The 41,447-nt window shown below is 50.5% G+C and carries 27 protein-coding genes and 1 pseudogene; 16 read left to right on the plus strand and 12 right to left on the minus strand.

Annotation, left to right across the window (positions count from 1 at the left end; all coding sequences use genetic code 11):
- Positions 1 to 128: 128 nt before the first annotated feature.
- Together ACO0LM_RS27145 and ACO0LM_RS27150 are read right to left on the minus strand one after the other, a co-directional pair.
- A complete protein-coding gene (locus ACO0LM_RS27145; protein WP_423041823.1) occupies positions 129 to 1,760 on the minus strand; it encodes a WD40 repeat domain-containing protein in 1,632 nt (543 codons plus the stop codon).
- Entirely contained in the window at positions 1,757 to 2,032 is a 276-nt protein-coding gene (locus ACO0LM_RS27150; protein WP_423041825.1) for a hypothetical protein, read from the minus strand. Before ACO0LM_RS27150 ends, ACO0LM_RS27145 begins: the two co-directional genes overlap by 4 nt.
- A gap of 316 nt (positions 2,033 to 2,348) precedes the next feature.
- Here ACO0LM_RS27150 and ACO0LM_RS27155 point away from each other — a divergent pair, with 316 nt between their 5' ends.
- Positions 2,349 to 3,440, plus strand: coding sequence for a hypothetical protein (locus ACO0LM_RS27155; RefSeq protein WP_423041827.1), 1,092 nt, complete (start codon positions 2,349 to 2,351; stop codon positions 3,438 to 3,440).
- 52 nt (positions 3,441 to 3,492) lie between these two features.
- Complete coding sequence (locus tag ACO0LM_RS27160; protein ID WP_423041829.1) at positions 3,493 to 5,574, plus strand: hypothetical protein; 2,082 nt, start codon at positions 3,493 to 3,495, stop codon at positions 5,572 to 5,574.
- Between the two features lie 109 nt (positions 5,575 to 5,683).
- Here the strand turns inward: ACO0LM_RS27160 and ACO0LM_RS27165 are convergent, their stop codons facing one another.
- On the minus strand, positions 5,684 to 6,649 hold the full coding sequence (locus ACO0LM_RS27165) for a helix-turn-helix transcriptional regulator (RefSeq protein ID WP_423041831.1): 966 nt from the start codon (positions 6,647 to 6,649) through the stop codon (positions 5,684 to 5,686).
- A gap of 162 nt (positions 6,650 to 6,811) precedes the next feature.
- Here ACO0LM_RS27165 and ACO0LM_RS27170 point away from each other — a divergent pair, with 162 nt between their 5' ends.
- The 3 genes from ACO0LM_RS27170 (at position 6,812) to ACO0LM_RS27180 (ending at position 9,429) form a co-directional block, all read left to right on the plus strand.
- On the plus strand, positions 6,812 to 7,477 hold the full coding sequence (locus ACO0LM_RS27170) for a glutathione S-transferase family protein (protein ID WP_423041833.1): 666 nt from the start codon (positions 6,812 to 6,814) through the stop codon (positions 7,475 to 7,477).
- A 196-nt stretch (positions 7,478 to 7,673) separates the two neighbouring features.
- Complete coding sequence (locus ACO0LM_RS27175) at positions 7,674 to 8,633, plus strand: NAD(P)H-dependent oxidoreductase (protein WP_423041835.1); 960 nt, start codon at positions 7,674 to 7,676, stop codon at positions 8,631 to 8,633.
- A gap of 178 nt (positions 8,634 to 8,811) precedes the next feature.
- A complete protein-coding gene (locus ACO0LM_RS27180) occupies positions 8,812 to 9,429 on the plus strand; it encodes a type 1 glutamine amidotransferase family protein (protein WP_423041837.1) in 618 nt (205 codons plus the stop codon).
- On the opposite strand, the gene ACO0LM_RS27185 is transcribed toward ACO0LM_RS27180, so the two are convergent.
- From ACO0LM_RS27185 to ACO0LM_RS27220, 8 genes and pseudogenes are all read right to left on the minus strand, one after another.
- Positions 9,426 to 10,310, minus strand: a complete 885-nt coding sequence (locus ACO0LM_RS27185) for a hypothetical protein (RefSeq protein ID WP_423041839.1) — start codon at positions 10,308 to 10,310, stop codon at positions 9,426 to 9,428. The genes ACO0LM_RS27180 and ACO0LM_RS27185 overlap by 4 nt on opposite strands.
- A gap of 193 nt (positions 10,311 to 10,503) precedes the next feature.
- Entirely contained in the window at positions 10,504 to 12,141 is a 1,638-nt protein-coding gene (locus ACO0LM_RS27190; RefSeq protein WP_423041841.1) for a tetratricopeptide repeat protein, read from the minus strand.
- Positions 12,142 to 12,341: 200 nt separating this feature from the next.
- Entirely contained in the window at positions 12,342 to 14,015 is a 1,674-nt protein-coding gene (locus tag ACO0LM_RS27195; protein WP_423041843.1) for a glycoside hydrolase family 43 protein, read from the minus strand.
- A 573-nt stretch (positions 14,016 to 14,588) separates the two neighbouring features.
- A complete protein-coding gene (locus ACO0LM_RS27200; protein ID WP_423041844.1) occupies positions 14,589 to 15,209 on the minus strand; it encodes a tetratricopeptide repeat protein in 621 nt (206 codons plus the stop codon).
- Between the two features lie 23 nt (positions 15,210 to 15,232).
- Positions 15,233 to 15,421, minus strand: a pseudogene (locus ACO0LM_RS27205) (hypothetical protein); the annotation flags it as partial.
- A gap of 99 nt (positions 15,422 to 15,520) precedes the next feature.
- Positions 15,521 to 16,858, minus strand: a complete 1,338-nt coding sequence (locus ACO0LM_RS27210; protein ID WP_423041846.1) for a hypothetical protein — start codon at positions 16,856 to 16,858, stop codon at positions 15,521 to 15,523.
- Positions 16,859 to 16,902: 44 nt separating this feature from the next.
- Entirely contained in the window at positions 16,903 to 18,009 is a 1,107-nt protein-coding gene (locus ACO0LM_RS27215) for a hypothetical protein (protein ID WP_423041848.1), read from the minus strand.
- A 95-nt stretch (positions 18,010 to 18,104) separates the two neighbouring features.
- Positions 18,105 to 21,566, minus strand: coding sequence for a DUF4157 domain-containing protein (locus tag ACO0LM_RS27220; RefSeq protein WP_423041850.1), 3,462 nt, complete (start codon positions 21,564 to 21,566; stop codon positions 18,105 to 18,107).
- 204 nt (positions 21,567 to 21,770) lie between these two features.
- Here ACO0LM_RS27220 and ACO0LM_RS27225 point away from each other — a divergent pair, with 204 nt between their 5' ends.
- From ACO0LM_RS27225 to ACO0LM_RS27265, 9 genes are all read left to right on the plus strand, one after another.
- Positions 21,771 to 22,208, plus strand: a complete 438-nt coding sequence (locus ACO0LM_RS27225) for a hypothetical protein (protein ID WP_423041852.1) — start codon at positions 21,771 to 21,773, stop codon at positions 22,206 to 22,208.
- Positions 22,209 to 22,375: 167 nt separating this feature from the next.
- Positions 22,376 to 24,949, plus strand: coding sequence for a DUF4157 domain-containing protein (locus ACO0LM_RS27230; protein WP_423041854.1), 2,574 nt, complete (start codon positions 22,376 to 22,378; stop codon positions 24,947 to 24,949).
- A gap of 181 nt (positions 24,950 to 25,130) precedes the next feature.
- Entirely contained in the window at positions 25,131 to 26,723 is a 1,593-nt protein-coding gene (locus ACO0LM_RS27235; RefSeq protein ID WP_423041856.1) for a DUF2138 family protein, read from the plus strand.
- Positions 26,720 to 27,487, plus strand: coding sequence for a DUF1175 family protein (locus tag ACO0LM_RS27240; protein ID WP_423041858.1), 768 nt, complete (start codon positions 26,720 to 26,722; stop codon positions 27,485 to 27,487). The genes ACO0LM_RS27235 and ACO0LM_RS27240 overlap by 4 nt, the downstream gene beginning before the upstream one ends.
- A 9-nt stretch (positions 27,488 to 27,496) precedes the next feature.
- Entirely contained in the window at positions 27,497 to 32,185 is a 4,689-nt protein-coding gene (locus ACO0LM_RS27245) for an alpha-2-macroglobulin family protein (protein ID WP_423041860.1), read from the plus strand.
- Complete coding sequence (locus ACO0LM_RS27250; protein ID WP_423041862.1) at positions 32,163 to 33,965, plus strand: DUF2300 domain-containing protein; 1,803 nt, start codon at positions 32,163 to 32,165, stop codon at positions 33,963 to 33,965. The genes ACO0LM_RS27245 and ACO0LM_RS27250 overlap by 23 nt, the downstream gene beginning before the upstream one ends.
- Positions 33,962 to 34,759, plus strand: coding sequence for a YfaP family protein (locus tag ACO0LM_RS27255; protein WP_423041864.1), 798 nt, complete (start codon positions 33,962 to 33,964; stop codon positions 34,757 to 34,759). Before ACO0LM_RS27250 ends, ACO0LM_RS27255 begins: the two co-directional genes overlap by 4 nt.
- Before the next feature lie 10 nt (positions 34,760 to 34,769).
- The gene (locus ACO0LM_RS27260) at positions 34,770 to 35,594 is read left to right on the plus strand and encodes a YfaP family protein (protein ID WP_422985054.1); all 825 of its coding nucleotides are present in this window, start codon (positions 34,770 to 34,772) and stop codon (positions 35,592 to 35,594) included.
- A gap of 74 nt (positions 35,595 to 35,668) precedes the next feature.
- Entirely contained in the window at positions 35,669 to 36,883 is a 1,215-nt protein-coding gene (locus tag ACO0LM_RS27265) for a serine hydrolase domain-containing protein (RefSeq protein ID WP_423041866.1), read from the plus strand.
- Positions 36,884 to 37,185: 302 nt separating this feature from the next.
- Here the strand turns inward: ACO0LM_RS27265 and ACO0LM_RS27270 are convergent, their stop codons facing one another.
- On the minus strand, positions 37,186 to 37,827 hold the full coding sequence (locus ACO0LM_RS27270) for a hypothetical protein (RefSeq protein WP_423041868.1): 642 nt from the start codon (positions 37,825 to 37,827) through the stop codon (positions 37,186 to 37,188).
- Between the two features lie 228 nt (positions 37,828 to 38,055).
- Here ACO0LM_RS27270 and ACO0LM_RS27275 point away from each other — a divergent pair, with 228 nt between their 5' ends.
- Both ACO0LM_RS27275 and ACO0LM_RS27280 read left to right on the plus strand, forming a co-directional pair.
- Positions 38,056 to 39,060 carry an ADP-ribosylglycohydrolase family protein gene (locus tag ACO0LM_RS27275; RefSeq protein WP_423041870.1) on the plus strand — a complete coding sequence of 335 codons (1,005 nt, stop codon included), beginning with the start codon at positions 38,056 to 38,058 and terminating at the stop codon, positions 39,058 to 39,060.
- Between the two features lie 86 nt (positions 39,061 to 39,146).
- On the plus strand, positions 39,147 to 40,898 hold the full coding sequence (locus tag ACO0LM_RS27280; protein WP_423041872.1) for a WD40 repeat domain-containing protein: 1,752 nt from the start codon (positions 39,147 to 39,149) through the stop codon (positions 40,896 to 40,898).
- The last annotated feature ends 549 nt before the right edge of the window (positions 40,899 to 41,447 follow it).

The following is a 41,447-nucleotide window of genomic DNA, read 5'->3' on the forward strand; positions in this document are numbered from 1 at the left end:
ATATTGTGGGCTTTTACAACAACGTTCGCTTGCATTCTGCCCTGGGCAATCTGCCACCCAGTGTCTATGAGCAAAAAATGGCAGAAAAAGAACCTATCCCAGTGTCCGAAAATACTTGACCACTACAGTCAAGTAATAGAAGTCAAATCAAGCACCTCCCGCTCCCCAAATATCCGAAAACATTCCCAAGTCTCGGCGTCCCACAACCGTAATGTTTGACCTAAAGAAGTCGAAACCAGAAATTTGCCACTTTTACTAAACTTCACATCACCGATCAGTCTGCTATGGCCCATCAATTCAAAAAAGCTGTCTTCCTTAGATAAATCCCAGACCCGAATGGTCTTCTCACCTACCGATGCCGATACAACAAATCGGCCATCTTTACTAAAATCGACACTCTTGACTCGCCCGCTAAGCCCAGTTACCGAGCGGATGCATTCACCGGTGCTAGTATTCCAGATATTGAATTTGCTGTTAGCAGCACCTGCTACGAGTAGTTGGCCTTGCGGGAAAATTGCTAGATCAGTCAATGCGCTTTCGCCAATTTGACCTTGCGGATAAATTCCCAAGTCATCGAAGGGTTTTTCCCCATATTGCATGATCTGCAAACATTTACCACTGGCGATATTCCATTCGCGGACGGTACCATCTGCAGAGCAGCTAAAAAACACCTCAGATTTGGGTGTGTATGCAATTGCCGTTACAGGCTCGGTGTGTCCTTCAAAAACATGGACAGTCTCACCACTATCGATATGCCAAAGGTGCAATACATTTCCAGATCCAAAGATCAGGAATTGATCATCAGAACAAAATTGTAAGCAGCCATGGGCAAGGTCTTTATATATGCGTAAACATTCACCACTCAATGTATTCCACAAACGAAGTGTAGAATCACTGGATGCGGTTACGAGTAATTGACCATCGGTGCTAAGTTTCGCCGTATTTGCGGTAGTCAGACCATCGTCGTATACCCTAAGGCAATGACCGGTGGCTATATCCCATAATCGAATATCCTGGCCGCAGACAATAAGAAAGCGGTCGTCATGACTAATGTCAAAATAACCAGCACCACCCCCAGCAAAAACAATGCGCTTTGCTGCCAGAGCCCTGTTCTCTTCCGTATTGGTCAGTATTGAACCGAGATCAATCGCATGGTATGGAACAAAATGATGCTCTTGCGTTAAAGTATTTTCGACTGAATACCTACTCCCATAAAAACGGCCCTTGTATTGATCCCGTTGCGCACCATCTGTCACAAGGCCAGTCAACAATACATCACTACCATATGTGCGAAATTGAATTTCCTGATAGGGGAAAATGTGATTCAATATATCCTCTTTCGTCAGACGAATATCTGACTCAAGCAATGTAAATTGCGAATGCTTGACCCCACTTAGCACGGTAGTGCTAATTTTGATTATATTGAATTTTTCTAGCGCGTTGATGAACATTTCGCAGCGCCTGCGCCTTTGCTCAATTACTTCATCTGTATCGTATAGGGCAAATGTTTTAAATCCGCGCGCAGCGGCATCTACCAATTCTCCGCTATATGAAACGCAGTCCCTTAGCCTGTGATATGGAATCGATCTTTCAAGCCTATGCAATGTGACATCTCCATCACAAAGGGCAAGCAAGGCCAGTTCGACACTGTCCTCTGTTAATGCGTTTAGCACTTCTTGCGACGCCTCGAACTCATAAGATCGCTCAAAGGCCATTTTCTCGGCCCGTGCAATTTTCTCTTTTAATAATTGTATATTCATGGGGAAGTGTCACCCATTATGCACAAGCCCACGGCATCTATCGCAGCAACACGGATGCCCAGTTCAAGTTCACTCTTGATATATGTGCTATGGATCGTTATTGCCAACAGGTAAATAGCATGCTCCAGTAGATCCAGATGATCTGTTGGCAGCATATCGTCATTGATATGTTCTGGTGTTTTGAATACAAAAATATCACCACGCACAACTTTATATAAGTTGCGCGCCTTTATTTGTTCGTAGACTTTCTGTGATGCCAACGTCGTATCCATATTCTAAATATCAGAGTGCTTTCCTGATGAAAACCTCATGCCTGCACCAAAAATGAGGGCAAGTCAAATCTCCCCAGAGATAAAATCAGTTTTATCTCGCACCCCACGTACGCAATCCTAACAAGCAAGTCAATAAAACAACAATTAAAATAAATTATTAGTAAAAAACAAATTTTTATTCTATAGTTTATTTTATAAAAAATATAACTATTTGTAGTAAATCAGCGCTTTTTTTGATACTCAAGCTTCTAAAATTAATGTCGGCTGCCAGCCTCTGCACTCATTAAAAATGCGTGCGCAAGTATGGAGTGAGAATATGTTGCCACAGATAAAAGCCGCCTGTTGTGCCATCTTGATGGCCTCGCTTTTTCTATCTGGATGCGGCAGTAATTTGCTGTCATACACTTCAAATACCCCTGCACTAGTCCATTCCCCCATAAAACATGTCGGCATCATTGATCAACGATTGGAATTCCGACGGATTTTATGTCAGCTAATTGCAAGGGACCTTAGCGGTGACGATGGCACATGCACACAATGGTTAATTCAATTCTCAGACGAAGCGCAGATCGACGACTATCAAACATCGCCATTTGTCTTTTCGAGGCCAACAACAGATATCATGATTGTCAACGGCATTTTTGGAGAATGCATCCAGAATCATGTTTCAATTTTTTCAGATGCAACATCAAATTTAATCAATCGTGGGTACAAGGTGGATTATGTACCTATTAAAGGAAGGGCTAGCTCAAAACGCAATGCTGAAATAATTCATGAATTTATTGTTAGCAATTATGACGTGAATTCCCCTAGGAAAATAGTTATAGTTAGTTACTCAAAAGGAACTGCGGATACATTAACGGCGCTAGCAACTTATCCCGATTTACAAAACAAAATAGCAGCCATTTTAAGTATCGCGGGAGCGGTCAATGGAAGTCCAGTGGCAGACGGAATACAAGCACTCTATGACTCAGCAATTAACGCACTACCATTAAGTGAGTGCGAACGAACTGATAAAAAAGAAATCCTCAGCATTACGCGTAGCTTCAGGTTGAATTGGCTTGCAGAAAATTCCTTACCCAAAAATCTGCTCTATTTTTCTATCGTTACCGCCCCGCAGCCCGAACGCATATCCACTATTTTTCACCCTTTTTATAAAAAATTAGCTGCCATAGACCCTCGAAACGACGGGCAATTAATTTATTACGATCAGGTAATACCGAACAGTATTTTGCTTGGCTATGTCAATGCGGATCATTGGGCCGTAGCTATGCCTTTTGAGAAGCAAATGCCAAAGCTTAGTAAGCTGTTGATAGACAAAAATCATTACCCCAGATCTCAGCTATTAGAAGCGAGCATTGAAATTATTGAAAAAAATTTGATCAATCGCTCTAACTTTGTCCCATAAAAATTATACGAATTAATGTCGTAAAAATATTGACTGCCAAAGGGAGGCAAAAATGAGTATTCGTCTCGTTCAATTGTTAACTACTTTATCTATATTCGTGACGTGTAACGTGCATGCATTCGATTCCTGGGAGCACAAAAGAATGGGAGATCTGGCCTACCATGTAGCGATACACTTTTATTGCGATGAAAACACCGAAAAAAACGTTAGATGCAAGGAATGGCAGGACGAAAATAATCAAATTAAAAAATGTTTAACAGCCGGAATTACAACCATAACTTGTGAAATAGCCGTCAAAGCTCGTCTTAAAGCAGTATTTTGCAAATCAAATTCAATAGTTGACTGCGATACAATTATCGAAAAAAAAATGCGCCAGGAACAATGCAAGATTGAGAATGGCGAGAGCAAAGACTGTACAAAACCATCTTACAAAAGACTATTGGAAGAATTAAGTTATTGGTATTTCGATCCACTTGACATAGCCAACAAAGAAATAACCAAAGAAAATTCACTTGAAACAATCCCCAAAAATAGTGATAAGAAAATTGATGAAAGCAACCCCCTACTTAATTACACGACATATGGCGATGTTGTAATGTGCGTGGATTATTTCTTGACACCAGACAAGCTTTTGGCCGGAAGAGAAAATTATTTGATTGACGACACTGACCTTGAGGAAGAAGAAGTTAAAAAAACTGGCCGAGGAAATCCATACGTCAAACATGGACGACTTTATCCTGTTGTCAGGCGTGATCTTGATATTAATCGAATACGATGTAAGGATGATCCGTTCAACATAGAGGGAGCAAGGTCAGGGCATGTCAATCATTCACATTTTCAAGCTGAATTAATTGTTGCTCAAAGTTCCAATCATATGTTGGCATTAATGCTGCGTACGTCACAAAATAATTTATTTGGCGCACTGACTGCAAACGCTATTTCAGATCATTACTTGCATGATAGTTTTTCGCCTGGACATATCACTACTTGGAGGAGTCGCCTCACCGATCTCGCCGCAAATTCTTTCCACGATCATACTAATCGGCAAGGTTTAGATATCACGGTAAATACGAAAACCATTAACGACATGTCAAAGTTTGAAAGGAATTCTTCCGACTTGTTAAGTTTTATCGAAAAACTTTTGTGCTCAGACAATGCGGTAAATGACTATCTTTTAAATGCGGGTGAGGTCGGACTTACGTCGGACCATTGCGGCAAACAATGTATGCTAACTCCAGAGCAAAGGACAATTCAGGAAACGGAATTAAAAGATTTCATCCGGCAATTAAAAAATCCCCACCCCGAAGAAGTAAATCCTAAAGTTACTTTAAAAGGTGACAATAGCTTGTGGAAGAGTTCGCAAGTTAAGCAAAGACTTCTCATGCTGATAAGTCAAACACGCTCTATTCTTGATGTTCTAGAAAGTAAGCCCCAAAAAGAAGAAGAAAACCCGCTCACTATCGTTGATTCATTCCAAGATAATTCGTGGTCGTGGGCTTACGTAAAGCAATCAGAGTTTGAAAAAAACACATCAACGTTTCTTACAACCCGCCCATCTCAAATTAAAGCCAGCATTGGACCTATTACTTATGACATTGCAAATAGCGATAACAATGTCGGCGAAAAAGAAAAGGAAAAAATCTCCTATCGAGCAATGGATAGAGTAATTGGAGTCAGTTTAGGAATCGACAATATGACATTTGGTGATCGACAAAATAGAAGCTTGTTATCTGTAGAAACTGTTTTATTTGGTAAAGCGTCTTCACGACGCTACTCCGATAATTGGGGAGTATTGGCGGGATATCAACAACAATTTAGTCCCGTGATGAACGGTGCAGCACTTACCTCCAGATATGTTTATGTAAAACCAGAAATTGAAATGATGTACAGCGCACAATTGCGCGCCATGCAAATTAATCGGCCAAATGATAGTCGAGTGTGGAAACTATCGATTGGCGCTCGTGTAGACATTGGTTTTACGAGTTTTCTTACTACATATATCCAGATGACAAGAGATTATGCGGCACAAACTGACGGCCGCATAGGCAATGGAATATCAATCGGTGCTGGCATACAACTAGCATCACCTGCATGTCGAATTTTTGGCATTAGTAATTTATTGAACTGCAATTGAAAAACTGGGCTTTAAATCCTCAATGGAGAGCCTGTATGAACCGCCATCAACAGTTGCCTTTGGAAACCACATATAAAGTTATGGAATTAATTACCGAGGGAATCTCAATTCACACCCCATACAACGCCCCCATCTTCCCCACCACATCCATCATCCTGCTACGCAATTCCGGTGGTTCCAGCACTTCTGCATCTTCACCGAAGCGCAGTATTTCTGCGCTGGCTTGCCACAGTGTTCCTACCGGGATGGTGGCGGTGGTCCAGCCGCGTTCGTCTACTTCTTTGGACAGGTGCATTTCAGCATAGACATACGGCGGCAAAAAGTGTCCGCACATTTTGACGCCCAGGGGTGACAGGCGAATGGTGGCCTGGCTGTTGTAGGTGTCCTGCTCCACCCTGCGGGTGGAGGCGCGCCAGTAGTGAGTGAGGTCGAAGCTGGTGGGGCGTTCAAAATACTGGTCGAGCAGATCAAAGTCCAGTATGCGTGAGATGCGGTAGGTGCGGGGTTTGTCGTCCACCTGCCCTACCAGGTACCAGGCACCGCCTTTCATGACCATACCCAGGGGTTGGACGGTTCTTTCCTTGATGCCTTTCCAACTTTCATAACGGATATGGATCAGGCGTTGTGTCCATACGGCATCGGCCACTTGCGGCAGGTGATGCGGCTGTTCTGTCAGCGAAAACCAGGCGGGCGCATCCAGGTGAAAGCGCGAACGCATTTGCAGGGCACCATCGCGCAAGGCCACTGGCATAGCAGACAGCAGCTTGTTTTGCGCCGCCACCATGACCGACCCCAAACCCAAGTCAGTGGCAGCACCCGCCAGGCCGCTCATGAACAGGGCTTCTGCTTCTTTGGCGGACAAGCCGTTCAATTGCGTGCGATAGCCGTCCAGCAGGCGATAGCCGCCAGCCGAACCGCGTTCGCTATAGACCGGGATGCCTGCCTCGCTCATGGAATCAATGTCACGATAAATAGTGCGCAAGGTGACACCGCACTCGTCCGCCAGTTCAGGCGCAGTGGCAAAACCCCGCGCTTGCAGGATGGTGAGGATGGAAATCAGTCGGCTGGCGCGCATGTGAGGGTAATATGAGGGGCGGGAAAATAAATAATTTTTTAAATAATTTTTAAATAATAATCCATCCTGACAAAAGATGACAGGTATGAAGCCGTATTCTGCTCACATCGGCCAAGCAATGACGCTTTCAAGCCGCCAACCCTGACACAGAAAGGCAAGATCATGAGCAACAATGACAACATCACCCTGTTCTATTCCCCACAAACCCGCGCTACCGGCGTGCTGACCTTACTGGAAGAACTGAGTGCGCCTTATCAATTGCATGTCTTGAACATGAAGGCAGGCGAACAAAGGCAAGGCCCGTATCTGGCCATTAACCCCATGGGCAAGGTACCAGCCTTGCTGCATCGTGGTGAGCTGATCACGGAACAGATTGCCGTCTTCCTGTACCTGGCAGAGTTGTTCCCTGAAGCAGGCCTTAGCCCTGCCCCAGGTAGCCACTTGCGTGGCTCTTACCTGCGCTGGATGGCGTTTTATGCCGCCTGTTATGAACCGGCGCTGGTGGACAAGTCTCAGCAACACCCACCGGCAGCACCATCGATGTGTCCTTACGGTGATTTTGAGACGATGATCAATACCGTCACCGCCCAACTGGCAAAAGGGCCTTACCTGCTGGGTGAACAACTGTCAGCAGCAGATATCCTGTGGGGCAATGCCTTGAACTGGGGGACCATGTTCAAGCTGGTGCCTGAAACCCCGATCATCATGGACTATATACAGCGCATCACCAGCCGCCCTTCGTTCATCAAAGTCAGCGCCATGGATGCCGCCTGGGCCGCTGAGCATGAACGGGTTGTGAATGAGGGGAAAGCGGGCAAAGCAGCGTAAGCAACTTGTATGAATTCAATTTTAAAAAAAATTGGCTAATTCAAACAGGTGAAAATCAACGCCGGCGCAGATTACCTTTTTAGGTGCCCACGTAAAAACCTTGGAACCGCAGAACTGCGTCGGCGTTACGTGTACTGCCGCACGGACAGGCCGCGAGCAACACAGTAGATTCTCCGCATCATTTAAGGAGAACATCATGCTCTTAAAGCCAAGACACGTCGGTGTTCTGATCGGCAGCCTTCGCCACGGTTCACTCAGTCGCAAGCTGGCCAAGGCGCTCATCGCACGTGCGCCCGCTACGCTCGACTGTCACATCATTGAGATCGGTGATCTGCCGCTCTACAACCAGGACCTTGATTCTTCACCTCCGCCAGCGTGGGTGTCGTTTCGAACTGAGCTTGAGGCTTGCGACGCACTGCTCTTCGTCACCCCGGAGTACAACCGTCCGATGCCCGGTTGCCTGAAAAATGCAACCGACGTCGGATCACGGCCAGAAGGTACTAGCCTCTTTGATGGCTTGCCTGCTGCAGTCGTAAGCGTGAGCCCCTATTCTCTGGGTGGCTTCGGCGCGAACCACGCGTTGCGCCAAAGCTTCGTCTACCTCAACCTCGCCGTCATGCAACAGCCCGAGGCTTACATCGGCAATGTGAGCGACGTGATGAATGCCCACGGAGCGATCACCAAGAAGGAAACCGACGACTTTCTGAAAACTTTCATGCAGGCTTTCGAGCGCTGGACATCCACAGCGCAAACCGCCGCTGAAGACTTTGATACTTTCCTCGCTCGCCGCGAACAAATCTCCAGCGAGTACATCCAGGGCAAGGCCGCACCACTCATAGCCATTTCGACTGCTTCTGATCCGGCAACGTTTTTCCCGCCAAACGGCAACCCTGTGGTTGGAGCAGAAAAGGTCAACGCCGCCAACACAATGAGTGCGAAGATTTTCGGAAAGGGCAGTGTTGGCAGGTTCGAGGTGTTCCAGTCGGGATCGAGCGGTGGGCTTGGCTTTTGGACAGGCATCCAGCATGCGGACATGGTGATGGAGGGCAAAGAGGAGCGCTTGACGATGCAATTGCGCACCACGGAGGTCTTCCGGATCGAGCAAGGCGAATGGAAATTGGTGCACCGGCACGCCGACATGGGAAATGTCAAATGATGCTTTGGATCAGCGCGGTCACGTGCTCACCGACCAGGCATCTGACTACCCGCGCGGCGCATTCGTCGACGACATTGCCGCATTGTCAGATTATTAGATCATCAAGGCGCACGCGAACCCGCGGTCACTGAACCGGGACGTCAGGCGTCACAGTCCCATTTGCCAAGGAGTGCGCTCCATGAAAAAGTTGACAGTTCATCTCTTCGTCTTTGACACCATGTCAGACTGGGAATACGGCCACCTCATCGCCGGACTCAATAACCCCCAGTTTCAAAAGACTCCAGGACGGTTTAAGGTAAAAACCGTTTCTCTCAACGAAAAGCCCATTCAGACCATGGGTGGCTTGCGTGTCACACCGGACCTTACGCTCGACAAGATCAAGCCCGGTAGCAGTGGCATGCTGGTACTGCCTGGCGGAACGGCATGGGACAAAAAGAAAAACATAGAAGCAGCTCAACTGGCCGCTGACTTTCTCGCAAAGGGAACGCCGGTAGCCGCGATCTGCGGGGCCACGGCGGGGTTGGCAAGAACCGGTCTTTTGGACGATGTGCCACACACAAGCAATTCGAAGGAGTACATCGTTGCAACCGGGTACAAGGGCGCCGCCTTCTTTCGCAACAAGCCTGCGGTGAAGTCAGGGAATCTGATTACGGCGTCAGCCATGAGTCCTCTGGAATTCGCAAGAGAAGTGTTTTCTGCGCTAGACGCCTACTCCGAAGCAACTCTCGCTGCCTGGTACAGCCTGTACAAGACCGGGAACGCCAAGTATTTTGAGGCGCTCATGAAGCCGGTTTAGGTGTCACCCTCTTCAGGAGCAGCCGCCTCATCATCCGGCAAGGATCCTATGCCTCCATAATCTATTTCAGGTGCATTCTTTTCTCTCTCTTCTGCGGCCTTTTTCAGTTCAGCTTTTCTCTTTTCCACTAACGCTGCCTCCATCTGACCCGCAGCTTTTTTGCCGGGATCAACAGCAGCATCAGGCATGTTCAGCATTTTGCTGAAGGCGACATGCAATTCATCCCTTATATTCTTTGCGTAGCCATCGTGGTCTGCCTTTAGTACCGCGCCATTGGCATTTCGCCCCTGCGGCAACTCCTTACGGATTTGGTTTACAGCAGGGTCAGGCACCTCCCACACATTACCTGCGCCTTTTTCACCTACGAATTTGTGCGTTGTTTGGTTGCGTTTCGCTTCCTCAGCTGCACCGCCGCCCTGGACCCCTTTGGCTGTAACTACATGACCGCCCAAGGACACCTTTGCATCCGCCAGTTTCAAGTCGTACGCATGTGCATGACGCTCATCTTTTGCTTCCAAGCTCAGGTCCCTTGCATAAAATTCGCCCCCATCCCACTGTTTTAACTTCGTTTCATTTTCCGCAACATACCCCAACAACGGCAAACTAACTTTTGTACCATCCGTCACCGCCTGTATAACCTTACCTCCCCCAGTCTGCGGCATCAATTTCCCCTGCACGGTACTTACACCCTGACCGTCACGCGCCGGCATTCCAGCCTTCATCTGAAAAGTCGGCCTAAAGCTGCCCTGTTTTTGTTGCATTACCTGCAAAGCCGCATCATCTGCCATGCGCTGTGTCGCCTGCATGAGCTGTGCCTGGGAACTGTTCTTCATCATGGCTTGCAGTGCGCTAGCTTGTGCTGCTTGCGGGCTGTTGTTCATCAGGGTCTGTAATTGCCGCTGCGCGACTGCTGCCGGGCGATTGTCTGCAAATGCCGTCTTGGTCTCTGTGCTGAGTTGTGCCGGTTGCGCACCTTGCAATTCAGCCTTGATTGCTTGCTGTACTGTTTGTGCTTCAGCCGGTGCCGGTAGTTGGGTTTTCATTGGCGTCAACCTCTGTATAGGTTAGGGTCACTCAGCACATTTCGTTTTTTATAGTGGTCAGCATGACACGCGCCGGTTCATAGTGCGGGTCAAGTTGCAAGGCGTCGTTAACATACTGCAATGCCTGCGGCAACTGACGCAGGTTGTAGTGGCACATGCCCAGGTTATACAGCGTGGGGCAGGCATTGCCATACAGACGGCAAGACCGTTCCAGATACACGATGGCCTCTGGATAATGTTCAATTTCATACAGCAAGCTGCCCAGCGCAAAGGCCAGGTCACGTACCTCGCCCAGCGGATAATAGTGCTGCCATACCTGTGCGGCCATGTTGGCGACTTCCCGCTTGAGCGGGCCTTCCAGCGTTGTTGCATGTTGCATCAGGGCGACATAGCATCCCCAGAAATTGGTGGCATCCCAGCCGCTCATGCGCAGGTAGGCCAGTATTTGTTCCAGTTCCAGGCTGTCGGCATGCGCCTGGATAAAGCGTTTTAAACTAAAGAAATCGTCGGGGCCGATATCGCTGATGTGTTCGGTAAACGCCTGCTGTGTTTCTACAAACCGGGGGGAGCCCAGCGGGATTGAATCAGGCGATGCGTCAGCAAACACGGCAGCGCAAATATACAAATCCTGATGGCGCTGCGGAGTGGACATCCATAAGCCATCGTGCAGACCAACGTAATGCGCTATGGCGTGGTAGTTGACCGACAGTGAAATACTGCCATGGCTCACCAGGCCAGGTGTGCCACGGAAGCGCAGATCATCTTCACGGCCATAACCTTTATCAGCAGAAATCAGTAGCAAGCGGTTATTGCAGATATGGCGTAAATGCGCGAGATAACGCAGCGACTGCACTGGCAACAGCACATGGCTGTCTGCCAGGTGTTGCTGGTAATGGGCCAGTATCTGATTGAATGCTGGCTCTGGATAATAGTCACCAGACACCGGCACATCGCGCCACTGCGCCTGCACGCGCTGCAACAGGCTGACATCGTTCAGGTCGGCTTCTGCTTGCTGGCTGTGCAGGCTCACCAGGCTTTCATGCAAGATGCCATCGTTGATGTAAAACGCATCTTGCTCGATGCTGTCAAACACGTAGTTGGCAATGACCACCAGCGGGTTGTTAAGCTGTGCCTGTGATAGCGTCACTTTGGAATTTTGCAAGCTGATATCGTCGGTCTTGCTCATATCGACCAGGGCAAAATCGAGTACGCCTTGCTTTATATATGTTTGCAAAAGCGGGTGCTGCCGCCAGAACGCAAGATTCTTTTCACAAAAATCGCTCATCACATAACACACAGGAATATGGCTGAGGGCCGATTGCTGCCATACCGTAAAAAACTTTTTGATGAAATGGTAAGAGAAGCGCCCGGAGCCAGCGCCCAGTTCCAGCACGTATATAGGCTGGGCGGGGTCCAGTGGTGACTGTGCATCACGCAGCAAATCGCGCACATAGGCAAACACCAGCCTGGCATAGGCCTGGGCAATAAAGGTATTGCTGGTGATGTAATGCGGCACAATGCTGTGGCGCCATGCGTCTATGCTTTGCTCGCTAAAAAAGCGGCGTTGCAAACGCCACAGCAAAGACGCAGACAGGCGCTGGTTTTGTTCCACCACAAAGCCAGTTGCCGGGGCTTCTTGTACGGTGCTTTCTTGCTCTGTGGTTTCCATACTATGGCCGGCTGGTGGGTATTGGGTAAGGAGTAAAAAGGGAGTTGGCCTGATGCAGCAACCCGCATTGATTAAAGCATGTAGTCCCCTAAATTATCACAATTACCATCATTCGTCACGAATGACTGCTTGCCATGCCAACGCAGGCCAGGTTTGAGGATCTGGAGATTCCCGAGCTTTTTGCACTGCCCCGCTTAGTATCAAGGACGAGCCAGCGAATACTTTCTGTACTCAAACCAATCGTATAAAGCATGATTGTTGCTCTCCGCTCCATTGCTTGTCGCATATACACCAATACCCACGCCGTTGAATTTATTGTTTTTATTTTCTGAAATGATGGCCAGGCTTTCAGTTCCGCCGATAGGTATCAGGGTGTCGGCGGATTCGCCGATACTAAAATTTACATCCAGCCCCATGCCCGTGACGGAAAAATACACATCCGGTTTGCTATAGGGAAGCGTCGCAATGATTTCTTTTTTCCCGTCGTGTTTTTTTGCGAGAACAATAGTTGAGCTTGTTTTCATTAAAGTGAAATAGTTATCGCCTGTACGGTGAATGATGATTCCAGCTTCTTCGTTGGCTTTTGCGGCAGAGAACGATAGCTTGCTCGCTGCAAAAAAATGATGATGTTCGATTCTTCGTATTATCATTGATGTATTTACGACCCCATCAACTGTCTGTGGCCCTAATTCCACTGTAAGCTTTCCTCCGCTCACTTGATGGAACTTCCTGTTTGGCACTCGCACAAAATGCCACTCCGGCGCCAGGCTGCCCGTGTCAAATTCATCTCGCGCTGGCACAGTTTTAACAGGAGTCCAAGGGAGGTTCGGCCTGTCTTGCTCAAGCAATACCTGGCCATGCCCGGGACAAAATACCGGTGTTCCGTCTACAAACTTCACTTCGCATAAAAAAGTCTCGCGAGCCAAGGGAAATTCACCATCGACTACGCGCTTCCCAAGGGCAACAGCCCACCACTCGCCATGTTGGGTCTGTACCAAGTCTGCATGTCCGACTCCCTGTATGGGGTGCTTGCTGCCAAAGCGCTGATGAGACAATACCGGATTTGTTTTTTCTGCGACGTATTCGCCCCATACCGACTTGCTGTGGTAAGCGGCAATCTCATGTTTTTCTCCGCCCTGCGCTGTGATAAGCAAGTATTGGCTACCAATTTTATAAACATGTGGCCCCTCCATGTAACCCGACTCGGGACCGTAACCGTAAGTCAGTACTCTTCGTTCGCCAACTAATTTCTTTTGGCTCAGATCCAATTCTTGCATCCAAATCGCAGTCTGGGCTGGCCAGGATTTTTTAAAATCCTTTGGAAAATTCCAGGTGTTTGCCGTGAAGTAGCACTTCCCATCGTCGTCCCACATCAATGACGAATCAATGCCAGGTGCGTCGTTGAGCCATACGGGATCGGACCAAGGTCCGCGGGGGTCTTTGGCCGTAACGTAGAACTGACCGCCGCAATCATGCGCTGTCGATACTAAATAGAATAGTCCGTCATGATGACGAATCGTTACCGCCCAAATTCCATCTTTGTCCTTGATGCCGTCGAAATTAATCAAGCCGGCTCTATCAAGGCCATGGCCGATCAACTGCCAGTTGACCAAATCTCTGCTGTGGTACACCGGCATGCCGGGAAACCAGATAAAAGAAGAAGTCGATAAATAATAGTCTTCACCCACCCGGCAGATTGAAGGATCGGGGTTAAACCCAGGAAGAATTGGATTTTGGAATTTCCTATTGATATGACTGTCCTGATCGTTGGAATTGGGTGGCCTGTTGTCCTTGGCAGGCGTCGGGGACGACCAAACGCCGAGCAACGCTGCCGAGCCGAGGACACAAAACGATCTACGTGAATGGACAGTCAAAATACATCTCCTCTAAGATTAATGATGCAGCCATAGCTGGGCGATACTGACGCTGCCTGTACAGTGGATGTCAGATAAAAAATGCTGCGGCCAAACTGCTGACATTAGTGTAGTGTTGCACGCAGATTGCCGCTTATAAAAGCGCGAATTTTTCGTTGAGACAAGGAAAAAAACCGCAGCAATACCGAGGTATTGCGAGGATTTTTGACGCAGTATCGGCGGAAAAGGCGCATTTTATAAGTGGCAAGAAGAGTGCAGCACTACACTAGCACGTGACCATATGAAAAGTTAGATGCGTTGAATTATTCATGATCTCGTTGCTCATTCCATTGATAGAGTGCGTTTAAAAGTGAATGCAAAAGTGTACGTGGGAAGTCTGTCAAATAGCAATGGCAATCGACAGGTTACAAAAAAACGACCGGTTTCCGGGTCGTTTCTTAATGCAGTGTTAGCCGCTGCAGATTATCGTTGGTAGCAAGACTGGATCGTTTGGCTCAATCAAGATGGCCACGAATTGTATTTCTTTCTCACCCCTACGGTATCAGGCTATCGGCGCAGATCGTAAACAGGTTTCTACAACGCCTGCGCATACCTGGCCAGCGAACGGTTGTAACGTGGCAAATAGGTCGATAAGGCTGTCAAACTGATGGCAAGCGCCTCACGTTCCCGTCCCAGATCGGCCAGTGCCAGCGCAAGAAAAGCACGCACGGCACCGTCCAGCTCATCGCTTCCGGCCTGCATTTCTGCCGTCAGCAAGTCAGCCGCAATTTGAGGATCACCCAGATAGCGAATGGAACTGGCCATTTGTATATTGGCCCGCCGACGTCGCAAACCCGTCAGCCCAACTTCCAGCGCCGCCTTGTATAAGGGAACGGCAAGCGCCGGAAAACCGCAAGAGTCACGCGCAGCACCACGTTCAAAAAGGCCAATCGCAGCATCGTGCGGCAGCTCTGCCGCCATGGCATCCATGCTGCTAATGAAGGCCTGTGCTTCCATTGTATCCAGCGTTACCCACAAGGCAGCCAGTCGCGCTTCCCAGCTATCGTCAGACGTAGTCATCATTTGTTCCATCGTTAAGTATTCGCCACTGCTTGTTTGCCACCATCTATCGCCATCCGTCACCAGTTGACGGTTCTGCCTATTGGCTTGCAGCAGCACTGTCAGGGAATCACCCCCGCAAGTAATTCGTTTCAAGCGTATTTCAGTCCGACAATTTCTCAGTCCAGCAATTTCACAGAATACCCCTCTTTCCTGAACACCTCCAGCAATCCGTCACATCGCTCAGGATTGGTTTTTGATTGAAAGAGGTGGCTCAGGCCCAGTGCATAAAATTGCACACCTTCGCCCAGGTTCTGTTTTATTTTCTGTATCCAGTTCTTGTTACGGCCACAGATAATTTCGCGATCAGATTCTTTGGATTCACCTTAGTGGCTTGCAACTGTCGTGAAAATAGACTCTGAATCAAGATTGGTTTGAAGCTGTAATCTGTTCGCTTAGAAATGGCTTCAGCTTGCCCTGCGATCGCCAAACAACATGGTGACATTGATACGCCGATTTTCATATCCTGGCTTGAACCTAAAATTATCCGTTTTGTGGAACAAGTCAGAATTGAATAACGCCGCCCGATTTTGCCGGTGTGGCACAACGAAGGTTTTTGCACCAGTCTCTTGCAAAAAAGCTGCGATCTTTTCGGTATTATTGTTGTAGTCGTCAAATTCCCAGTTGAGTGGTGCTTCCTTGTCCCAAATGACAAGGCCGCCGCTGTCCGGGTCCAAATTGGCATCATCGGGGGCAAGCCAGAAGTTCACGTTGATTGCAGCAAAATCCGCATGTATTGAAATTCCAGTTCGTTCCGAGTCGTATTTGTATCCCCACATTCCATGAATCCGGTGGTCGCCAAAAATTCTTGGCATTGCCGCCTTTTGCTCTTCTGCAATCTGTAGAAGCAAAGGACACACGAATCCGTCTTCAATGGTGCAGCCGACATACTCTCCAAAATATTGGTAATCGAACCAAAACGTCGACTCCAAACAGAATCGTCGCAGGCTGGTCAAGGCTTCCGGTTTGAGAAAGTTGTCGATATATGTCATTCCAGGCGCGTTTGCGAAATAGGCGTCTTCAACTGCTGCCCAATCTATGTCGGAATTGAGCGCGCCACCAGCCAATGCAGGTGCATCCCGATAATTTAGAAAGCGATTAAACCATTTCGCGCATTTGGCAGATAAAGAAGGCGGTAATTCCATCACGACCTTGGCAGAATGTTGCTTCATATATTGCAATATTTCTTCTAAGGCTGCCTTGGCATCAAGAATATTGCTATCAATCTTGCCCTGACTGATCAAATACGTGAGCTGTTCAATATCATGCAGCAGCTTGGATTGCGAAATTCCTTTGTCCTGAGGATCTGCTTGTGGGTCGTTCGCCTGTACTTTGCGACGCATTACCATCGCATCGTAGAACGGAGAAAGTGCGGCGTCGAGTTGTCCTGTCAGCTTATATAAGTTACCGACGTTGTAGGCTGCTTGCCAATAATCAGGATTCAAAGTTCTTGCTGATTGATAGGCCTGCATGGCTTCGCTTGTACGCCCCATTAGTTGCAAAGCGAAACCTAGGGAATTGTACGCTTTGAAGGATCGTTCATCCTTCTGAAGGATAAGTCGACACAATTTTTCGGCTGCATCATATTGGGCCGATGCCAATAAATCCTGTACCTGAGTCTGAAGCTGAGCGGTTGTCTCCGTCGACTCATTCGCTCGTGCTCGCCTTCCGAACAGCGTTTGCATTGTACTTAATAGTTTCATAGTTTTAGACAAGTAGAAAGGCAGGCTTAATTTGAATGCCACAAAATGGAAATCATTGAATTATGACATTAGTGCATGACAATTTCTCAGTCCAGCAATTTCACAGAATACCCCTCTTTCCTGAACACCTCCAGTAATCCGTCACATCGTTCAGGATTTGCTTTTGATTGAAAGACGTGGCTCAGGCCCAGTGCATAGAATTGCATGCCTACACCCAGATTCTGCTTTATTATCCTTATCCAATTCTTGTTGCGACCACAGATAATCTCACGGTCAGATTCTTTCGAATCGCCTTCCCACAAGGGTGTCAAAAAACCTGTGGATACGCTGTCCGAAAATTCTTTATTGCTGTGAGCAATTCTTTCGTCAGACATGGGCTTGAAGTTGAATGGATCATAGGCCGTGACATATTTTTCCAAAAACTGAAGTCTTGCGTCCCCCATGTTGCAATAAGCTTCCAGCATTTCTGTGGCATTTTCTATAGAGGCATTGGTTTTTTCTTTGCGCTCCAGGGCTATAAAGCTGGCAATTTGGGAACGGGCCGTGCGGTCTATACCAAGTTGGCGTTTCAATTCAGGATTTTTGCGCAGTATTTCTGAAAATTTTTCTATCATGGCGGCATGCAGGCCGTACTCAGAAAGATTCTCTACCCTGCTCTTCACAAAATACAAATTGGCCTGGTGAAGTTCGCGTTTTTGCTGCTCGTTTAATTCAAGCCTGGCAGCAGTGGCATCAGCTTGTTCATCCGTTGGCATGGTCATGGCCGCATCCGCTCTTGTCACGCGGTCACGTAGTGCCTGCAAGCGTTCACGGTTGTCGGGCGTATCAGACAGGGGTACCGGGCAAGCAGGTATCTTGAAGCTGATCAGCAATGCAGCCTCATGCGAAAAGACATCTGCCTTCAGCGCCAGCGGCATGATCGTTCTTTGCAGATAATTATCGTATTCCACATCCAGCCCATTATGGGTAACAGGCAAGATATAGAATTTCCCGCTGATACCACTCTGGTTTGTTCCCGATATTTCCCACAAGCGGGGCACATCGGCAGCAAAGGCCAGCCTGTTTCCCGTTCCGCCCATCAACGTTGCGATGCACAGATGAATAATGCAACTGAGGATTTTCTTCCATTGCGCACGCGTGGTGGTTAGTGATCTGGGTCGTTCACTTTTCGATTTCTGCAAGGGCTCATCCATACTTTCCTGATTTCAATATCTCGTTCCCATTGAGGGAATGGACTCTGTCCATCTCGTTTTTCCAATCCAGATTGAATTGGTTGATCCGGTTCACGTCATATCGTCCACTTGGCGCTGATTATTTTTTTCAGTGTTGCGGCCCCAACACCACTTATTGTCGTTAAATTTTTCAGCGTATGGTCGCCTGGATTGCTCTTCAACCATTTAACTATCGCAGTTGATCGTGTCATATTTTTAACGACGGCATTTATTTCCGTGGCAGTCATTGTCCGCATATCGTCTGATGCCGCCGCTCCGCCGCTCACCGAGGTTTTTTGGCGCGCATATAAATAAACTGATTTCGCCTTTTTATAAGTTGCCTGCGGTTTTGATTTTGGCTTTACTGGAAAAGGTAGTACGGTTCCGGTAGAACTATCTCCATCGGTGAAGACCGAAAACATGAAGCGTTCTGGTGCTGTAGGACTGTAGATACTACTCGCATTAATTGCAGTTAACACCTGAACACCTTCCTTCCTGCCTGTGACGCTACCCTCCAGGTTCGAACTCACATCTTTTGCATTCGCATGCCAATATCCAGGTATGCGTGTCATGAACTTGAATTTGGTCGGTAAGCTACTATTTTTTGTATTTTTCTGAATGTAGTCAATGCCATCGTGCCAGGTTATACCGGACCCTCCAATTGTTTCGGTTTTTCCATCCATCACTCTGTCTACCAAATCCGACACAGGTACTTCATAGGTATCAGAGGGGTAACTGACTTCCGCTTTGACATGCACTTCTTTTTTCTTCGTCACCGCTTTCGTCGCGCCATTCTCCAACACAGATGAATACACCGGTGCATTAAATTCGTTTTCCTGCGGGGCGAGATTCCATGATTCATATAAATTAAACTTTGTGGGATCCATAATCTGATCACCGATAAGATGCCCACCTTCATACTGTTTACTTAACAAGTCGCCTGTATTAATCAGCTCTTCTTGCACCCCCATCCTGCCCACCTTGGACTCCCCCGTTCCCGAACGTCCTTTCCCGCGGGGTGACGTCGATACAGCCTCGACAGATCCAGGCCTATAAAATGTCTCAGTCACGCTATCATTACCACTGTTTAACAAGGTGTCATTCTTATTCACTTTCGGAAGCGGGCTGCCACCAGCCTCAAACTCTTCTTTCATATAATGCTTGTTGATATTTTTCAGGAACTGCCCCAACGGGCCCAGTTCCTGCCCATCATACTGGACCGCATCTAATTTATCCGTACCACCGCCACTACCTTTTTGCCCGGACACTATTTTCGTAGTGACGGGAACATAAATGGAAGGCGATGCCGTTAACTCCGCATACATTTTGCTGTCTTCTGCATCGTGTACCAGATGTGATGCATCTAAATCAAACTGTGTTTGCAAGCTCTGCAATTTCCGGTTCAACCTGGGTACGTCTTCGTCGGTCACAGCGCCCTGCTTCATCCATGCATTAAAAATATCGCCGGCCGCCATTTTTCGTCCGTCAGACTTCATCTGAGGCAATATTTTTTCTGTCCATTTTTTATTTGCATACACTGCTTTTTCAGAATAGACGCCTGTATTGATGACATGAAAGAAAATTTGCTTGTTCTTTTCCGGGGAGTCAGACTCACCCAAACGCAAGGCATTGCGGCCAGTTATTGCGGCCGCAATCCGAAGTTGCTGCTTCTGCTGCTCTTCCCATTGTCTATGATCATATTTTTCGTCGCCAAGAGAAATCCCTTCATTTTCTTCTTCAATAATTTCATTGTCATCTTCGTCTTTTTCCGTATAGTTAATTGAAGGAGAAAATCTCATCGCTTCCATTTCCTGGCTAAATTCATCGAATTCATCAAATGAATTAGCTTCCTCTCCTTCCTGGAAAATGTCTTCCTTCACTCCATGCTCTGCCACTGCCTGCCAGCCGTTTTCTTCGATCACATCGTCCACGGCTTCATCAAAAGCGCTTTCAAAATCAGCGAAGAATTCTTCTGTCAATGTCTGCTCACCCACATATCGAATGAAATCCCGACGAACACGATTTCCCTTTTCCTCAACGGTGATCTTTCCATTACTTTCCTCTGCGAATTGCATTCCATGCTCCCGCCCAAGATGGACAGCAAGGTCACTTTGATCTTCGATTTGTTTTTCAGGTACTTGAAGCTCAGGCTGGTAGGAACCAGAGGAAGAAGACCAGCCAATATCATCTTCAATTTCAATGGGGATTCCGACATCTTCAAACAAGTGGTGTTCGCTGAGAGCATCATCGTTCTCCTCTTTTCCCTCATCGATCATGGGGTTTCCTTTTTCCTCTTGCTCGGAAAAATTGGAAGAAAACGTCTGTTCACCGTGTAGGAAGTTGTTTATGTAGTCCTGGTCTTCAGGCAAGGCAGAGGAATTCTGATAATCCACAGATTCTTCGTCCTCCATGCCGGACCCCAAACTCTCTGCTGTCTCATTATTGTGAAGCGGAGAACTAAAACTGGGTTCGTAACTGCCTTCATTTTTTAATTTCTTTTTTGGATTTTCAGAAGGCTTTTTCCTTTTTTCATCTCCAAATCTGGTGAATTTTCTTTTCAACGGTATTTCGGGCTGTATAATTTCCCACTCACCCAACCACTGATCATTGATGAAATAGATGTTCAGTGTTTCCTGCCCACCAAAAATCATCAATTGTATTTTCCCTCCATCCCTGGCAATTTCCTTATAATATTGACCTGCTTCCATGTCTTGCCACAAGCCCCCCACTGTTTGTATAAACGCGCCTTGAACTACTTGCTGGCCCCCGGCACCTGATATCACCGTGGGAACGGTATCCGGCGCAGCGCCGTGATGTCCGGCACCACTAGCCAAAGCCCGCGCCCCCATGACATCCGCCTCGTTTTCCAAGCCAGCGTCATCATTGACAGGCACGCCCTGCTTCATCTGCGTCGTCGCCTGCACCCTGCCCTGCATTTGCTGCACCACGTGCCAGGCTTCGTGCGGCAAATGCTGTTCTTGCCCAGGTGCCAGGTGGATGTCGCTGCCCTGGGCATAGGCATGGGCCTGCAATTGCGCTGGCTGGGATGAGTTGTAGTGCACCTTGACGTGATCAAGACTCATGCCGGACAGGTTTTCCACACCAGTCTTGAGTTCGTCTGGCAAACCCGTACGATTGGGACTGGCAGGCGCTACCTGCGTGCGTACAGTGCTTGCGCCGGAATCACTGCCCTGTACCTGACGCTGCGACGGTGCTTGCTTCATGGCGTCATCAGTCTTGCCACTGACAGGCAATCGCTGTATCTGCGGACTGTTATGGCTGTTGTCTGCCAAGTGCCGGATAGACCGCAGTTGCCGGGCCTGGGGGCTGTTGTTGGCCAGTTGCTGCATGGACCTGAGTTGATGTGCTTGCGGGCTGGTGTTAGCCAGATCCTGCAAGCGTCTTTGCATTTGTGCAATAGGCCGCTGATCAAAAAATTCCCGCCCCGCTTCATCGGGCAGTTGTTGCGCCGGCTGGGTAACAGTCTGCGTGCTGGTAGTTGCCTGGTCGCTGGTGACGCGCGCCGCCGTTTCACTCATGGTGTGATTTCATTCCGGTTTCCTGACGAACTTACTGACGATCTTGCTGACAAGTACAAAGAATTTACATTGTTATTATAATAATTTTGGTGTAATTTATCACTTGTTTCGTTTTTTTCGTGTTGTAGACTAGTGCTTTGGCGTTGCCTCACGCGAGAAAAGCCAAATTCCAGTCAAACCATTCCATACATGCCAGGGTGATTTATGAAATCGCGTCTCTCAGCACCGGTAGAAGCAGCAAGACAAAGTCCTTCGTGGCAAAACACGCCGCTGCAAAAAAAGAAAAATCCGCCCGGCTTCACGGATCAAAGGCCGGCTGCCATCGCACAAATGAAATTGCAAGCCATGGCAAGCAACAGCCCGCAGGCGATGCAGCTCAAGGCAAGAATGGAAATGACCGGCCAGCACAACTTGCCGGTACAGCGAGCGAAAGAGGACGACCTCATGCAGGGCAAGTTTGAAACTGCCCAATTGGCGAAGGAAGATGAACTTACCCAAGGCAAGTTTGAAACTACGCAATTAGCGAAGGAAGACGAGCTTACGCAGGGCAAGTTTGACACTGCGCAATTGGCGAAGGAAGATGAGCTTACGCAGGGCAAGTTTGAACCTGTGCAGCGGGTGGAAGACGAAGAACCGGCCTAAGGTACCTGTACGTACACATGTGTACACATAGGGCAAAATCGTAAGGCATCATCAGGCCAGCAAGACAGTAGCTTGCTGCGCCATGATGGCGCTACGACAAAAATGCGTTCCCTCCAGTCTGTATTGATTTAGCGTCGCTCCATTTTTATCGAATACAGTCAATCGCCATGCAGACACATACCAGCCAGGACGTTGCCAGCAAAACTCTTTCAGCGAAAACGACAGAGGGAAAAACGCAAGGCCTGGGATTGATTGACAGCACAATCCAGACTACCGATCAGCGCCCTGAAGCAGGTGCCATGCGGCAATTGCAAAGCCTGGCAAACCACAGCACAAGGGCATTGCAGTTACAAAACCTGCAAAAAATGGCAGGACAAAGCCCACAGGCAACCCGGCTCAACACCTTGCAGGCGATGGCCGATGAACATGCCGCACAACACATGCAACGCCAGCCCCCTGCCCTGCAACGCCAAGCCAGCAGAGAAACCGGCGAAGCAGGCAGCACACCTGTTGCAACCAACGCCCGCCCATCAAAGAACAATGGCTTGCCAGCGCAACTACAGGCAGGTGTGGAAAGCCTGTCCGGTATGAGCCTGGACCATGTCCAGGTACATTACAACTCCGACAAACCCGCCCAGTTACAAGCCCATGCTTATGCCCAGGGCAGCGACATCCACCTGGCACCGGGGCAAGAAAAACACTTGCCGCATGAAGCCTGGCATGTGGTCCAGCAAGCACAGGGCCGCGTGCGCCCCACCCTGCAAATGAAACAGGGGGTGCCAGTCAATGACGACGTGGGGCTGGAACAGGAAGCCGATGTGATGGGGGCCAGAGCCATGTCGGTAGCGGCAGCAAGTGTTACGGCACAACGGCAAAGCCTGGAAACACGGGGCGTTTATTCAGCAGTACAAAGACAGGGCATCGTGCAAACGATGGCGGTGGCGCAGCTCACAAAAAAAGACGATATTCTTGCGCTTGGCAAGGGCTTCACTGAAGGGGATGCCAATAATTTGAACGCCATTACTCAGGGGTGGGGATCAGCCTTAGAGTTGGCAAAAACAACGACAAGAGATTTCCTCAGGAAAATCGTAGCTACAGCACATCCTATACTCTTAAAACGACAGATATTACAAAATCTTGATGAGGCAAATTACGATCATTTATTGGGTTTTGTCGGAAACAGTGCAGCGGAATTGGCCAAGCTGGTAAAAAAGGAGGCGGGAACCAGTCTCGTCAGACGCATGGTAGGCGAACAGGCGCCGCCCTTGCGAGCGATGGTATTGGGCATGTCAAACAACGCAGACCTTAAAGATATAAGTCAGCTTGGTTATATCTGCCAACACTATCCAAGGTTCTTCGCCATTACCGATGCAGAAAAGACCCGGGCAGCAGCACAATTGCAAATCGTGATTACCTGCCTTGGCAAGATGCCAGTTGGCATGCTGGCGATATTGGAAACTGCCGCCCCCACGTTTGCTGACTTGCAAGCGATGAGTCCAAGATTAACCAAAACGTCCGGGATGAAAGACATACTGGCCGCTTATCCCAACTTCCGCGCAATAGCAGTAGCACAAGTGATTGGCGCAACGGCGTTGCTGCAAACCGTGATTACCTGGTTAACCAACAATCCTGGCCTGCTTGGCATACTGGAAACCGCCAATCCCGATTTTGGGGCTTTGCAGGGATTCATAGCGACGCTCACCAAAACTGCAGGCTTGCCAGACATTCTTGCAACTTACCCTAAATTCCGCGTCATTGCGCTAGCTCAATTGGCAGGCGCATCGGCCCAGTTGCAAGCAGTGATCACCTGGTTAACAGACAATAAAGGCCTGCTTGGTATTCTGGAAACGGCCAACCCCAGCTTTGCAGAGCTACAAGGCTTGATGCCGACGATTACGAAAACGTCAGGCTTGCCCGCCATTCTTACAAGTTATCCCAACTTCCGTGCCATTGCATTAGCTCAATTGACAGGCGCATCAGCGTTGCTACAGACTGTAATAACCTGGCTGACCGGGAAAGATGCTGCTGTACTTGGCGTATTGGAAACGGCCAACCCCAGCTTTGTGGCCCTGCAGGCCATGATACCAACGCTCACCAATCTGGATTCACTTCCTAACATTTTGAAGAAGTATGCCAATTTCAAGCCTATTGCAGTGGCTCAGGTCGTGGCGGCACCGGCCTTGTTGCAAACGGTCATTACCCACCTTGGCTCAAAGAAAGATCCTGTCTTGACCTGGTTGCATACCAATAACCCGAATTTCGCTGTTTTACAGGTATTGGCTGTGCAAAGACCAGACAACACCGTGCTGGGTATGCTGGTCAACTTTGCAAAAGAAGCGGCACCAGGCAATGACGACTACGAAGCAATTGGTCTCCAGCAGAACGAATACCGCATCGGCCATTTTGCGCTGGGCCATACGCTGCGTGGCATGCTGCCGGTGCCTGCCCTGGATGGCCCCAAAACATTATGGCCTGCGGCAACCACGCTGGCGCTGGTACGTGGAGTATGTTTGGATTTTGACCAGAACAATGCCACCACCTTGAATGCTGCGGAGAACTTTACCTATACGCCAACGGTAATGCCAAACAATCAGATTTTTGCAGCGAAAAACAACAACGGCGCCGACCGCAACAAGTTCGACCAACTATATCCCCGAAGCGGCACCCCCATAACTCAGGCCGAGTCCATCAAGTTGTCCTTAATCAACGCAGTTAAAGCAGACTGGACCGCCGGCCCATAACCCCAGCTTATAGTCCCTGTATGCATTTGACGACCTTATTTGGTGACCTTATTGCCAAGCATGTGCATATTTACAGATGCTTACCAAAATTTAAAGCAATATAGAGAAATTCGATTGTCAGCCCTGTCTGCATTCGATAGTATTCGTGCAACTAAAGACCTCTGCGCAAAAGGGAGAATTCATGCGTCGTATTTGGATCGTCACCGGTACTGTTGTCACAGTCGCCGCCGCGGCTCTTGCCTACCAGTTGGGTAAGCACTGGAAAGATTATCACTACGTGGGCGGCCGCCTGAAAGTGGATATGTCACAACCTGATGCGCTGATACGCACCACCAGCCTGTCCAGGCTGCCGCGTGATTTGTTGCGGGTGCCCATCGCCAAAGATGTGCTGACCGAAGACCTGGCCTTTTATTACGAACAGAACGAAGACCGCATGGGCCTGAACGGTGCCATCAAGCGTATTGCCTATGAGCATGAACTTGACTGGCAAGACAAGCTATACGCCAGCATTTTTAATGAACCGGCAGAAGTCGCCTTCTGGCGCGATGGCAAAGGTGCGCTGCGCCATTATGCCGTCGTCATGCGCCGCGGCGTATTTACCAAGGCGCTGGAAGAAGCTGCCAAGGTTGCCTTGAAAGATGGCCAGTTGAAAAAAGCCGGCGACATCAGCACCGACAAAGGCAACGCACTGGTCCTGGCACTGGAAGTCAACCCGCGCCGTACCCTGCTGTTGATCAGCCAGGGCGACCGCATGGTGGTCTTGTCTGATCCCGGCCTGCTGTTTGATGAAAGCAACAGCATGGTGAAAGAAGCTCGTGCTGCCGTCACCAACTGGCTGGAACATGATGGTGCGCTGTCGAAGCAATTTGACCTGGACAATATAGTAAGCTCTGCAGCCCCACCTGCTGATACCGCCAGACACACGCTGGCCCTAGGCGCGCCTACCATGGCGCTGGGGTATGGCGCTTTTGTGTCGGGCTTTAAAGGTATGCGTTTTGATTTTGGTGGCGACTGGTCAACCTCGGTCTGGCTGGATTCGAATAAACTGACATCGGCCCAATTGCTGGACCCGGCGCTGTGGACTGCCGCCCCGGCCAACCCAAGTGCCTGCGTGGTCATGCCGGTTGACTGGGCGATGGTGAACCAGGTATTGAAAGAAGCGTCTGCCAAGCCAAATTTGCCTGAGCAGGCACTGGCCAGCCTGTCTGGTCCTGGCCTGGCTTGCTGGTACCGTGAATCGAACTTGTATTCACCGGTATTTATTGCCAAACTGCCTGCCAATACCGCCAACCGCGACACCACCTTGCAAGCCATGGCCACCTGGGCCATCGCCAGTGGCGAACAGGCCGCACCCGGCAAGGGCAAAACCAAGGCCAAGCCTGATCAAAAATTCTGGCGCAATGCCAACAGCAAGGCAACCCTGGCGGCCAGTGCCGATTTTGTGGTGTTTTCGCCTGATGGTGGCCTGGTTGAAAAAGTCATCGACACCATCGCCCGCAGCAACCCCAGCGTGGCGGACCAAAGCCCTGGCACACAGAACACACTGGGCATGATCACGCCGCGCCCACTGTCTGAAATGGCGCAGCGCGAAGTGTATGCAGCCCTCAGCAACCCGGATGACGCCAGTTTTCTGGATGCAGCCAAGACCCATCTGCCAGCGCGCATGAAGGCCCTGGCCAGTTACCCGCCTATCCGCCTGGAATTGAGCAAGACCCAGGCCAGTGGCAAAGCCTGGCAAAAAGTCGATTGGATCAGCAAGGAGAAATCCAATTGAACCGCCGACAAGTCTTGCACACCCTGGCACTGAAGGGCACGCTGGCCAGTAGCGCCGCATTAGGCGTACTGGGCTGGCAGCGGCTGGCGCTGGCGCAAAAGGTGACGGCACCAGCGGTACCATTACCCGTGTCCCCGTCCGCATCTGGTAACAGTAAAGCGGCCAATCCGGCTTCGCCTGTGGTAACCAGCACACCGATGGCACTGACACCGGCGCAATCGCGCAGCTTCAGGGGCTGGATGACACGCATCATCGCTGCCCAGTTAACCGCAGGCCCCACCCCGCGCTGGCAACAGCGTGATTGTGTGGGCCTGGTGCGTTTTGCCGTGGCCGAATCGCTGCGCGAGCATGATGAAAAATGGAAGCGTGCGAATGGCATGCTGGGCACGGCCTTGCCGCCAGAAATCGAGCTGGACAAAAGTACCCAGTCGGTGCGCCATCAGTGGCGGCTGGCAGATGGCTCGGTATCGGCCTATGTCAGCGCGATAGAAATGGTGCAAGAGAACGCCCGTTTTCGCAGCAAGGACTGTAACCTGGCCGCCCCCGGTGATTTGCTGTTTTATGACCAGGGCGATGCCCAGCATCTGATGGTGTGGATGAATTCTTACATCGCCTATCACACCGGCACCGTCACGCCCACTGACAATGGCTTGCGCGCCGTCAAGCTGCGCGACTTGCAAGCCTGGCGCGATACGCGCTGGCACCCTACCCAAGATAATCCCAATTTTGCGGGCGTGTATCGCCTCAATTTCTTGTCCGCCTGAAAGCGCCCAATGAAAGCCAAACTCAATCAATCTCGCTATTTCACTTTCCTGACAGCGCTGTGCGCCCTATTATTGTTCATGCCTGCGATAGCGCAGGATGGCAGCGGCGGTTCATCGTTCTTCTTGCTCAGTGATGCGGCCTATGGTTCTGCCGACAATGCCACCGTGCGGCTGGAAGCGCAAGACATGGGTCAGATCGCCGAATATGGCGGTGTCGATGTGTACGTCTATAAGGTCAAAGACCCGCTGGACTTTTTGAAGGCACAAAAAAACCTGCACCGCATTGATAGCCAGGGCAATTACAAGGGCAAGGGTATAGCCGACGCCCTGGCCCGTACCTGGGATAGCTGGTGGATGGCGTCGCGCCGGATGTGGCGCAACCTGTTTTCTGCCGATGCCAGGAAAGCCGTGACCACGCAAGTGCCAGAAGTGCGCCTGCACCCGCTGGTGAAAGCCCCGACACCACAGCAACTGAACCCGCTGTACCAGCCGCTGAAGGCGCATACCCTGGTAGACAGCTTCCGTTACCCTGTGCATGTGGCCCAGCCTATACAGCCACCCAAAGGCGTCCAGCTCGATGGCAGCAGCAGTGAATTTATCGCTTCGCCCAAAGGCAATGTCCTGATACCGCTGGGTAAAAAAGAACCCGGCCTGTATCTGGTGGAAGCCATGGTCGGCAGCTATCGCGCTGTGACTTTGGTATTTGTGTCTGATTCCATCGCCGTCACCAAAGTGTCCAGCAAACAAATGCTGGTATGGGTAGCAGACCGCCGCACCAGCCAGCCGGTGGCGGAAGCCAAAACCGTATGGACCGACGGTGCCGGTATCTTAAGTACCGGTAACACCGATGCCAGCGGCATAGCCAATTTTGAGCGCGATGCGCCAGAAAAAACCTATGTCTATGGTGAAGACAGCAAAGGCGGTGTCTTTGTTGCAGAAAACTATTATTACGACAGCGAAATCTATAACACCAAACTGTATGCCGTCACCGACCGCCCCCTGTATCGCCCTGGCGAAACTGTATATGTGAAATTTTTGGGCCGTACTTTCCTATCAGCCCGTGAATCCACACCCATCACCGCAGGTGAATTGAAGTTGCAGGTGTTTGATGCCAATGGCTTCCCGGTCGCGGCCCAGACCCTGCAAATGACACCGCAATCGGGTGGTGACACCGTATTTCAGTTGCCAGACAATGCGGTGGCCGGTGGTTACGAATTACGCTTCAACTACAAGGGCAATAACTACGGTGCTGCCTTCCGCGTGGCAGAATACCAAAAGCCGCATTTTGAAATCAATGTCTTGCCCGGTAAAAAAGATTACAAAACCAATGAAGCCGTCAGCGGCAAGCTGCAACTGGTCTACCCCGACGGCAAACCCGTGGTCAATGCCAAGGCAGACCTGACCGTACGCGCCCAGCGCCTGACGATAGTGGAAGGTGACCTGGGTTATGCAGGCCAGTTCCCGGTTCAGTTGAGCAACACCGTACTGACCACCGACAGCAATGGCTTTGTCGACTTTAAACTGCCCGCAGCGACTGAGCCCAGCCGCTATGTCTTGACGGTGTTGGCGACCGACGGTGCTGCCTACCGCGTGCGCGCCACCAAAGAAATTTTGGTGGAACGTGGTGCCGGTACCTATAGCCTGAAAGCCGAACGCGCCTTCTCTGCCGTTGGTGAAAACATGAACTTTGCCATGACTGCCCTGCCGGTACCCGGCAACGTGGTCAGCACCCTCAGCGCGCCAGCAACATGGGATTGGGTCAGACTGGAAAACCAGAAAAAATCCAGCGGTAAACTTGGCAACAGCAATAAGCTGGGCCTGGCCTTCCCTGAACCTGGCACCTATACCCTGTCAGTGCGTGATGCTAACGGCAATATCCTTGGTGCGACATCCCATTATGTCAGCGGTGCCGGTGTCACTGCGCCGCAGGGTTCGATAGAAATGGTGTTTGACAAGGCCAGCTACAAGCCGGGTGAAACAGCCAGTGCCCTGATCACCTTCCCGCAGCAAATTGACCAGGCCCTGTTCACGCTGGAACGTGACAAGGTAGAAAAAACTGCTTTGATGAATAATGGCAACTCGAATGCAAGCGGCTGGCTCACTGCCAAGCGTTTGTCACCGATGCAGTGGAAGGTAGAAATACCAGTGCAGGATACCTATGGCCCCAACATCACCCTGTCTGTGGTGTATGTGAAGGGTGCTGATTATGTGTTCCAGAACCTGGGCCTGAAGGTGGAACAGCCACGCATCAACGTCGCCGTCAAAGCCGACAAGGCCGTGTATGCGCCGGGTGACAAGGTCACGCTGGACCTGACTGCCATGGTCGCCGGCCAGCCAGCAGGCGGCAGCCAGTTGACGGTGGGCGTGGTGGATGAAATGATCTATGTGCTGCAGCCAGAAATTGCACCGGACATTTCTGACTTTTTCTATCACCCGCGTCGCAATAACGTGCGCACCTCGGCCAGCCTGAGCTTTATCGCCTATGACCTGGCGGTACCGCCATCCAAGCTGGCCTTACCGGCCAACGGGCAAACCCATGACCGTGCCATCAAGGTATTGGAAAGACCGCGCCGTGAAGACAAGGACACCGCCCTGTGGCAACCGAATGTCACCACCGACGCCAGCGGTCGCGCCCGCCTGAGCTTCACCATGCCTGATTCGCTGACGCGCTGGCGCATTACCGTGCGGGCCACGGCCGCCAGCGGCAATGTCGGCCAAAACATTGCCTATGTGCGGTCTGATAAAGATTTTTATGTGAAATGGACCAGCCCGAACTGGATGCGCGTGCAGGATGCACCTAACGCCAGCGTCGCCATCTTCAACCAGGGTAACCAGGATGCCAGCGCCAGCCTCAGTGTCACAGGTTCTGGCGTCAACAAACAAGAAAACCTGAAACTGAAACCGGGTGCCAATTTTGTGTCGCTGCCGCTGAAAGCCAATGGCCTCGACAACAAGATAGACCTGTCGCTGGCTGTGGGCGGCAAGACGGTCGATGCGCTGAATGTACCGCTGAAGATTATCCCCGTACACTGGCTCAGCCAGCGCTCGGTCAGCGTGCCGGTCACCGGCAAGGAAACCATATTGAAACTGCCAGCAGATGCCAGCAACCTGCAACTGCAATTTGCAGACAGCGCCAATGCCCAGTTCCGCCGTTTGATGGATGACCTGATCGACTACCCGTTTGGTTGTGTCGAGCAAACATCCAGCCGCCTGATCCCATACAGCCTGGCCTTGCAGGCGACGCTGCCAAGCGAAGAAAAACTGACGGCACAACTGACGCAACGCCTGTACAGCTACCGCTTCCGCCTGGCGCAAATGGCTGGCCCCAACGCCACCTTTGGCTGGTGGAGCGTGCCAGAAAAGGATGGCGATGCCCTGCTGACCACCTATGCCTACTATGCCGACTGGCATGCCAGCCGCGCCCTCAAACTGGCGCTGCCAGACGGCCATTTTGATCGCCTGACCGAAGTCTATCGCAAGGACGGCATCAACCAGCCCGTATGGCAACGCGCCCTGATGCTGTACTGGATGCAGGACATGGGCTTGCCGGTACGTTCACTGGCCGAAGCCCTGAGCGAAGAACTGGGCAACAAGGCTGCATCTGCCAAACCAGCCGCTGTGACCCCACGCTCTGGTATGAGCAGTATGATCTTTGCCAGCCGGGATGATGATCTGCAAAACGCCATGAGCACCTTGCTGGCCGCCTATGTGGTCCAGCAAAGCAAGGGCAACCTGACAGCCGCCACCAGCGCAGCCCTGCCGGATGCCGCAGCACGCGTACACCAGGCCGACCTGCCTTTGGGTGAAGCCTTGCTGATTTTGACTGGCAAACGCCCGGCCAATGAAAGCGCAGCGGTACTTGAACGGGTACGGGCTGAATACCCAACCATAGACCGCGCCTTGGCCCTGCTGTGGACTTACCGCGCCATGGGTGGCGGTACTGCCGGTAAATCTGGCGCCAATGACCCACTGCTGCGCAACAACATGGCCAAGGTGGAACTGGAAGCCGGCTGGCAGGCAAGGGAAACCATCACCGGCCAGAATGTATTCCGCTGGAATGTCACTGCCGCCACACCGGCACCAGGCGTCATCAAGATGACATCGACCCCAAGTGCCGGCATGATAGCGATCGCCCAGTTTGACAGCCGCGAGCCAGAAAAATCCAGTCTGCCAGTGAAGCTGGAACGCCGCCTGTACCGCCTGGTGCCAGAAGCCATCACCGCGCCAAGCACCGCCAGCAAACCTGCCGCCAACTCGGCAAGTGCAGTGGCACAGCCTGTGCCTGGCAAAGCTGGGTTCAAGCTGGAATTATTGGGTGATGGTGCGACACTGAAGACCGATGAAGTGTATCTGGATGAAGTCGTGCTGACCCGCACATCCGGCCCGACGCTGAACTTTGGCATCGTTGAAGTACCGCTGCCACCGGGTACCACGGCTGACCGTTCTACCTGGGGCATCAGCGTTCGTTTCCCTGGTGGCAAAGATATGGAAGCGATGGAACGTGCGCGTTATGAACAGACCCCACGTGGCTATGCCGTGCCGGTAGACGCACTGACAAATGAAGTCGTGGTGCGCCACCTGGTCAGGGCCGCGCAGACCGGCAAGTTTGCCCTGCCGCCTGCCCGCTACTACCGTATGTACCAGCCAGACCAGAAAGCCTTTGAGGACAAGCCACGTGCGATTATGGAAATTCGCTGACCCTGCGCGTAAGCTAATCCGTGTCAGCATGCTTGCCAGCGCCACCATAGGGGCCGTAGCAGTGCTGCCTTTGTCCTCCCATGCGGCGGATGAAGCCAGCACAGCCACGGTGGCCTGGCTGCGCGATGGCAAGGTGGAGCTGCGCGCGCTGTCAGGTGCCTTGCCTGGTACCTCAGCCAGCACATCATCCACTCCGGATAGCAAAGCGGTAGAACAAAAAATTCCACTCGGTAGCCTGTGGAAGCTGTTTGTCTACGCCTACCTGCAAGACAATCACGTGCGGGAAAGTGCCTATACCTGCAATGCAAAAAAAGACCAGCGCAGCAAGCTGGAAAAAGACGAAGAACGTTATTGCTGTGAACCCGGCGATCAGGTGCAGCGCGACAGCGCCCTGGCAAGGTCATGCGCGCCCTACTTTTCACCGGCACGCCTGGGTCTGAACGACAAGGACTGGAAAAGCTACTGGCAAACCCGCAGCGACGCCACCTGGTTACAGCGCACAGCACAACTACAGCCAGACACCCAGATCAGCATCAAGGATTTGCTGGAAACCTTAAACAAGTTTTCACCACAGGCACGTGCCGCTGCCCGCGCTGCCCTGCTGGAAACCGCCGTGCAAGGCTATGGCCGCGCAGCCTGGGCGCAACTGGGTACCGGCATACGCTACAAAACCTATTCCTGGCATCTGCCTGACCAGAGCGCCTTTGGTGGTGCCGCAGGCTGGCTGGCCGATGGCACGCCATTCTGGTTTGGTGCGCGTGGGTCCAGCCGGTCTACCCTCAGCACCTGGGCCAATGCGCTGGCCATCACCCTGCCCGCACCACGCTGGGCAGGTATCAATAACATGGACAATGTTGGCGACGAAGCCCATTGCGTCGATGTCGATTTTTTTGCCCGTTACCCTTTGCGTGAAGTCCTTCCTCTGCCAGCGCCTGTCAACTCGACCGGAACCACCGCCCGCGTCGGCACCATGACAGGCAAATACCGCCTGCAATTTGCCAATGGCAATACGCTGGACATCAACAGCAATGGCAGCCTTACCCTGCAGCGTGCGCCCGGCATGGCACCGCAAATCACTGGCCGCCTCAGCGTCAATGACTATGTTGCCCGCGTGGTAGACCGTGAAGGCGACGCCGCCAATGTGCAGGCTGCCCGCAGCCTGGCAATTGCCGCCCGCACTTACCTGCTACAAAATGCCGCCCTTGACCATGGCTGCTGGCGCATCGCCGACGCCACCAGCCGCCAGCGCGTCAGCGCCAACCCAGCGACCGAAGCCGCCATGGATGCCGCCTGGTTCACCGATGACCTGATACTGCAAGGCGCCAACGTGCGCTATCACAATGACAGCGCCGGCACCAACCGCATGTCCTTGAAAGACGCCGCAAAACAGGCCAGCCAGGGCTGGAATTTTGAACGCATCCTGGCCGCCAGTTATCCGCAAGCCAGCATCGCCAGCTTCAACGGCAAATCCGATTGTCAACCTCTGGCCGCAGCACAAAGCTGGTTGGCCAATAACAGCAGCAAATGGCAAGCCCTGCTGCGCCGCGAGCCCGGTTTTGAAAACCCCGACACGCCACCCGCCGTATGCGCCCTGGCCAGCGGCAACCCTTATTCAGACCAGAAGCGCATGCGTATCTATGCACGCGGCTGGCGCAGCCTGGACGAACGCATCACCCTCGCCCATGAATACCTGCACCTGGCTTTACGATTTCATCCGAACGGCGCCAACGAAGACTATGTAGAAAAACTGGCGCGCCGCCTCATAGAAGGAAGTACATGATCAAGCTCAAATTCACACGCCTGGCCGTCGTCGCTGTTGGTACCGCCGTTGGCACAACCGTGGCCATGCTATCGGCGACCAGCGCCTTCGCTGCCGATGTCAATGTCGACGCCCCGCGTGGTGGCTGGCGGCATAGCGGCGGTGAATCATCCCCTTTTACCCAGCCCGTGCATTACCCGGCATCGTCCGTCAATACCGAAGGCCAGAACGAAATGGCCCTGATCAAAGGCCGCATCAATGGCAACATCAAAAAAGGCCCGGGCAAACTGATCGTTAATGGTGTCGGCATGCCGCTGTCTGTGGGCGCCGCTGGTGAATTTGCCCGCCCCTACTCGTTCAGTTCTGGTTCCAACAATGTCGAAGTGCGCAGCCCTGACGGCAGCGATGTCAAGCGCGTGCAGTTTTTTGACACCAACACCAGCCGCCCACTGACACGCCTGCGTGTGGTCTTGTCGTGGGACAGCGATGGCACCGATCTTGATCTGCACGTTATTTCACCAGACGGCCAGCACGTGTTTTACGGCAACCGCGTGGTAGCCAATGGCGGCGCACTGGATGTCGACGTCACCACCGGCTACGGGCCAGAAATCTATGCCAACACCGCCCCCATCAAAGGCACCTACCATGTGTACGTCAACTATTATGGCAGCGGCGGCAATGACAAAGACCTGACCATCGCCAAGGTCGCCATCATCAGCCAGGAAGGCACGCTTTCAGAAAAGCAGCAAAGCTTTCAGGTGCCCATGCGCAAGGCCGGTGAGCTGACGCTGATCAAATCCTTCACCTATCCTTGAGACCCACGCCATGAAGATCCCCCTTTTTTTGCTGGGCTGTGTCGTGCTAAGCGGTGCGATCGGCACCACCCATGCCCTCGCCGATGAAAAACCCGCCGCCACTGAACAACCCACCATCAACAGCCCGCGTGGTGGCTGGAACTATGGCGGCCTGACCGACAAATCCAGTGAAGGACGTGCATCTTACCCGCTGCCACCGATAGACCGTGGCACGCAAAAAAACCGCACCCTGATCGAAGGCCACATCCGCGACGCTGGCAAACAAAGAAAGCACACCCTCATCGTCAACGGCAACCCCATGGTACTCAACTATGGCACCGATGGCCGCTATGAACGCCACTATGCCTTTGGCAGCGGTTCCAACAATATAGAAATCATGGGGCCAGATGGCAAGAGCCTGCAACGCGTACAGTATTACGAAGCCAATACCCAGCAACTGTCGCCCCAGCTACGCATCATCTGTTCATGGGATGCGCCAGAAGCCGAAGTGGACCTGCACATCATCACCCCCGACGGCCAGCACGCCTTTTTTGGCGTGCCCACCTTGAATGGCGGTGGTGGCCTCGATGTTGATAGCGTCGACGGCCCCGGCCCAGAAATGTTCACCACCATCGCCCCCCTGCATGGCGCTTACCATGTGTTTGTCAATTATTGGGGTAACTATACCAGCGCAGGCGGTTATAACTTTGACGAAGGCCAACGCAAACAGCCCATCATCACCGCCCGCGTGACCCTGGTGTTTTATGAAAACACCGCCAGAGAAAAACGCGAAAGCTTCGTCATCCCGTTACGCAAGATCGGCGATTTGAACCTGGTGAAATCGTTCATGTTTTGAGGGTGCAATTTGAGATTTAATCTGGGGTGTAATCTAAAGTCTAATCTAAGGGTTAATCTGATCAGGAGAACCGCATGAAATGGACTAAAGCCATTGCCGCTTTTGTGGTCTTACCCCTGCTGGCCATCGCAAGTATGCCCACGCTGGCCGAACCAGTCACAATCAAGCGTCTGGATGGTTCCAGCATCTCGTCCACAGAAGTAGAAACCCAGGTCACGCGCATGATGGCAGCGTCCTGCGTCACCGGCCTTGGCATCGCCATCCTCAACGACAATAAAATTGTTTATACCAAGAGCTTTGGCTGGCGCGACAAAGACCAGCAATTGCCATTGACCGAAGACACCATCATGTATGGTGCATCCTTCACCAAGGCCGTATTTGCCACGCTTGTATCGCAACTGGTGACTGAAGGCGTGCTTGATCTGGATGTACCAATACAAAAATACCTACCCAAGCCCTTGCCAGACTATGACAACTACCGCGACCTGGCAGACGACCCGCGCTACCTGACCATCACGCTGCGCATGCTGTTGAACCATACCGCCGGTTTCGCCAACTTCCGCTGGCTGAACGCCAGCAAAAAGCTTGAAATAAAATTCACCCCCGGCAGCAGATATGCGTATTCAGGCGAAGGCATCTATCTGGCCCAACTCGTCGTTGAAACCGTCACCGGCAAAAAAACAGGCGACCTGATCCAGGAAAGAATTTTTAATCCCCTTGGCATGCACAACACCAGCATGCAATGGCAAGACCGCTTCAGCGACAACCTGGCCGTCGGTCACGATGCAAAAGAAAAACCAATGGACCACGTAAAAAGAAAAAAAGTACATGCCGCCGGTTCCATGGACACCACCCTGAATGACTACGCCCATTTCATCCAGGGCGTCATGCAGGCAAGCATCATTAGCAAAGACGCCAAAGCCATCATGCTGGCACCACAGATCGCCATCACCACACCCACCCAGTTCCCCACCCTGTCCACCACATCAAGCGACGACAACAAACCCATACAACTATCCTACGGCCTGGGCTGGGGCATCTTCCAGACACCCCACGGCAAAGCCTACTTCAAAGAAGGCCACGACGACGGCTGGGAAAACCATTCCGTCGTCTTCGACGACCAAAAAACCGCCGTCGTCATCATGAGCAACAGCGCCAACGGCGACCACATCTTCAAAGATCTGCTGGAATTGCTGATACGGGACGTGTACACGCCGTGGAAATGGGAAGGGTATGTGCCTTTGCAGTGTAGTCGTGTGGTGATGGGGAGTTTGGGCTCAGAAAAGTAGAATTTCAAGCCCGCAACGCACGAAAAATTCACAGATATCACGAAATTTCCTAGATGCGATTTATTTGGCTTCTGTTGTAATATGATTCGCTTAACACAGCCAGCCAAATTCGAATTCGGCGTTTATCAACGTACCTGTCGCGTCATCTTATGCTACATGCTGTGATACTTCTTGCTCAATCCGTTCCGGATTAAGCCAGACCAAAATTGGGAGTCAGCCCTTACGTTACGACAATTCAAATCCTATCCTATAGAACTTATTTTAATGCGAGCACATCACACGGAAATGACTACCGTGATTTATTACATTTTTTTCCAAACCTCTGCACTGACCTTACCTGTCGATATCGATTTGACGCAATTACTCGCCGTCAAAACGGGAAGCGACATACCGTAATAACCATCCGAGTCTGAAAAAAGCTCATAAACCGTCTCAAGTTGCACATATTTGGTATTCGGTGGAATGAATGGCATAGGTTGCCTCTGCGGAGGCGCGATTTTGAAATGTACCTGGGCAAAGGTTTCAAGTTCCCAGAGCGTCAGACAAGGCTTGAGTTTTTCCAGTGATATGCTGGCATACACTCTTGCTACTTTCGGTGGCGTGTCCCGATTCAGGGCATGCGAATAGCCGACGGGATAATTCTTATTCGGGTTAATTGCCTTCTGCTCACAGTATGTTTTTATCGGATTATCAGGCCAGCCATCAGTGCCAGGATTCCAGCATGCAGCAGGTGTGAAGTGAACACCCAGGGTAGCTTCGACATCTTCGCCTGTGAAGAAACGGTTCATTCTGTACAAGGAAAATAAGCCTTTGATGGCCTGCTGTAATTCCGGCTGCTGCTCAAGAATGAATAGCGGGCGCGCATAACTGGTTGCAGGGAAAATTGCCATGTAGGCTAATAAAATCAGACTTATCGTTGATAGGTTTTTACGCATTTTTGCCATGACAAAATTAACTACCATGAATCAAAGAAACACAGAAAGTTTTTATTTACACTACCATAAATTACAATTTATCAGAAACATTTTTTTACAATCTGTTTTTAAGGCTGCAAACTTGCGCGTGTTGACATATCATTTTATTCATTCAAAAAAACAATGATAGAGAAAGATGACGCGAAGCTGATCAAATCCTCCTTTGTTTGAATTTCCCATATTTCATTTCAACTCACGATGAAACCCTCACTACAAGAACGTCTGACAGGTGGCCTTATCGGGCTGCTGGTTGGTGATGCACTGGGTGTGCCGTATGAATTTCATGATGCGTCGGCCATCCCTGCTATTGAGCTGATAGAGTTCGATCCTCCGCCCGACTTTAAACGTTCACATGGCAGCGTTCCGCCAGGAACCTGGTCTGATGATGGGGCGCAAGCGCTTTGCCTGCTGGCGTCATTGCTTGCATGTCAGCGATTTGATGCAGATGATTTCGGTCGGCGACTGGTGATGTGGTACGACGCTGGTTATATGGCGGTAGATGAAATCGTGTTTGATGTCGGTATCACCACCGGAAAAGCAATACGTGCGATGCGCCAGAATGTGCCCGCCCTGGACGCTGGCGCGCGCGACGCGCATGAAAATGGCAATGGCTCGCTGATGCGCGTATTGCCGCTGGCGCTGTGGCATCGCGGTTCTGATGCTGATCTGGCGAGGGATGCACAGTTGCAGTCTCAAGTCACACATGCACATCTGCGATCACAAATATGTTGCGCGCTATACTGCTTGTGGGCACGTCGAATATTCAACGATGTTGCCGATCCCTGGGCAGATGCCGTAATGGTATTACGCAACCTCTACGCTGACAGTCCGCAAGAATTGGAAGAACTTGAATGGTCAATCCGGCCCGACTATCCAGCCGAAGGTAAAGGCTCAGGCTATGTTGTTGATTGCCTGCGCTCTGCCCGTATGGTGCTGGGAACTGGCAGTTATGAAGATGTGGTCCGTGCAGCAGTCCGCCTGGGCAATGACACCGACACGACAGCCTGCGTCGCCGGAGGCATCGCAGGCATACGAGATGGCATTGGAGCGATACCGCAAAGATGGAAAACCGAATTGCGTGGCCAGGCAATAATGCAACCATTGCTTGATGGTCTGTTGAGGCAGCATGGGATATCAATTGCAGATGCAGGTTTGGTCAACGCAAATCCAGGCGTTGAAATTTTAAAGAAAACCAATGTCTGACCAATTTAAGAAAATGCGTACAACCACAATCAGCTTCACGAAAGCAATCGCCTATAAATGGATGACTAGCGCAGGATAATCACAGAATGACGACACCGACACCAGACATTGAAGGATTAAAAGCTGAAATAAGGAACGCTGATGTATATCTTTTTGTGAATGGGCATGAAAGTGAGGCCGCAGACTTATTGGTTCGCGCATTGACACAAAAGCATCCTGATATCCTTTTACCGATGTTATGCGACGGTGAGGTAAGCCTCCAAAGATTGGAAACTATGATTTCACGACAATGTCTTCGAGCATTGTGCGAAGGGTTGCAAATTTGGACTAATTGTTATTTTCAGAATTGGTTTCCAATTATCAGCTCCGGATATATGTCACCAGAGACGCAATATAAGGACTATTTCTTTCCTAATCTACGATTATTGGCAAGTCTTGAGAGATTTGGAATTTTCTCCACAAGCAAATCAAAGCTTGGCGAAAAAAAGTCTATCGTGGCGAGTATAGTCGGTGATGAACCTGGGCTTTCAAGCAAAGAAATTAGTGAGATTCTCTACATAGGCCAGGAAGTGAAATTCAAAGTTCTAGGTGAAAGTATTATTCGTCTGGGTCATGTGAAAGACATTGATCCCTGGCGAGAGCTAGGGAGACGCACTGCGCAAGTGGACATTGAGGAACCGGATACTGGAAACAGATTTTTGGTACCTGCCTATGCAATTTTACCTGAGTCCTATCTATCTGAAATAGCGAAAGAAAAGCGCATCGTCTTTCAGGAAAATCTACCATCATCAGGCCATTTGGGTGAAATTACGAATGTCATATTTACCGCCGATGGCCGTTTTCTGTTATCAAGTTCCATTGATGGCATGTTACGGTATTGGGATGTTGCAACCGGAAACTGTCTGCAAGTTTTTCAAGGGCACACCAACAGCATTACATGCATGGCGTTGTCAAATGATGGACTCTATGCCCTTTCTGGTTCGCCCGATATGACCGTGAGGTTTTGGGAAATTGCCACGGGAAAATGTCTTCAGGTGTTTACCGGACATCAGGATAGCATCGCCGGTTTGGATTTCAGCTCAGATGGAAAGTTCGCTATTTCTGTAGAGTCAACGCAATTAGAGGAAAGCCCTCCAATAATACGTTTATGGGACACCGCGACTGGAAATTGCAGGTTTTCTTACGCTGGTCATAAACTAAAAGTTATAAGCATCAAATTTCTCGCTGACAATAAGACTTTTATATCTACCTCGGTAGATCAAAGTATACGTGTTTGGGATGTCGAAAGTGGTGCCTGTTTGAAAGTTATTAATGTTAATGCCGGCGTGCTCTTTGGAGGATATTTAGGAAAAATTTTAAGCTTAGCAGACGATACTATTTGTTGCTACGCATACAATCAGCAAGGTAGAAAAAATGTATTGGAAACTTGGAATGTTAAAACAGGCCAAGAGAAAACTTTATTAGAAGGGGTTTTCCACAGACATACTCGCATGCCTGTTTTTATTAGTGGTTCAAAATTTATTCTTTTAGATTGGAAAGCATTGACTGCGGAAATTCGAAATATTACTACTGGGGATTGCGAACATGTTTTGGTAGGACATAGAGAGCGCGTTAAATGCGCAGCCATTTGCCCTGATGGCCGCTATCTGGTGACGGGTGCCAAAGACCGGCAGTTAATTCTTTGGGATGTCGAGAGTGGAGCTCGCTTATACATGTTTGGTTATAGGATTCCAGATAACTATTCTGAAACGGTCCAATATATTGAACCGCAGAATGGAAAAGTACGTGGCATTGATTGGGATTTGCATGAAAAAACTTTGCAGCATCGACCAAGGTGATTGGGCCTGGGCTTTGTTTCTTATCCGACGGAGATGATATATAAGTCGGGAAAGTAAGAAGGCCTAGCGTATTGCCATGTTTGCTGCGGTTAGCTGCAGCCACGTCAGCAAAAGTTCTGCATCTGTAAAAACCGCAGCCAGCATTGCCAAGTAAGCAAAACCGTTTTATCCGGTATCAGTCATCTGTCTGAATGAAAGACCGGGCTGCAACTTGCATACCTATTTTGCTTCTTCATAATAATCATAGTAAGGCCAATAATCAACACTATCCCTGCATTCCGCAGAGACAACAGAACGATGTTTTAAGAGTTCAATGCGATGCGCTAAGGGCATCCTGCACATGTCGCTATCCTCTTCAATGTCAAAAGCTGCACCCAGGTTGATGACACCCTCATCAACGTTATAGGCATAACGGTCACCAAGGGGGTGTCCGGAATTTTGTGTAAACGGTTTTTCGTTTAGTTCTGCGACATCCGGTCATCGAACTGGATGGTAAAGCGATTGAGTGCTCCTTTCCAGTCCCGTATTGGCATTGTCCATTTCTTGCTG

The sequence above is a fragment of the Undibacterium sp. Di26W genome, from assembly GCF_049340265.1.
Classification (GTDB): Bacteria; Pseudomonadota; Gammaproteobacteria; order Burkholderiales; family Burkholderiaceae_D; genus Undibacterium.

Coding starts and splice junctions, on each gene's coding strand:
- ACO0LM_RS27145 (WP_423041823.1), bottom strand. CDS start 1,760: ATGAATATACAATTATTAAAAGAGAAAATTGCACGGGCCGAGAAAATG.
- ACO0LM_RS27150 (WP_423041825.1), bottom strand. CDS start 2,032: ATGGATACGACGTTGGCATCACAGAAAGTCTACGAACAAATAAAGGCG.
- ACO0LM_RS27155 (WP_423041827.1), top strand. CDS start 2,349: ATGTTGCCACAGATAAAAGCCGCCTGTTGTGCCATCTTGATGGCCTCG.
- ACO0LM_RS27160 (WP_423041829.1), top strand. CDS start 3,493: ATGAGTATTCGTCTCGTTCAATTGTTAACTACTTTATCTATATTCGTG.
- ACO0LM_RS27165 (WP_423041831.1), bottom strand. CDS start 6,649: ATGCGCGCCAGCCGACTGATTTCCATCCTCACCATCCTGCAAGCGCGG.
- ACO0LM_RS27170 (WP_423041833.1), top strand. CDS start 6,812: ATGAGCAACAATGACAACATCACCCTGTTCTATTCCCCACAAACCCGC.
- ACO0LM_RS27175 (WP_423041835.1), top strand. CDS start 7,674: ATGCTCTTAAAGCCAAGACACGTCGGTGTTCTGATCGGCAGCCTTCGC.
- ACO0LM_RS27180 (WP_423041837.1), top strand. CDS start 8,812: ATGAAAAAGTTGACAGTTCATCTCTTCGTCTTTGACACCATGTCAGAC.
- ACO0LM_RS27185 (WP_423041839.1), bottom strand. CDS start 10,310: ATGAACAACAGCCCGCAAGCAGCACAAGCTAGCGCACTGCAAGCCATG.
- ACO0LM_RS27190 (WP_423041841.1), bottom strand. CDS start 12,141: ATGGAAACCACAGAGCAAGAAAGCACCGTACAAGAAGCCCCGGCAACT.
- ACO0LM_RS27215 (WP_423041848.1), bottom strand. CDS start 18,009: ATGGATGAGCCCTTGCAGAAATCGAAAAGTGAACGACCCAGATCACTA.
- ACO0LM_RS27220 (WP_423041850.1), bottom strand. CDS start 21,566: ATGAGTGAAACGGCGGCGCGCGTCACCAGCGACCAGGCAACTACCAGC.
- ACO0LM_RS27225 (WP_423041852.1), top strand. CDS start 21,771: ATGAAATCGCGTCTCTCAGCACCGGTAGAAGCAGCAAGACAAAGTCCT.
- ACO0LM_RS27230 (WP_423041854.1), top strand. CDS start 22,376: ATGCAGACACATACCAGCCAGGACGTTGCCAGCAAAACTCTTTCAGCG.
- ACO0LM_RS27235 (WP_423041856.1), top strand. CDS start 25,131: ATGCGTCGTATTTGGATCGTCACCGGTACTGTTGTCACAGTCGCCGCC.
- ACO0LM_RS27245 (WP_423041860.1), top strand. CDS start 27,497: ATGAAAGCCAAACTCAATCAATCTCGCTATTTCACTTTCCTGACAGCG.
- ACO0LM_RS27255 (WP_423041864.1), top strand. CDS start 33,962: ATGATCAAGCTCAAATTCACACGCCTGGCCGTCGTCGCTGTTGGTACC.
- ACO0LM_RS27260 (WP_422985054.1), top strand. CDS start 34,770: ATGAAGATCCCCCTTTTTTTGCTGGGCTGTGTCGTGCTAAGCGGTGCG.
- ACO0LM_RS27265 (WP_423041866.1), top strand. CDS start 35,669: ATGAAATGGACTAAAGCCATTGCCGCTTTTGTGGTCTTACCCCTGCTG.
- ACO0LM_RS27270 (WP_423041868.1), bottom strand. CDS start 37,827: ATGGCAAAAATGCGTAAAAACCTATCAACGATAAGTCTGATTTTATTA.
- ACO0LM_RS27275 (WP_423041870.1), top strand. CDS start 38,056: ATGAAACCCTCACTACAAGAACGTCTGACAGGTGGCCTTATCGGGCTG.
- ACO0LM_RS27280 (WP_423041872.1), top strand. CDS start 39,147: ATGACGACACCGACACCAGACATTGAAGGATTAAAAGCTGAAATAAGG.